This is a genomic window from Fannyhessea sp. C0108B2, from assembly GCF_056583915.1.
In genome coordinates, this window is sequence record NZ_JBWPJQ010000003.1 from 115,344 (window position 1) to 173,014 (window position 57,671).

Annotated in this window: 46 protein-coding genes and 2 tRNA genes (2 of these 48 cut by a window edge); 33 read left to right on the forward strand and 15 right to left on the reverse strand. The window is 43.2% G+C overall.

Annotated features, from left to right (window positions below):
- The 6 genes from AC1DBT_RS02510 to AC1DBT_RS02535 form a co-directional block, all read left to right on the forward strand.
- A protein-coding gene (locus AC1DBT_RS02510) for an NAD(P)-dependent oxidoreductase (RefSeq protein ID WP_480018445.1) crosses the window boundary here: on the forward strand, positions 1-450 show its 3' end. The gene continues 672 nt to the left of window position 1, outside the view; the window shows 450 of its 1,122 coding nt (coding positions 673-1,122); its start codon lies off the left edge, out of view; it ends in the stop codon at positions 448-450.
- Positions 451-459: 9 nt separating this feature from the next.
- Entirely contained in the window at positions 460-891 is a 432-nt protein-coding gene (locus tag AC1DBT_RS02515) for a hypothetical protein (RefSeq protein ID WP_480018446.1), read from the forward strand.
- A 238-nt stretch (positions 892-1,129) separates the two neighbouring features.
- Entirely contained in the window at positions 1,130-1,912 is a 783-nt protein-coding gene (locus tag AC1DBT_RS02520; RefSeq protein WP_061103200.1) for an NYN domain-containing protein, read from the forward strand.
- A gap of 13 nt (positions 1,913-1,925) precedes the next feature.
- Positions 1,926-2,504, forward strand: a complete 579-nt coding sequence (locus AC1DBT_RS02525) for a hypothetical protein (protein ID WP_480018447.1) — start codon at positions 1,926-1,928, stop codon at positions 2,502-2,504.
- A 97-nt stretch (positions 2,505-2,601) separates the two neighbouring features.
- Positions 2,602-3,570, forward strand: a complete 969-nt coding sequence (locus tag AC1DBT_RS02530) for a hypothetical protein (RefSeq protein WP_480018448.1) — start codon at positions 2,602-2,604, stop codon at positions 3,568-3,570.
- A gap of 251 nt (positions 3,571-3,821) precedes the next feature.
- Positions 3,822-3,897, forward strand: a tRNA-Thr gene (locus AC1DBT_RS02535).
- A 226-nt stretch (positions 3,898-4,123) separates the two neighbouring features.
- On the opposite strand, the gene AC1DBT_RS02540 is transcribed toward AC1DBT_RS02535, so the two are convergent.
- From AC1DBT_RS02540 to AC1DBT_RS02560, 5 genes are all read right to left on the reverse strand, one after another.
- On the reverse strand, positions 4,124-4,729 hold the full coding sequence (locus AC1DBT_RS02540; protein WP_480018449.1) for a CadD family cadmium resistance transporter: 606 nt from the start codon (positions 4,727-4,729) through the stop codon (positions 4,124-4,126).
- Positions 4,730-4,777: 48 nt separating this feature from the next.
- Positions 4,778-6,718: a heavy metal translocating P-type ATPase gene (locus AC1DBT_RS02545; RefSeq protein ID WP_480018450.1), complete on the reverse strand. Its 1,941-nt coding sequence runs from the start codon at positions 6,716-6,718 to the stop codon at positions 4,778-4,780.
- Between the two features lie 136 nt (positions 6,719-6,854).
- Entirely contained in the window at positions 6,855-7,271 is a 417-nt protein-coding gene (locus AC1DBT_RS02550) for an ArsR/SmtB family transcription factor (RefSeq protein WP_480018451.1), read from the reverse strand.
- A 223-nt stretch (positions 7,272-7,494) separates the two neighbouring features.
- Positions 7,495-8,229, reverse strand: a complete 735-nt coding sequence (locus tag AC1DBT_RS02555; protein WP_480018452.1) for a hypothetical protein — start codon at positions 8,227-8,229, stop codon at positions 7,495-7,497.
- 39 nt (positions 8,230-8,268) lie between these two features.
- Entirely contained in the window at positions 8,269-9,684 is a 1,416-nt protein-coding gene (locus AC1DBT_RS02560; RefSeq protein WP_480018453.1) for a lipopolysaccharide biosynthesis protein, read from the reverse strand.
- 396 nt (positions 9,685-10,080) lie between these two features.
- Between AC1DBT_RS02560 and AC1DBT_RS02565 the strand changes: the two genes are divergently transcribed.
- The 4 genes from AC1DBT_RS02565 (at position 10,081) to feoB (ending at position 16,725) form a co-directional block, all read left to right on the forward strand.
- A complete protein-coding gene (locus AC1DBT_RS02565; protein ID WP_480018454.1) occupies positions 10,081-12,939 on the forward strand; it encodes a phosphoenolpyruvate carboxylase in 2,859 nt (952 codons plus the stop codon).
- Between the two features lie 309 nt (positions 12,940-13,248).
- The gene (locus AC1DBT_RS02570; RefSeq protein WP_480018455.1) at positions 13,249-13,512 is read left to right on the forward strand and encodes a FeoA family protein; all 264 of its coding nucleotides are present in this window, start codon (positions 13,249-13,251) and stop codon (positions 13,510-13,512) included.
- 188 nt (positions 13,513-13,700) lie between these two features.
- Positions 13,701-13,973 carry a FeoA family protein gene (locus AC1DBT_RS02575; protein ID WP_006302514.1) on the forward strand — a complete coding sequence of 91 codons (273 nt, stop codon included), beginning with the start codon at positions 13,701-13,703 and terminating at the stop codon, positions 13,971-13,973.
- Positions 13,974-13,989: 16 nt separating this feature from the next.
- Entirely contained in the window at positions 13,990-16,725 is a 2,736-nt protein-coding gene (gene feoB, locus AC1DBT_RS02580; RefSeq protein ID WP_480018456.1) for a ferrous iron transporter B, read from the forward strand.
- A 509-nt stretch (positions 16,726-17,234) separates the two neighbouring features.
- Here feoB and AC1DBT_RS02585 read toward each other — a convergent pair.
- Complete coding sequence (locus AC1DBT_RS02585) at positions 17,235-18,551, reverse strand: DNA recombination protein RmuC (RefSeq protein WP_480018457.1); 1,317 nt, start codon at positions 18,549-18,551, stop codon at positions 17,235-17,237.
- Between the two features lie 220 nt (positions 18,552-18,771).
- On the opposite strand from AC1DBT_RS02585, the gene AC1DBT_RS02590 reads away from it, so the two are divergent.
- Together AC1DBT_RS02590 and AC1DBT_RS02595 are read left to right on the forward strand one after the other, a co-directional pair.
- A complete protein-coding gene (locus tag AC1DBT_RS02590; protein ID WP_480018458.1) occupies positions 18,772-21,309 on the forward strand; it encodes a M1 family metallopeptidase in 2,538 nt (845 codons plus the stop codon).
- A 14-nt stretch (positions 21,310-21,323) separates the two neighbouring features.
- Positions 21,324-22,643: a Na+/H+ antiporter NhaC family protein gene (locus AC1DBT_RS02595; protein WP_480018459.1), complete on the forward strand. Its 1,320-nt coding sequence runs from the start codon at positions 21,324-21,326 to the stop codon at positions 22,641-22,643.
- Between the two features lie 172 nt (positions 22,644-22,815).
- Here the strand turns inward: AC1DBT_RS02595 and AC1DBT_RS02600 are convergent, their stop codons facing one another.
- A complete protein-coding gene (locus tag AC1DBT_RS02600) occupies positions 22,816-23,925 on the reverse strand; it encodes an aldose epimerase family protein (protein ID WP_480018460.1) in 1,110 nt (369 codons plus the stop codon).
- A gap of 449 nt (positions 23,926-24,374) precedes the next feature.
- Between AC1DBT_RS02600 and AC1DBT_RS02605 the strand changes: the two genes are divergently transcribed.
- Together AC1DBT_RS02605 and purH are read left to right on the forward strand one after the other, a co-directional pair.
- Positions 24,375-24,779 carry a flavodoxin domain-containing protein gene (locus AC1DBT_RS02605; RefSeq protein ID WP_303869414.1) on the forward strand — a complete coding sequence of 135 codons (405 nt, stop codon included), beginning with the start codon at positions 24,375-24,377 and terminating at the stop codon, positions 24,777-24,779.
- 364 nt (positions 24,780-25,143) lie between these two features.
- Positions 25,144-26,817, forward strand: coding sequence for a bifunctional phosphoribosylaminoimidazolecarboxamide formyltransferase/IMP cyclohydrolase (purH, locus tag AC1DBT_RS02610; RefSeq protein WP_480018461.1), 1,674 nt, complete (start codon positions 25,144-25,146; stop codon positions 26,815-26,817).
- Positions 26,818-26,921: 104 nt separating this feature from the next.
- Here purH and AC1DBT_RS02615 read toward each other — a convergent pair whose 3' ends face one another.
- The 4 genes from AC1DBT_RS02615 to gpmA form a co-directional block, all read right to left on the reverse strand.
- Positions 26,922-27,533, reverse strand: coding sequence for a phosphoribosyltransferase family protein (locus AC1DBT_RS02615; protein ID WP_480018462.1), 612 nt, complete (start codon positions 27,531-27,533; stop codon positions 26,922-26,924).
- Positions 27,534-27,570: 37 nt separating this feature from the next.
- Positions 27,571-28,782 (reverse strand): NCS2 family permease, encoded by a 1,212-nt coding sequence (locus AC1DBT_RS02620; protein ID WP_480018463.1) that lies wholly within the window; start codon positions 28,780-28,782, stop codon positions 27,571-27,573.
- Between the two features lie 243 nt (positions 28,783-29,025).
- A complete protein-coding gene (locus tag AC1DBT_RS02625) occupies positions 29,026-30,366 on the reverse strand; it encodes an FAD-dependent oxidoreductase (protein WP_480018464.1) in 1,341 nt (446 codons plus the stop codon).
- A gap of 286 nt (positions 30,367-30,652) precedes the next feature.
- Positions 30,653-31,414, reverse strand: a complete 762-nt coding sequence (gene gpmA / locus AC1DBT_RS02630) for a 2,3-diphosphoglycerate-dependent phosphoglycerate mutase (protein ID WP_480018465.1) — start codon at positions 31,412-31,414, stop codon at positions 30,653-30,655.
- A 223-nt stretch (positions 31,415-31,637) separates the two neighbouring features.
- Here gpmA and AC1DBT_RS02635 point away from each other — a divergent pair, with 223 nt between their 5' ends.
- Entirely contained in the window at positions 31,638-33,104 is a 1,467-nt protein-coding gene (locus AC1DBT_RS02635; protein ID WP_480018466.1) for a threonine/serine exporter family protein, read from the forward strand.
- Between the two features lie 198 nt (positions 33,105-33,302).
- Positions 33,303-34,028 (forward strand): HAD family hydrolase, encoded by a 726-nt coding sequence (locus tag AC1DBT_RS02640; protein WP_480018467.1) that lies wholly within the window; start codon positions 33,303-33,305, stop codon positions 34,026-34,028.
- Between the two features lie 212 nt (positions 34,029-34,240).
- Here AC1DBT_RS02640 and AC1DBT_RS02645 read toward each other — a convergent pair whose 3' ends face one another.
- The gene (locus AC1DBT_RS02645; RefSeq protein WP_480018468.1) at positions 34,241-36,343 is read right to left on the reverse strand and encodes a class I tRNA ligase family protein; all 2,103 of its coding nucleotides are present in this window, start codon (positions 36,341-36,343) and stop codon (positions 34,241-34,243) included.
- A 142-nt stretch (positions 36,344-36,485) separates the two neighbouring features.
- On the opposite strand from AC1DBT_RS02645, the gene queA reads away from it, so the two are divergent.
- Positions 36,486-37,655 (forward strand): tRNA preQ1(34) S-adenosylmethionine ribosyltransferase-isomerase QueA, encoded by a 1,170-nt coding sequence (gene queA, locus AC1DBT_RS02650; RefSeq protein ID WP_480018469.1) that lies wholly within the window; start codon positions 36,486-36,488, stop codon positions 37,653-37,655.
- Positions 37,656-37,676: 21 nt separating this feature from the next.
- On the opposite strand, the gene AC1DBT_RS02655 is transcribed toward queA, so the two are convergent.
- A complete protein-coding gene (locus AC1DBT_RS02655; protein ID WP_480018470.1) occupies positions 37,677-38,894 on the reverse strand; it encodes a hypothetical protein in 1,218 nt (405 codons plus the stop codon).
- A 153-nt stretch (positions 38,895-39,047) separates the two neighbouring features.
- On the opposite strand from AC1DBT_RS02655, the gene AC1DBT_RS02660 reads away from it, so the two are divergent.
- From AC1DBT_RS02660 to AC1DBT_RS02735, 16 genes are all read left to right on the forward strand, one after another.
- Positions 39,048-39,329 carry an HPr family phosphocarrier protein gene (locus tag AC1DBT_RS02660; protein ID WP_303869373.1) on the forward strand — a complete coding sequence of 94 codons (282 nt, stop codon included), beginning with the start codon at positions 39,048-39,050 and terminating at the stop codon, positions 39,327-39,329.
- Between the two features lie 255 nt (positions 39,330-39,584).
- Positions 39,585-40,784 (forward strand): tRNA guanosine(34) transglycosylase Tgt, encoded by a 1,200-nt coding sequence (tgt, locus tag AC1DBT_RS02665; RefSeq protein ID WP_480018471.1) that lies wholly within the window; start codon positions 39,585-39,587, stop codon positions 40,782-40,784.
- 148 nt (positions 40,785-40,932) lie between these two features.
- Positions 40,933-42,516 (forward strand): MBOAT family O-acyltransferase, encoded by a 1,584-nt coding sequence (locus AC1DBT_RS02670; RefSeq protein ID WP_480018472.1) that lies wholly within the window; start codon positions 40,933-40,935, stop codon positions 42,514-42,516.
- Positions 42,503-43,687: a hypothetical protein gene (locus tag AC1DBT_RS02675; protein ID WP_480018473.1), complete on the forward strand. Its 1,185-nt coding sequence runs from the start codon at positions 42,503-42,505 to the stop codon at positions 43,685-43,687. Before AC1DBT_RS02670 ends, AC1DBT_RS02675 begins: the two co-directional genes overlap by 14 nt.
- A 174-nt stretch (positions 43,688-43,861) precedes the next feature.
- Positions 43,862-45,355: a protein translocase subunit SecD gene (gene secD / locus AC1DBT_RS02680; protein WP_480018474.1), complete on the forward strand. Its 1,494-nt coding sequence runs from the start codon at positions 43,862-43,864 to the stop codon at positions 45,353-45,355.
- On the forward strand, positions 45,348-46,322 hold the full coding sequence (secF, locus tag AC1DBT_RS02685; protein ID WP_006303450.1) for a protein translocase subunit SecF: 975 nt from the start codon (positions 45,348-45,350) through the stop codon (positions 46,320-46,322). Before secD ends, secF begins: the two co-directional genes overlap by 8 nt.
- Before the next feature lie 11 nt (positions 46,323-46,333).
- A complete protein-coding gene (gene recJ / locus AC1DBT_RS02690) occupies positions 46,334-49,876 on the forward strand; it encodes a single-stranded-DNA-specific exonuclease RecJ (protein ID WP_480018475.1) in 3,543 nt (1,180 codons plus the stop codon).
- Complete coding sequence (locus AC1DBT_RS02695) at positions 49,869-52,259, forward strand: RelA/SpoT family protein (RefSeq protein WP_480018476.1); 2,391 nt, start codon at positions 49,869-49,871, stop codon at positions 52,257-52,259. The genes recJ and AC1DBT_RS02695 overlap by 8 nt, the downstream gene beginning before the upstream one ends.
- Before the next feature lie 158 nt (positions 52,260-52,417).
- Positions 52,418-53,131 carry an MBL fold metallo-hydrolase gene (locus AC1DBT_RS02700; protein ID WP_311436681.1) on the forward strand — a complete coding sequence of 238 codons (714 nt, stop codon included), beginning with the start codon at positions 52,418-52,420 and terminating at the stop codon, positions 53,129-53,131.
- Positions 53,132-53,249: 118 nt separating this feature from the next.
- Positions 53,250-53,336 (forward strand) — tRNA-Leu (locus tag AC1DBT_RS02705).
- Between the two features lie 285 nt (positions 53,337-53,621).
- Positions 53,622-54,197, forward strand: a complete 576-nt coding sequence (gene infC / locus AC1DBT_RS02710) for a translation initiation factor IF-3 (protein WP_480018488.1) — start codon at positions 53,622-53,624, stop codon at positions 54,195-54,197.
- 17 nt (positions 54,198-54,214) lie between these two features.
- On the forward strand, positions 54,215-54,409 hold the full coding sequence (gene rpmI / locus AC1DBT_RS02715; RefSeq protein ID WP_006303445.1) for a 50S ribosomal protein L35: 195 nt from the start codon (positions 54,215-54,217) through the stop codon (positions 54,407-54,409).
- A gap of 51 nt (positions 54,410-54,460) precedes the next feature.
- Positions 54,461-54,820 (forward strand): 50S ribosomal protein L20, encoded by a 360-nt coding sequence (gene rplT / locus AC1DBT_RS02720; protein ID WP_006303444.1) that lies wholly within the window; start codon positions 54,461-54,463, stop codon positions 54,818-54,820.
- Between the two features lie 439 nt (positions 54,821-55,259).
- On the forward strand, positions 55,260-56,258 hold the full coding sequence (locus tag AC1DBT_RS02725) for an ORF6N domain-containing protein (protein WP_480018477.1): 999 nt from the start codon (positions 55,260-55,262) through the stop codon (positions 56,256-56,258).
- A gap of 196 nt (positions 56,259-56,454) precedes the next feature.
- Positions 56,455-56,760, forward strand: a complete 306-nt coding sequence (locus AC1DBT_RS02730) for a type II toxin-antitoxin system RelB/DinJ family antitoxin (RefSeq protein ID WP_480018478.1) — start codon at positions 56,455-56,457, stop codon at positions 56,758-56,760.
- Positions 56,757-57,077, forward strand: a complete 321-nt coding sequence (locus AC1DBT_RS02735) for a type II toxin-antitoxin system RelE/ParE family toxin (RefSeq protein ID WP_480018479.1) — start codon at positions 56,757-56,759, stop codon at positions 57,075-57,077. The genes AC1DBT_RS02730 and AC1DBT_RS02735 overlap by 4 nt, the downstream gene beginning before the upstream one ends.
- A gap of 199 nt (positions 57,078-57,276) precedes the next feature.
- Here the strand turns inward: AC1DBT_RS02735 and AC1DBT_RS02740 are convergent, their stop codons facing one another.
- Positions 57,277-57,456, reverse strand: coding sequence for a hypothetical protein (locus AC1DBT_RS02740; RefSeq protein WP_480018480.1), 180 nt, complete (start codon positions 57,454-57,456; stop codon positions 57,277-57,279).
- Positions 57,437-57,671 carry the 3' portion of a type II toxin-antitoxin system Phd/YefM family antitoxin gene (locus AC1DBT_RS02745; RefSeq protein ID WP_480018481.1) on the reverse strand. 38 nt of this gene lie beyond the right edge of the window, so the window shows 235 of its 273 coding nt (coding positions 39-273); its start codon lies off the right edge, out of view; the stop codon is at positions 57,437-57,439. The genes AC1DBT_RS02740 and AC1DBT_RS02745 overlap by 20 nt, the downstream gene beginning before the upstream one ends.

Here is a 57,671-nt window from a genome sequence, read left to right on the forward strand (position 1 = left end):
CCTAAGTCTTGTGATGGTGATTATAAGCCCGGCTTTATGGTTGCTCACATGAAAAAAGATTTATCACTTGCCCTTGAACATGCCCAAGAGGTTGAGGTTTCATTGCCTGGCGCGGATACCGCGTATAACCTCTACGACATGCTCTGCGATATTGGGGGAAAACGTTTGGGCACTCAGGCAATCTCTTTGCTCTATGAAGACGAAGCGCAAGGTGTTGCGGCAGGACTTGATTGGTCGGCATATCAAAAAGATTCGTATATAGACAACGAACAAGAATCACCATCGTCTGATCAATCGTCTGATGATACACATGAGTCAAAGTCTTGCGCGCAAGATCAAGATACCAAAGGTGCTGCTTCATATCATATGAGCGGCCAAGAAGAATTTTCTGATTCATCCGATGACGCACACAGCGATATGCAGGGTCTTTTGGATAATTGGATGAAATAAGGATACGGTATGCCAACATTTAATTTTGCTTCTTTTGGCGTGGCGCTTATTGCGGTGCTTATGCTTTTATTTGGTATGGTACTTGGTACTAAAATTGGATCCGAACTTGCCAAAAACTGTATAAATCATAAGGATTATTGGATAGCACATCTTAAAATCCTGGTAATAGGTGTTTTGATATCCGCTTTTGTGTGTTGGCTAAACCTTATTATGTTGGCAGGCATTCCTATTGGCGCTATGGCAAGTGCTATCACGGTGCTCAAAATGGATTTTGGCGAGAGCGTGGGCGTTTGGAAATTCCACGATAAGTTCTTTCGCGTTAATAAAGATCATGTGCAGCGTGGGAAAACCAAGCAAAGCCGTCGTCGTGCAGAAGAGGTGCGGCGTTCTTTGCGCGATAATACCGATGTCCCCGAGTATATAAGCGTAAGCGATAAGTAAGCACATAAGTGTGAACAATAAGCAAGCACACCTTTTGAGTGAGCTCACAAATATATACTTCGTAAAATTTATAAATACTGTTATCCTTACAAACACGGCGTTAATTATGCTGTCCATACGATATAATTACATGTAATATGTGGCGTGTCTGATATTATTTTTGCGTGTCAGCAGAGTATTAACAGGTAATTTATAGCTTTTAAGTATATACAGGCACGTCTTACAGAAAGGGTACTATTTGAGTGACATTAACCAACGTTCAATAGCTGTTTTTATTGACTACGAAAACTTTGCAGCTGGGGCAGGCGCATCAAAAAATAAAACGTCTTTGCACGGTAAGCGCGCGCAACCAAACATGAAATGCGTGTTTAGCAGGCTTGTTGATAAAGGTCGTATTACCTTAAAACGCGCCTATTGCGACTGGCAGCGTTTTAAGCAAGATGTTACACCTCTGCATGAGTTGGGCATCGAGCTTATAGAAATTCCTGATCGTTCGTCTACGGGTAAGAATTCTGCCGATATTCGCCTGGCAGTTGATGCAACAGAGATGTGTCTTACCAAAGATCATATCGATACATTTGTGATCCTTTCAGGCGACTCAGATTTTTCGCCTTTGGTATCAAAATTAAAAGAATTTGGTAAAACCGTTATTGGAATAGGCGCAAAACCTATTACCAGTTCGCTTTTAGTTGAAGTTTGCGATGAGTTTATCTTTTACGAAGACATTTTGTCGCAGGCCGGAATTCCCGAGTTTAAAGACATTGTACCTGTCGAAAAACACCCGTGCTATCAACTGTTGCTCGAAACAATTGATGCGCTTCAGCACGAAAACGATTCGGCTATTTTTGCTTCGCACTTAAAAATAACCATGATTCGTAAGTGCCCTCAATTTTCTGAGAGAAGCTATGGCTATAGGTGCTTTTCGGCTTTGTTGGAAGAAGCCGCAAAACTGCAGCTTATTACCATTCATAATGATGATAAAAAAGGTTCTGTTATGATAGACGGCTTTTCAGAACGCTAAGAGAGGAGTTGCTATGGAAGAGATAGACTATACAAAAATTCCTTTGGAAAATTTGGTCACGGGTCTGCGCAGCACGCGTCGTCGTGAACGTCAAGATTGTGCTCATGAGCTGGTTGCGCGTTGCTCGCAAAATCCTGAGGCCGCACTTGATCACATACGCCCCCTACAAAAAGCACTTACCTGCACCGAGGCGCAAACGCGCTGGGAAGTGCTTAATGCTTTGGCTGTACTTGCTCCCTATGATGTTAAGGCTGTGGGCAAGTCGTTTAGAGATGCAGAAACATGCTTGTTTGATGATGAGTCGGCATCTGTGCGTTTAGCAGCGTGTAGATTTTTAGTTGCCTATGGCAGCCAGTCCGAAAAAAATTCTGATAAATCATGGGCGGTTTTGGATGAGTTTATCCAGTGTTACCACGGTGACCCTGAATATCGCGATATTTTAAAGATGATGCTAACGTTTGCGCAGGCGCATATTTCTCGTAAAACGCGTGCGGCTATGAAGAAACGTTTTGAATTTGATGCACATAATTCAGACGGCTATATAAATAAGTTTTCCGTTGAAATTATTGAGGAGTTAAAAAAAGAGGAATAATATTTGTTGTAAGCAATTTTAACGCTACACCAAGATGTGCATAACAGTTGCATAGATCAGTTGCATGGTTAACCCCGTGCAAAATTCGGAGGTTTTTATGGGTACAAATTCAAATGGGAATTATGGGATGCATGCCCAGGATAATTCTTTGCATAAAGCAGCAGGTACACGTTCTGCGGCGCGAGAGATTGTGTTGCCTAAAGGTGCTGATAAAGCAAATAAGCATCACTCGGGATCGTTTTTGCTTCTTGTTGTTGCACTCCTTGTCGTATTAATTGTAGGAATGTGCCTGGGTCACTATATTCAAGGCTTGCCCTTCCCAAGTTTTGGCGCCCAAGGTGCTGCTGCATCGCAAACGCTTACCGAAGATAGCGTAAAGCAAGCTATTGCCACCTACGAACTTGATGGTAAGCGTGTAGACGTCCTTGCAAAAGATGTTATTGCACAAAAGCGCTCGCTTGATAGCTCTAAGAGTGACGATGGCACCTATGCAAAGCCATCTGCCGAAGAAATTATGGGTTACATTCGTACTCAGTTGCTCAAAAAAGACGCAGCCGATCAAGGCATTGATGTTTCCGACGACGAGGTCTCAGAATTTGCAAAGAATTCTTTGGGAACCGACGATATGTCATTACTTGCTAAAAGTTATGGTATGGATGAAGACAACGTTAAGGAATTGATTCGCACGTCTGTAATTTTAGATAAACTTCGCAAACAGGTTGTTACCACAAAGGTTCCTACGATTCCTTCTGTTCCCAAACCGCCAGCGGCTGGCAAAGAACAAGAGCCTTCTGCTGAATATGCAAAATATATTATTGATCTTGCAGGCAATGAATGGGATAGCTCAGCCGATACATGGAAATCCAAGGACAGCGCTCTTGCTCAGGGATTAAGTAAGTTTAAGATTTCGAGCAAAGGCGCAACCTACGACGCAGTTCGCATTGCATACTCACTTGCTTTGCAAAAGGCAAATCAGGTTAAACAGGCAAGCGACGAAGAGTGGAGAACGTACGTGAACAAAACATTTAATCGCGTAACGGTTACGATTAACACGCTTGGTGCTTAAAAGGTATTATTGTTTCGTTTGCAAGTAACAGGTACAGGCGTTCATTGAGCTCCAGCTCCGCTGCTTGTGGCACTCATAAGGTTGCTAAAAGCTTGCCTTGTATAAAGGCAAGCTTTTTTGGTACAAAGTTTTGCAATTTTGGTTAAATAATGCATAGTAGAATTTTCGCTTGAAATATAGCCGGTTTTCCGTATAGTAAATAGGCGTATGTTTTCAAACATTACATCATGAATAACATACGCCTATGGTAGGCCAGCTTAGCTCAGTTGGTAGAGCACCGCTCTCGTAAAGCGGGGGTCACCAGTTCAAGTCTGGTAGCTGGCTCCAGTTTTTTATTCCATGTTTGTTAGAGCTTTTGAACTTATCGCGCGTGCTTTGCGCATATAACAGCGCGAATTTATTTACATGTTTCCTGCAGTTTATTTAATTTTAGATTTATCAACACGAATTTTGAAAACTCATATTTCTTGGGATAGATAAGATAATTTTAAGTAAACAAAAAAAGACCTATTAAAGATTTCCTTTAATAGGTTTGAAATATCAAAATAGACTATTAACTTGTGATTAGTGATATTAAATAATTAATAGTTCCATTTTCAATCATTATATAGAGACCGAGTCCAATAAACACGACTGGTACAATTATTTTTTCGTACTTCTCTATAGTCTCTCCAATAGCAGAAATTGAGGCGAGATTTTGAGATAATTTGCATAGAATCAAAATCCCTAACGCAAATATTACTAAAATTATACTAATCTCAATCAAACTCTTTCCTGTAAAATAGGGGATATAAATTCCTAAATTATCTCCACCCATTGCTACTGTTAAACTTGTAAATGCTAAGATTTTTGATCCATCTCCGGTAATTTTCCCCTCGATATCTTCTTCATCAATATCTTCATCCACAAAAATTGCTCTTATACCAAGACCTAGCGGAATTAGACCAAGGAGTCCGATAATCCAATCTTGTGGAATAAAATTTAAAAAGTAAGCGGCAATAAGACTAACCAGTACAAGCAGTCCTGTACCTATATACTGTCCTGCATAAATTGACTTCAAACCTTCCTTGCCTTGAATGGCGAATAAAATAGTCAAAACAACTAAGTAGTCAATTGATGTAGAGACAAAAACTAATAAAGCGGATACTATTGTTTCCATTATTTCTCCTTTCAAAATGTTAACATTTATTTACATGTTCCCTGCAGTTTATTTAATTTTAGATTTATCAACACGCAGGCAGCGCATTGCATTGGCAACTGCCAAGCACGCAACGCCCACATCGCCGAAAACAGCTACCCACATATTTGCAATACCTAAAGCTGCAAAACCTAAAATTAAAACTTTAACACCGAGTGCCACCACAATATTTTGTCGAACGATTCTCATGGTTTTGCGTGCAATGTTGATAGCCACTGCAATACCTGATGGTTTATCGTTCATAAGGACCACATCAGCCGCTTCAATTGCCGCATCAGAGCCCATAGCGCCCATAGCTATGCCTACATCTGAGCGCATTAAAACAGGCGCATCGTTAATTCCATCACCCACAAATGCCAGTTTGCTGCCTGAGTCTTCTTGACGAATAAGCTTTTCGATAATTGCAACTTTGTCCTGCGGCATAAGCTCTGCATGGAATTCATCCATTCCAAGCTTTTGGCATACGCTTTTTGCCACGTCGAACCTGTCACCTGTTAGCATAACACAGCGCTTAACACCAATTTTGTGCAGATTAAGAATGGTTTGCGAAGCATCGTCTTTAGGGGAGTCGGCAATAACAATGTGACCTAGATATACACCGTCTTGCGCCACGTGAATGGTGGTTCCCATAACTTCGCACGCTTGCGTGTGAATCCCCACTTCTTCCATAAGTGCAAGATTACCAGCTGCAATGCGGTGCCCCTCAAAATCGGCACTTACCCCTTTGCCTGAATGTTCAGTAAAGTTAGTTACTAATTGAGGGTTTGCACCTGCGGTATAGGCTTGTCGAAGAGCCTGCGCAGTTGGATGATTGGACAACACTTCTACATGCGCTGCTATACGCAAGAGTACACCGCGCGCAATATCGGGAACGGGATGAACGGTGATAATACCAAACTTACCTGTGGTAAGCGTTCCTGTTTTGTCAAACGCAACGGTATCAACTACAGCTAGTGTTTCAAGATAGTTTGAACCTTTTATGAGTATGCCTTGCTTTGACGAGGCTCCAATACCACCAAAGAACGAAAGTGGAACTGAAATAACGAGCGCGCACGGGCAGCTTACCACCAAAAATATCAACGCACGCTGTATCCATGTTGAGTATGAACCATAGCCCATAAGCGGTGGAACAACTGCTAAAAGCGCAGCTAAACATACAATAACAGGAGTATATATATGTGCAAATCGCGATATAAAGTGCTCGGCGTGAGCTTTGCGCGTACTGGCGTTTTCTACAAGATCTAAAATTCTCTGTACGGTAGAGTCTTCATACTGTTTGGTAACTTTAATGGTAAGTGCGCCCGATAAATTAACGCAACCACTTACCACCGATGATCCAATATGCACCAAGCGCGGCAACGCTTCGCCCGTAATAGCGGAGGTGTCTATTTGCGAATAGCCGTTTATTATTTCGCCGTCAAGCGCAATGCGCTCGCCCGGTTTTACCATAATGTATTGGCCAACTTCAATATCTTGAGGTTTAACTTTGGTAAGTACATCACCCTCAATACGATAGGCGTACGCAGGCGCAATGTTCATCATCGACTTAATGGAGCTGCGGCTTTGATCAAGCGCGTAATCGTGAAACCATTCACCAGTTTGGTAAAAGATCATAACGGCCGCGCCCTCTGCCATATGAGGATCGCTTTCGGGGAAAAATACCAGCGCAAATGCACCGACCGTTGCAATAACCATCAAAACATTTTCATCAAAGAGGTGTCCGCGGATAACTCCTTTATAGGCGTGCGCAATAACGTCTGAGCCTGCTATGAGATAGGGAACCAAAAAGAGTACAAATTGAATCCACAGGCACGCGATAGAAGGTAGTCCAAGTAGTTTGAGTGGTAGAAGCTCAATGATGGCAAAGATAACCAGCGAAATTACAATGCGCATAAGGTTGAAGCGCTGTTCATGGGAAAGTCCTTGGAATTTACGTACGAGATAGTTCATGGTTTGTCCTGACGTTGCGGTCTATAAAGAAACAAGCTATAGCAGGTGCTGCTTCACGAGGTGTGGATAATTGATGTAGGTTAGTTAAACAAAGCTAGCTTACTTACGATACATAGATAAGTAAAAATAGAAACAACTATTCGCACATGTGCGTCATACCTTGAGAAAGCATGGTGTTTACGTGGTCGTCGGCAAGCGAATAGATAATTTGTTTACCTTCGCGCTTAAAACGAACAAGATGCGTTTGCTTTAAAATGCGCAGCTGATGCGAAACGGCACTTTGCGACAAACAAACTGCGTCGGCAATATCGTTAACTGATAGGCTACCGCAGGTTAGTGCAAAAAGAATTTTGACACGCGTCGTGTCTGAAAAAATTTTGAATAGGTCGGCAAGGTCGTAGAGAATTTCTTCATCGGGCATGTCCATAGCGGCAATCTCGGCTTTTGCGGTATCTTTTGCCGTGGCTTCACTAAGAGATTTGTGTGGTGTTATTTGTGCTTTTTCCTGCGAATTGTGCAAGTTCTTTTTGTTCGCGGCTGATTGACGCGGCATATAACCTCCTTACATATATACATATGAACATGCGTTCATATGTTAGCTATCATGATACCAAGTTTTTGGAGGATGTCAAATAAAGCTTAAGATGAGCTGAATGTATGGAGAAATCTGTTTGTCGAGCGGCTTGGTAGGCTGACCTACGTAGTCCGATTTACACAACTCGCACTATGGGTCCCGATGCGCGCATCTTGGTCTTGCGAAACCGCCTTGCGTGGTACTAGTCCTCGCCCTTTACCATGTTGCCCAATAAAGAAGTATCGCTGGCACTGGTAAATGTTATATCCGAGCTTGGCCGCCAACGATCTTGTGAAAGTTGCTTAGGAACATTGTTTTTCGCATAGGTCCATTGTTGCTTACGAATAAGTTTACCCTTGACTAACTTATATTCCGTGCTAGTGATAGATTGTGAATTATAGGGATATTCATTTTGCAAAATCTCTTTGGGCTCCCGTCCAATTTGAAATGTTGTGTCATCACCGCCAACAGATGCGTGTCCTTCGTAAAGAGGAGTATCCGTTGCAACCATATCTGCTTCTTTGCCACGAGAAGAAAAGATGTGAATCTCAGACATTGCTTTTTCATGCTCAGCTTTGATGAGCATTTCGGGGATATGGTCATCAGTAATATCAACGAGGGCATACGAAAGTTTGGTCACATCAAAATCATGGCTAAAGTATGCACTTGGATCTTTGAGTGCTTGTCGATATTGATCCGAGGCCGCCTTTAACTTTTGAATGCGCTGTTCATCGGCCGCACGCTGAGCCTGTTCTTTGGCAGCGGATTCTTGTTGGGTACGCTCATCGGCTGCACGCTGTAAAGGCATAAGACGGTGCGTGTACATCCATGCTGCGCCTATGGCACCTAATATGCACAAACACGTCAGTATAAGAGCTGCAGCTGTCTTTGCACTCATATGTGATGTATAAGGATTTGAGTCTTTGGTGTGTCGCATAAATTTCTCCTTGGTTTGATTGCGTATGTGTAAGCACGTTTAATACTGTTGTGCCGTTCTTCGTGCGTGCACATACTGAAGACATAATAGCGTACAGAGAAGCATCATGACCAATAGATAACTACCTACAGCACCACTGAAACGCAATGTAGTAATGCATATGAGCGAGCAGATAATAACAAAGCCAAAGCTTATGAGATAGGAGCTAAAAGCTTTTGCCTGTTTGCGAATGATGGTAAGCAGCTGAAAGAAAAAGTCGATGCCTGCTCCTAAACCGCCTGCAATAACCATGCAGAGCTGCTCAAACTGTAAATGTTTAAATGAGACGCCATAAAGAATTCCATTAAGGGTTGCACCCCAATTCCACATAATAAATGCCATAAGAGCCGTGATGCCAATAATGCTTGTTACAATGATAAGCGTTTGCATATCAAAACGTTTTGTGTTGTCGCTTTGTGTCCAAAGTATTGATAATTTCATGAGTTGTGGTTTATATACTAACGCAGCAACCAGCACAATAGCCATTGCTGGAAAGTAGAGCGCATTAAAATAGAGCTGTTGCTGGTAATCCAAGAGCGCTTCCATGATAAATTTTGGTGAGCTGTCAATAAGTGCAAAAAGGAATTGACCTAAAAATGCAGGGAAACACTCATAAAAGAGTTCGCTGAGTTCAATTGCTTCCCAGCCGCGCGATTTGGGCGTTTCAAATTTTGCAAGCGGATAGGTGATAACAACAAAGCTTACGCCTGCAAAGAGAGCAAGGGCGTACGTTGCCGCTTGTACGTCGCGAAAAAGTATAAGCACTAACATAAAAGCAAAACACGCGCCGCCGCAGCGAATTGCTTGAGAAATACCTGCTAGATAGAGTTTATCGCATTGTTGCAAGCGACCTTCAAAGACATCGGCAAGACTGTCGACAAGCTTAAAAGCCATAAGCGAAATAAGCAGGGATGACATAAGTTCGCTATCGTGGCGCAGCACCAGATATATACAGCCAACAGCTGCCATAACAAGACATGTCACGATGCGTTGTAGCTGATAGGCGGCAAATGAATCTTGTTCGTTAACGTCAGATACTTGAAAGGTTCTAACCCCAAAAAGCGCAATAAACTGTAAGACCGTAGCTATCACAAATGCCATGGTAAATCGGCCTGCAATGTCACAGCCACAGATTTGTGAAACTAAAATAGTAAGCAAAGGGAACATAAGCCCCATGCAAGCCTGACCGAGCGCATTGCACAGATAGTCTTTAACGGTTCGATGCGACCCATAGAGCGCAACTTGGTTTGCAAAATCTTGACGTCGCATGCCCTCAATGAGGCGGTTTTTCCATATATCTATAATTCCGTGCGTGGATTTTGTTGCGCGTGCAGGCGGTAATGGATGCAGCTTTTGACTTGAGCGCACAAAGCTTGGCGCCAACTTTTGCAGTATATGTGTGATTGCCTGCTTCATTACCAGTCCTAACATGCATGTGTACGGTGTGTACGCATTGTTGTGTATGCATTAGCTTGCATGCATTATAAACTTCTGTCAGCGCGTTGCAACATGGTTGTACCTATCGAGTATATAGGTGAATGTACAAGCGTCCACGCGCTCCATGTGATTGCTATGTTTACCACTTGTGTTAGTGCATCTTGCAAAAACATTCCTATTATACGTTTTGTTTTGAGCACTTGTTACATGCTTTCTCATCTTTCATGATGTGCAGGTTTTTGTACATAAAGATTTCTAAACGGTTACAGCTTCTGTGTCGCTTATGCTAAATTGTCAAACCTGCCTTGCCACGCTTTAAAGTGGTGTATTGTTAGATAAGTAATTTAGAAGGGTATCGTTTATAAAGGAGTTATCGTGTCGGAGTTTAGTTGTCAAAACCAATCTGGCAAAAACGATACAGAGGCTCATAAGACGCAAAAGCATACTGAGAGCTGTGAAGTGTGTTCGCACACATACGAGCCTTTGCAATCCGGTCCGTCTGGGCAGTCGGACCAAGTTAAGACACATGCAGTGCACGCCGAAGAGCAACGCACCTTTGCGCGTGTTGATATTCCCGAAAGCCTTAAAAGTAATTTAACGCTTTTTCTTCATCTTGTACGTAAAGTTATTCAGGAATACGACGAAAACCTTTGTACCACGTTTGATATGCTTCTTTCCGACTTTATCGAGGCAGATAATCAGGAGGCACATCATCCAAGCCAAACCTGCTCTGCACTCCAAGATGCCGTGCGTATTATAAATGGTCTTGAGATTCACGAAGCTACTATGCTTGCGCGTGCGTTTGCATCGTATTTTCATCTGGCAAATATCTGCGAAGAGAATTATCGTGTTGCAGCTTTGCGTGCGCGCGAAAAATCTACGCCCGTTTCAAAAAAAGACAATCCTTTTGCTAATCCTAATAACGACTTAAGCGCTGCCTATCACGAAATTATGCGTGAATGTGGCAAAGACAAGGCAAATGAGCTGTTGCACCGTTTGGAATTTCACCCTGTATTTACGGCACATCCAACCGAAGCGCGCCGTAAGACCGTTGAGTCGCGTATTAGAAATATTGCAACGCTGCTCGAAAAGCGAGCTCGTCTTGGCGGAGCTTCTTTGGCCGAAAATGATCGTCGTATGCTTGAGGAAATTGAGGCGCTCTTTAGAACGTCTCCTATTGCGCTTAAAAAACCAACTCCTGTTGAAGAAGCCGATACCATTATTGACATCTTTGATCATACGCTTTTTGAAATGGTCCCCGATGTGTATCGTCGCTTTGACGATTGGGAATTGGGCGATGATGCTGGTAAGGTTCCGCCTTTATGTCCTGCGTTTTTTAAGCCAGGAAGCTGGATCGGAACCGATCGTGACGGTAACCCCAATGTTACGGCAAAAGTTAGTAGAAAAGTTGCCGAAAAATTCCGCACGCATATGCTTGCAAAATTAGCCGAGGAAACCAAAAAAGTAGCGCGAAGCCTAACGCTTGATACTGTGTCAACGCCTGCTTCTAAGCAGCTGCGCAATCTATGGAATCATCAGGTTGAAATGAGCGAAGTTCTTTCTGCGCGCGCGTATCAGGTTTCTGCAAGTGAGCTGCATCATGCCGTGCTTAAGGTTATGGCAAATCGTTTGGAAGCAACTATAACACGTACTGCCGATCTTATGTATGCAACGGCAGAAGACTTTATCGGCGACTTGCGCATTGTCCAAGAGTCTCTTGCACAAGCAGGAGCTGTTCGTGCTGCATATGGTGTGGTGCAACGTCTTATTTGGCAGGCTGAAACGTTTGGATTTTCGCTCGTGCAAATGGAGTTTCGTCAACACTCGTTAGTGCATACCCGTGCGCTTGAAGACATTCGCGCGCATGGTCGTTGGGGAGAACGTGGCGAGCTTGCGCCCATGACTAAAGAAGTGCTTGATACATTTCGTGCCATTGGTTCTATTCAACGCCGCAATGGTGTTGAGGCGGCGCGTCGCTATATTATCTCGTTTACACAGTCGCCTCAAAATATCGAAGATGTCTATACGCTTGCTCATCTTGCGTTTGCGCATGATAAAGATGTGCCAACGCTTGATGTTATCCCTCTTTTTGAGCAGGTAGAAGACTTAAATAATGCAATTGATACGCTAAATCACATGATAGAGATTCCTGCGGTTCAAAAGCGCTTGGCTCAAACAAACAGGCGTTTGGAAGTTATGCTGGGATATTCTGACTCCTCTAAAGATGCAGGTCCTACGTCGGCAACACTTGTGTTGCACGAAACACAGGCACGCATTGCGCAGTGGGCAAAAGATCACAACATTAACCTCATTTTAATGCACGGCCGCGGAGGTGCAGTTGGACGTGGTGGCGGTCCTGCAAACCGTGCAGTTCTTTCTCAGCCTATGGGTTCGGTGAATGCATTCTTTAAGCTTACCGAGCAGGGCGAAGTTATTTTTGCACGTTATGGAGATCCAGTTTTAGCACGCAGGCACGTTGAGTCTGTTGCTGGTGCTACGCTTTTGCAGTCGGCTCCTTCGATCGAAAAGCTGAATACCGAAACTACTCAGTCATATTTGGGTCTAGCCGAAGAACTCGACCGTGCAGCTCATGCGCGTTTCTTGCGTTTGATTCATACCGAAGGCTTCCCTGAGTGGTTCTCTACCGTTACGCCTTTGGCCGAGATTGGTATGATGCCTATTGGTAGCCGTCCGGCTAAACGCGGACTGGGTGCAACATCGCTTGCTGATCTACGTACCATCCCGTGGATTTTCTCGTGGTCACAAGCTCGTACCAATTTAGCAGCCTGGTATGGTTTAGGAACTGCATGCGAAGAGATTGGTGACTTGGCACGTCTACGCAGCGCGTATAAGCAGTGGCCGCTGTTCACTACCTTTATTGACAATATCGAAATGTCTCTTGCAAAAACGGATACGCGGATCGCAAAAATGTATTTGGCGCTTGGCAAGCGTGACGATTTAACGGCGTTGGTTCTCGACGAGATGGAACTCACCAAAAAGTGGGTGTTATCTATTACGGGCAATCAATGGCCGCTCGAACACCGTCGTGTATTGGGCCCACTTATTCGTATGCGTAGCCCGTTTGTGGATGTTTTGTCGGTGACTCAGGCGCACGCGCTTTCAGTGTTGCGCACACGAGGCCAAGATTTAAGCCCTGAGGAAAAAGAAAAGTTTATCTATCTTATTTTGTGTACCGTTTCAGGCGTTGCTGCCGGATTGCAAAATACGGGGTAATTCTTTCAGAAAAAAATAAGGTTTGCGCTAAGTAAGGTTTCAAGTTTTTAAGGAAACGCCTCATAAAACCAAAATAATGTTTGTGTAAAGCACGCTTATGACTTATAAGCGTGCTTTTTAATTACGGCAATTATGTGGAGAACCTGAAAATAATGTATAAAGCTTAAGAAAATCTTAACTAAAACTAACAATTCTTTAATTTCTGTAAGTAAGCTGAAAATATTTGTTTACAATGTTACTACTTAGTTAGTTTTATATAACTCTTTTGGTTTCAACAAACAAAGGGGTGTAGGGGAGAGGTCGTCACATATGCAACAGAACGAGACGGTAGAAATTCACGGGATGAGTAGTGATCGTATGCCGCTTTCGCTTATGCGTGAAGGCAGTGTTTGCCGTGTTTGTGCTGTTCGCGGAAATGACGATACAAAGCACCATATTACTTCTTTGGGTTTTGTTGATGGCGCGGTTGTCGAAATTATTTCCAAGCTGAGCGGAAGCGTTATCGTGCGGATTAAAGGGACAACATTCGGCATTGGATCGGAGATAGCGCGCAGAATTTACGTGCATGAATGATTTTGCCATGTGGCGAGATGTGCGTGCCGTGAGTTATGTCATGCATGCGCATAACTTAGAGCTCGCACAAGGGTTTCCAACACATTACTGTCGTTACGTATAACAACCTCAAGAGTTATTTGATATATACGCGTTTGCTTGTGCACAATTTTTGCGCATGATTGGCAACGCTCGGGAAAGGAGTATGCATGGCTACCTTAAAAGACGTGCATGTGGGACAAACATGCGTTGTAAGTCGCCTGCTTGGAATGGGCGCAGTTAAGCGACGCATTATGGACATGGGTCTTACCAAGGGCACAAAACTTTTTGTTCGTAAACTAGCGCCTCTTGGTGACCCTATAGAACTTACCGTGCGTGGATATGAGTTATCCATTCGCAAAAGTGAGGCCGAATGTGTAGAGGTTACCCAGGTAGAAGACGCGTCTTCTGCACAAACCTCAGCAACCACTCAAAAAGCATAGAAAAGGAGTCCATCACATGTCCACTAAGACATTTATCGGCCTTGCGGGTAATCCAAACTGTGGAAAAACCACGCTCTTTAATGAGTTGACTGGCTCAAACGGTTATGTTGGTAACTGGCCAGGCGTTACGGTTGAGAAAAAGCAAGCTGCATGGCAAAAAGATAAATCTACGATATTTGTTGACCTTCCAGGTATTTACTCGCTCTCTCCGTATTCTCCCGAAGAAATTGTGTCGCGTGATTATATTATGACGGAGTCGCCATCTGCACTTATCAATCTGGTTGACGCAACAAATCTTGAACGTAGTTTATACCTTACAACTCAGGTAATCGAAAGCGGTTGCCCTGTTGTTGTTGGCCTTAATATGGCAGATTTGCTTAAAGAGCGCGGAGATGTTATTGATACTAAGAAACTTTCTTCTGCGCTTGGCGTTCCAGTTTTACAGGTAAGCGCACTTCGCGGTACCCATATTGGAGAGTTGGTAGAAGCTGCACATAATGCAGCACGCACATCGGCTGTTTCTAAAGGCACTGCATGCTTTTCTGAAGGTGTCGAAAACGCATTGCAAGAAATTGCTCGTGTTATTAGTTTTGCGACCGATGAGCATCATCTTCGCTGGTATTCCATCAAGGTCTTTGAACGCGATGCCCAAATTATTAAGCAACTTTCTTTATCTGATGACGTTCTTGAAGCGTGCGAGCGTGTAATTGAGCCGATCGAAAAAGAGCGCCAAGACGATTCTGAATCTATTATCACCTCAGAACGCTATGACTGGATTGAAACCGTCGTACACGATTGTGTAAGCCGCGCTCCAAAAAAGCTTACGCTTTCGGAAAAAATAGACAAGGTAGTAACCAACAGATTTTTGGGTCTTCCTATTTTTGCGCTTGCAATGTTTATGGTGTACTACCTCTCAATCTCTACCATTGGTAAAGGTGCCACAGACTGGGTAAATGATAATCTCTTTGGTGACGGCTTCTTTATTTCGCAAACAGGCGAGTCAGAATTTAATGACGCAAAATCAGATTTTGATGATAACCACTATCAAGATCAAATTGATGGTTATATAGATGCAGCGCAAGACGCAGGCGTTGAAACCGACGGTGTTGCGGATGCAATTTCAAAGCTTAAAGAAGACGACGATGACGAAGAGGCTCAGGCAACGCTTGATACCTTCAAAGACGATGCGCGCGACGCACAGGTGGTAGCGCACGATGTTCCGATTCATAACGAAGATGGCAATTTTGTTGATAGCGAAGGCGAAATAATTACGCGTATTGACGCAGATGGTGAGCCTATTCTTGAAGAAGGGCAGACTCTTGATGTTGTGGATGATGTTGACGCAGACGCCTTTGACGAGGCAGTTGATGGTCTTAAAGACGAACCCGATCCAAGCGACTTTCCAGGCTTTGTTCCATCAATTCCACAAGCAGCAACAAACGCATTGAAAGCAATGGATGTTTCTGATCCTGTTATTAGCCTTATTGTTGATGGTATTATCGGCGGTGTTGGTGCGGTACTAGGCTTTATCCCTCAAATGGCTGTGCTCTTTATTTTGTTGTGCTTCCTCGAAGACTGCGGATATATGAGTCGTGTTGCATTTGTTATGGATAGGGTGTTCCGTCGTTTTGGGCTTTCTGGAAAATCATTTATTCCTATGCTCATTTCTTCGGGTTGTGGCGTTCCAGGCGTTATGTCAACCAAAACTATCGAAAATGAAAAAGACCGTCGTATGACAGCTATGCTTACGACGATGATTCCCTGTGGTGCAAAGCAACCGATTATTGCGCTGGTTATGGGCGTGCTGATTGGCGGAGGCGATGCATGGTGGGTAGGACCTCTGTTTTACTTCTTAAGTATTGTTTGCATTGTTTCCTCGGCAATTATGCTCAAAAAGACCAAGTGGTTTGCTGGCGAACCTGCACCGTTTGTTATGGAGCTTCCTGATTATCATATTCCAACGCTTAAATCGTGGGGCTTGCATGTTTGGGAGCGTATTGGCTCATATGTTGGCAAAGCCGGTACTATTATTTTTGCGGCAGCTGTAGGTATTTGGTTCTTGTCGAACTTTGGTATTGCTGGCTGGCAGGAAGGCAGCGGAGCATTTGGCTATCTTCCAGCTATGGAAGGCGTCCCCGAAGAGTTTATGGACTTTTCTGTTCTTGCAGGCATTGGTAATGCAATCGGTTGGATTCTTGCGCCTTTAGGTTGTGCAAATTGGCAAGCAACAGTAGCTTCGATTTCTGCATTAATTGCAAAAGAAAACCTTGTATCAACCTTTGGTGTACTTTACGGTTTGGGCGATGCAACAGAAAACTCAGTTTCTATGTGGACAGGCTTTGCTGGTATGTTTACCGATTCTAATGGTTTAATGCACGCAGGAGCACTATGCGCCTTCGTAGCGTTTAACATGCTTGACGCACCTTGCTTTGCAGCAATTGGTACCATTCGTAAACAAATGAACAATGCACGCTGGTTCTGGTTTGCTATTGCATATCAATGCGGATTTGCGTGGGTAGTAGGCTTGATTATCAATCAGATGTGGGAACTTATTGTATTGGGTAATGTAAGTGTGTGGACATTTGTGGCGGGACTCTTTATTGCGCTGTTACTGTTCCAAATTTTCCGTCCACAGCCTGCATGGGATAAAAAAGACGCCAAGATTGTATCGAGTTTACAGACGCTTGAGCAGCATAAACAAGATAGCTCACAGCAACATTCTTCTGGTTGCGGCTGTGGCTGCTCATCGTAGGGAAGCGTAGTGTAAAAACGTGCGAAGTCACGGCATTTTGTGCTGTGCAGCGCGTGTGTAACACGCGTGGTGCGCTAAGCTTGATAAGTAACTCTAGCCGTGATTCTTTGCACAAAAGTTAAACAACATATGCTCATGAATGCGTTTGTGCGTTCATGAGCATTTTTATAACTTGAAGCGCTGGTTTTGTCTAACATGGAATACGTGGTGCGTATATGCGTAACGCGTAATGAACAACTAAAAATGCAAGCGTACACGCAAGTGTACCGCATCATACAGTTCCTGCGTGCAAAGTTAGTTTGTGTATAACTTGTGAATTTTATGAACCTTAAAAGTTGCTGGACAAAAGTTAGAAATGGTGTACTATATCTTACGTAAGTTATCTCGTGGTAACTTATTGATTTCGTTAACTTCTACCTGACGCATTCGGACCCTCTCCCCGATAGCGAACAGGTCTCATACGCCGCTTGCGTCCCCCTTTCCTACGCAGGCGGCGTTTTCTTTTGCCTTTATTGCTGTGCGTCCTCGCTCGCGCCTGTGCTTAAAAATTCTGACGCCGAAAGCTCACGCACATTTGTTTTTTCGCTATCCAGTTCTTGTACCGTAAGTTTAGTGCCGTCTAGCTGCTTCATTTTTCTTGCACTAACCAGAACACGTGTTTCAAGTGTTCCCACCATGCTGTTATAGTTTTCAACTGCATCCGATAAATTTTTACCTACCGCACTTACCTTGTCGCCAAGGATTGCGAGGCGTTTGCACAGTTCTTGCGAAAGAGTAAAGATCTCGCGCGCATTATCGCTGAGTTCTTGTTGATGCCACGCGCATGCCACCGATTTAAGAACTGCCCACAACGTTACGGGAGACGTAAGCGCAACCTTTTTAGAAAACGCATACGTGAGCAGGTCTTCGTCCACGGCAAGGGCGGCTTGTAAGAGAGCCTCGTTTGGAATAAAAGCAATAACAAAATCGGGATTAGTTTCAAACAACTCCCAGTATGATTTTTTACTGAGTTTATTGATGTGTCCGCGCAAATCGTCAGCATGAGCTCTGAGTAGCTTTGTTCGTCTGCGAAGAGCCTCTTCATCAGCCGAGTCGTCAATTTCGCATGCACGGCGATAATTATTGTAAGGAGCTTTAGAATCAATTGGAATGGTTTTATTCCCAGGCAAATGTATAATCATATCGGGTCTAAGGCTTTTGCCGTCATTGTTAGAAAGATTTACTTGTGTATCAAAGTCGATATGCTCGGTAAGACCTGCAGCTTCAACAATATTTTTAAGTTGGACTTCGCCCCATGCGCCGCGCACCGAACTATTGCACAAAGCCGATGAAAGCGAAGATGTAACACTATCAAGACGTCTTTGCTGACTGTCAAGCCCTTTGAGCTGCTCATCAAGGGCACCTAAATCTCGTTTACGTGCCTCTTCCATAAATATTACTTTGTGTTGCAAATCGTCTAGCTTTGCCTTTACCGGTTCAAACGCTTTAATAACACTTTCATTAACCAAAAGCTTATGCTTTTGTTCGTCTGAATCTTTGGCAAGACGTAGCTGCTCGTTTTGATGAACCACACTTAATTGTTCTTTTATATCGTTTAAGCGGTTGTTGAGCTCAGCGTTTTGGGCAGTAAGCGCAGAATTTTGGGAATGAAGCTCCAACATTTGCGCTTGATGGTTATTTATAGCGGTCTGGAGTTTTTCTTCAAGCAAGCTTTCTTGCGCGTGTGCTTGCGCAAGTCCGCGTCGTTTACCTATAACGTATGCCCCAAACATAAGGGCTATAATCACCATAATTCCTATAATATGCACGATAAGAACCGTCGCCATAAGTATCCTTTCTGTCTATGCACTCTGCTTACCAGTAGTGCTGCACGTGTTACGCGCCCATCAGCTTGTATGCTTGCTCGTGCGCTCTTGCGCGCCTTGTATTACTTGAGTTTTATACGTTTGATATAAGAATCCATCTGTAAGAAACACACTTTTAGTATAGCTTCTGCGTGCCTTTCAGTATAATATGAAATATCCATCGTTTGAAAGGAATGTGCGTATGTCTCAACAAGTCAGATTGCTTGATAGTTTTATCCCTTCGCATTATGCCATAAAGCTTGATGTAAGCCGAGAAGAAAAACGCTTTACAGGTTGTGTAGTAATCGACGGTGAGGCAAAAACGCCAACATTTAAGCTTAACCAAAAATATTTATCCATTTCGCGTGTGTGCATAGACGAGCGCGAATGTGCATTTGAAGCATCTGATGAATCTGAAACCGTAACAATTTTTGGTTCTAAAACAGGTTCTATGCGTGTTTCGATTGAGTATTCAGCACCACTTACTGATACTATGATGGGAATTTATCCGTCATATTACCTGCATAACGGTGAAAAAAAGCAGCTTATTGGCACGCAATTTGAAACTACGTTTGCACGCGAAGCGTTTGTGTGTATAGACGAGCCTTGCGCTAAAGCAACGTTTGATCTAGCACTCAAATTTGACGAAAAACCAGGCGAAATTGCGCTTTCTAATCAAAATGAGATTGCCTGCAAAGATGGATACCATATTTTTGATACCACGGTTAAAATGTCCACGTATTTGCTTGCGTTTGTATGTGGCGATTTACAGCGCAAAACTGCTTATACCTCATCTGGCGTAGAAGTAGGCGTCTTTGCTACGCGTGCACATCAGCCACATGTGCTCGATCTTGCGCTTGACATTGCTACTCGTTGTATTGACTTTTACGAAGATTATTATCAAACTCCCTATCCGCTTCAACACAGCTATCATGTTGCGCTTCCCGATTTTTCAGCTGGTGCAATGGAAAACTGGGGTCTTGTTACATATCGCGAAGCCTGCTTGCTTTACGATAAAAACAATAGTTCGCATACCTATAAGCAACGTGTTGCATCAGTTATTGCCCACGAACTTGCTCACCAGTGGTTTGGCGATTTAGTTACCATGAAATGGTGGGATAATCTTTGGCTTAACGAGTCGTTTGCAACCATGATGGAATACGTAGCAACAGACGCACTTGAACCTTCATGGCGTATGTGGGATACCTTCCAAACATCCGAAGCGTCTATTGCGCTTTCGCGTGATGCAACCGATGGCGTACAAAGCGTTCATGTTATGGTAGAGGATCCGCGCGAAATTGACGCTATTTTTGATAGCGCAATTGTGTATGCCAAAGGTGCCCGTTTGTTGGTTATGGTACGCGCGCTTGTGGGCGACGATGCCTTGCGCAAAGGTCTTAAAGCATATTTTGACGCGCATCAGTATGCTAATGCTCAAGGCGAGGATCTATGGGACGCACTTGAGGCTGCAAGTGGCTTTGCGGTAGGGCAGATTATGAACTCTTGGCTTGAGCAGCCTGGATATCCTGTTATTAACGCGTATGTTAAAGACGGTCATTTGTTCCTGCATCAACAGCAGTTCTTTATTGGTGAGCATTGTGATCAGGCTCGTTTATGGCAGATTCCGCTTGGTTCAAATTATGAACAAGTGCCCTCGCTTATGACCGAAGAAACTTGTGATTTAGGAGATTATGCGCAGTTGCGTGCATGTGCTGGCACTCCGTTTATTCTTAACAAGCACAACACAACACATGCAATTATTAACTATGACACCACACTTTTGTCTGATATTCTTGCTCATATTACCGAACTTGGTGCTGACGAACAATTTAAGCTTATTCAAGATATGGCGCTGCTTGCAAAAGCCGAGTTTATCACGTATGCCGATCTTATTCCTTTGTTGGTAAAAGTAAGCACGTCCACATCGCATATTGTTGCGCACAAGCTTGTAGAAGTTTGCAATACGCTTGAGCAGTTTATTACGCCAGATAGTGACGAAGAGGCGCTTTTCAAGCGCTATCGCAATCTGTTGTCAAAAGATCGTATGCAAACTTTGGGTGTATGTCCTCGTAAAGGCGAATCCCACGATGACATGCTTTCAAGGCCGCTCTACACATCGTTAGCGTTGCGTGCCGACAACCAACAGATTATCGAAGAACTTCATAGGCTCTACGAAACTCATCACGAGAATCTCTTTGATATTCAGGCGGATATTCGTCTTTTGGTTCTTAAAAACGAGATTCAACATTTTGAAACGCCAAGCCTTGCGTCTGCTTTGTTAGGACTTTACCAAACAACAACAGATGCGCTCTTTAAGAACGATTTACGTGCGGCGATCTGTGCTTCAACAGATGAAAAGGTAATTGCTGATGTTTTGCGTAAATTTAAGGATACCGACGTTATTAAGCCTCAGGACGTGCGTATGTGGTATTACGCGCTTCTGTCCAATTCACATGCCGAAGAACCAACGTGGCAATGGTTGCAAACCGAGTGGTCATGGCTTGAAAGCACTATTGGTGGTGATATGGAATTTACCAATTTCATTAAAATCTCGGCAGACGTATTTCACACGTCCGCGCGCTTGCAAGAATTTAAGGCGTTCTTTGAGCCTAAACAAGATGTTGCTGGCTTGGGTCGCGAGATTGCAATGGGCATCACCCTTATTACAGGTAAAGTTAAGCTGATAGAAGCTTCTAAGCCTTGTGTTCTGCAAGCGCTTAGAGCATCGGTTACTGGATAGTAAAGCGAGAGTTTATGGACATACTGTTTAACCCCGTTATTGTTTCGGTTGTAGTACTGTGCGTGCTTAGTCTGCTTAAGCTTAATGTTTTGTTGTCTATGATCGCGGCAACAATTGTTGCCGGAGTCGCTGGAGGCATAAGCCTTTATGGCGACGGCACAAGTGTTATGAGCTTGTTATGCGATGGTTTTTCGGTTAATGCCCAAACGGCGCTTGCCTATATTTTGCTTGGCACCTTTGCCGAGGCAATTTGCACAACGGGGCTTGCCGAAATTATTACCGCCAAGCTTGCGCGCGTTATCGGTACAAAAAAATACGTTTTGCTTGCCATGCTGACGTTTATTGCCGTGTTGTCGCAAAATTTAGTACCTGTCCATATTGCATATATTCCTATTCTTATTCCGCCTATTCTTGCACTTATGAATAAGCTTAAAATTGATCGTCGAGCCGTTGCATGCGCAACGGCATTCGGCTTAGAGGCGCCCTATATTGCAATTCCATTTGGCTTTGGACTTATTTTTCAAACGGTAATTGCTACCAATCTTTCGGAAAATGGCATGAGTGTTACGGTGATGGATGTTACGCGTGTAAATTGGTATTTAGGCTGTGCAATGTTTATAGGTCTGCTGATAGCGGTGCTGATAGTGTATAGAAAGCCACGCGTGTACCAAACAACCTCTGCCGATACACAAGCTGCCATGGCACAGGTGCCAAATCTAACGTATAAACACTATGTTACGCTTGCTGCAATTGTTGTTGTGATGATTGTGCAACTTATATCGCACGATTTATCGCTGTCTTCACTTGCAGGATTAGCCGTTATGATTGCTTTTAAGGCAATTGCTTGGAATAGCATTGACGAGCAGCTTGCAGGCGGTGTTAAGCTTATGGGGCTTATTGCTTTTATTATGCTGGTTGCTGGAGGCTATGCCAATGTTATTAAGGCAACAGGCGGTATTGATGCGCTGGTGTACTTTGGAACAACTTTTATGCACGGCAGCAAAATTATTGCAGCATTGGTGATTACGATCATTGGTCTTTTAGTAACTATGGGAATTGGTACGTCGTTTGGTACCGTGCCTGTTTTGGCTGTTTTATTTGTGCCGCTTTGCCAAAGTATGGACTTTTCGGTTCCTGCAACTATTGTTTTGATAAGTGCCGCAGCTGCTTTGGGCGACGCAGGATCTCCTGCATCCGATACAACTTTAGGCCCTACCTCGGGTCTTAATGCCGACGGTCAACATAGCCACATTTGGGATACCTGTGTTCCTACCTTTATTGTGTTTAACTCGGCTTTGATGATTGCTGCGGTTATTGCGGCGCAGTTTATATAGATCGCGTACGTCTTTCATAACCGTCCATATACGTTATACCTTGCATAACGCACAAGCTTACCGCACGAGCATAACGTATGAGCATAACGTACGATCATAACGTACAAATATCGCACAAAAAACGCGCCTCATCCTAAAGGCGCGTTATTTATATATATGATGGGCTCTCTATTTACATATCGTAAATGTCATCTTCAGTTTCGATAATGTCTGTTGAGAACGTGTAAATCGTGGTTGAGCGATAAGGCTTTGTTGGCGTACAAACAGGCTGTGGCCATTCGCTATGGCGTGAACAATTAGGATAAAACTCTGGCTCAAACGCAAATCCTGCATGTGGCTGATAGGTGGCTCCATCTTTTACATCGCTTTCGTTAAGCTGATTTCCCGTGTAAAAATGTGCTCCAGGCGTACTGACCGAAATATGCAAGTGTCTTCCACTTTGAGGATCGCTGGCATATAGAGCGCTGCGCACCGTTGTATTATCGTGGTAATTTTCAATGCAATAACAATGATCATATCCACGGCCTCTACGTAGTTGCTCGTTAGAGAGCGGCATATCAGCGCCTATTGTCCGCTCTTTTCTAAAATCAAAAGGCGTATCCTGAACAGGCAAAATAGTGCCTTCCGAAATTCCATCCTCGCGAATAGGAAGATAATTTTGGGCGTGAATACATACGCGCTGATCTAATACCGAACCACTTGCATGGCCTGCCAAATTAAAATACGCATGATTTGTCATATTTACAAAGGTAGGCACATTGGTTGTACAGGTGTACGATACACGAAGTTGCTGATGTGTGTCGTTAAGTGAGGAAAGCTCAAAGCGCGCGGTAAACGTGCGCTCGCCAGGAAGCCCAAGTTCCATGTCTTCTAATGAGCAGGTAAGGATTACGGTGTTATGTTCTTTATCAACTTTTGCGCCCCAAAGCTTTTTGTGCAAGCCGTTTTCTAAATCTGTATGAAGATTATTCTGTTTGTGTGGTCCATCATTTTGAGGTAAGTGATACACGCGATCGTTAAACATAATCTGTGCAAATTCGCTTCTATTGGCAACAGGACCTATAGTTGCTCCATAGCAGGCAACATTTTGTCCAAGATAACCTTTTATATTTTGGTAGCCCAACAAAATATCGTCGGGGTGTTTATTTTTATCGGGCGTTACCACCTTAAGAAGCGTTGCGCCATAATTGGTAAGTGTTACGCTTACATCTTTGCAGGTAAGCGTATAAGTACGGGCAAGAAGTCCATTTGGTAATGTTCCTAAGGTCCCTGTTCTTATCATAGATAACCCCCGTGATTGCTAGATAGTTGGTACTACTGTAAACGTTTATTACCCAATTTTTATAGTGAAATTGTAATTATCTGTAATCGGTAGATTTTTTTCGATTACGAAACTTCCCCCAAGGGCTTGCTAACCTTGTGGAGTATATGAGAGTTTGGGTATGGTGATGGCACATGTGCTGCAAACCTCGCAGGCATGAAACAATGCAGGACGTAAATACATGTAAGACATGTCTTATATCCTGTAAATTCTTGTAATGCTCAACGCATGTGTGAGCCGTTAAGAAAAAAATTACTACCAATACCGGAAAAAATCATGTAGCATAGACCAAAAATAATGTTATTCCGCTCGGGGATAGGGTACATTGGTACCAAGAGCATACATATATTCATATATGTGGGTATAACACGTTTGGATGTTTGAATCAGACGTTGGTATAAGGAGGTTTTATGAGTAAGGTTGCTGTTGTATATTGGAGCCAAACAGGTAACACCGAAGCCATGGCAAATGCTTTAGCAGACGCTGCAGGTACTGAAGCTATTGAGTGGACTTCGTTTACAGCCGATGAAGCTGCCGATTATGATGCATTTGCATTTGGTTGCCCTGCTATGGGTGCAGAAGAGCTTGATCCTGATTTTGAAGAACTTTTTAACGAAGTTGTTGCCGATGCAGGTGACAAGCCGTTTGTCCTTTTTGGAAGCTATGACTGGGGTACAGGAGAATGGATGGACACCTGGAAGGCTTCTGCTGAAGATCAGGGTGCAAATGTTATTGACACCATTATTGCTAATCTTGAGCCCGATGACGATGCATTAGACGCATTGGCCGAGGCGGGCAAAAAACTTGCTGCTTAATAAATAGTACTATGCTGTGTGAACATGTGCTTTCTTACTATTGCAAAGCACGTGTTCACCGCATACGTGCATCTTGTAGGTTTATAACCTGCATATTTTTTCACGCCTTGTTGTTTTATACGCGGGTGTGATTTTTTGCGCTGCGCATCTTGATGGCGTATGTGCCCTTGTATTCCTTGCGTTATCTATAAAAAATTGCCGTTAGGTTACGATTTCTCGTTGTATTTGTTGGTTTAGCCCGTATTGCTGTTAGGTTTTATACAATGATGGTACGCAGCTTTTCCGACGCGTGGCTCTTCAGGCTTCGCATAAGGAGAAGAAGCACAAATCATATGGTGTACGTAGGAGCAATAAAGGGGTTTTTATGGCACAAACAGCTATTAGACGAGCTTTGCTTTCGGTTACCAATAAAGATGGAATCTGTGATTTTGCAGCGCATCTTGTGCATGATTTTGGGGTCGAAATTATTAGTACCGGGGGAACAGCGTGCGTCTTAGCAGAAGCTGGCATTCCACTTGTTGGTATTGAAGACTATACGGGCTCGCCCGAGATGATGGGTGGGCGTGTTAAAACGCTTCATCCGCGTATCCACGGTGGTCTTTTATGTAGAAGATCGTGCGAGGAAGATATGCGCGACGCAAAAGCGCAAAACATTCCGATGATTGATTTGGTATGCACCAACTTGTATGAGTTTGAAAAAGCAGTAGCACAAGACGGTTGCACCCTTGATAATGCAATAGAACACATAGATATTGGCGGTCCTTCGATGTTAAGAAGTGCCGCCAAAAATTTTAAATCGGTAACTGTCATATGCGATCCACATGATTATAAAGCGGTCCTTGACGAGATGAGTGCGCATAACGGCGCTACAACGCTGTCTTTACGTCAAAAGCTGGCGTATAAAGTTTTTGATCTTACATCGCACTATGACCAGGCGATTACCTCGTATTTAGCCAAAACACTTACGCTAAGCGATAACGTAGAGCCTTACGAGCCAACGGCAGACGTTGCAAGCAAGTCTGTAAGCGGCGAGAAAACATCTACAAGCTTGTGTGCCAAGGGAGAATTTCCTTCGCAGTTGGTGTGTGCGTTCGACAAAAAAATGGATTTACGCTACGGCGAAAATCCTCACCAGCAAGCAGCTTTTTACTGCGTAGCAGATGCAAATGAGCACAGTGTTGCACGCGCGCACCAATTACAAGGAAAAGAGCTCTCGTATAACAATTTGTTGGATACCGACGCTGCATGGAGTGCGGTTTGTGAGTTTGATGAACCTGCTGTTGTTATTCTTAAGCACCAAAACCCTTGCGGTTCGGCAACTGCTTTAGATGTAACCAGTGCTTATAAGCGCGCTTTTGCGTGCGACCCTAAAAGCGCATTTGGAGGAATTATTGCCGCTAATCGCGAAGTAGATCTTGATTTTGTAACCGAATTTGCCGACGTCAACAAACAGTTTGTTGAGGTGCTTATTGCTCCATCTGTAAGTGATGAGGCATCTAAACGCCTGTCTAAGCGCAAAAATTTACGCGTATTGGTAACAGGCGGACTTGATAAAGAACAAGCATGTGAACTTAAAAGCATAGGTGGTGGTTTGCTTGTTCAAACTCGCGATTGTGCGAGTGAAGATCCGCACACGTTTAAGGTGGTAACCAAAAAACAGCCTACCCAAAAACAGCTTGAAGATCTGCTGTTTGCATGGAAGGTTTGCAAGACCGTTAAATCGAACGCTATTTTGATTGCTAAAGATAAGGCAGGTTTAGGTCTTGGTTGTGGCCAGCCAAATCGTGTAGACAGTGCAATTATGGCATGTGAGCGTGCACATACAGCAGCTGCGCGATTGGGTGTATCCGCAGATAATTTTGCTTGCGCGTCTGACGCATTTTTCCCGTTTAGAGATGATGTGGACGAACTTGCGCGCCGCGGTGTAAGCTGCATTATTCAGCCTGGTGGATCCATTCGCGATGAAGAATGCATTGCAGCCGCTGACGAACACGGTATCGCAATGGTGTTTACGGGCGTGCGCCATTTTAGACATTAATGGATAACGCGCTTATCAGGTATAAGCGCGTTTAACACCTTTGATATAAGCTTTTTGGATATGCTTGTTTGCACAAGATTTTTTGTAAGCTACACGCTTATCAATTAAAACAGCGGCAATGCTTCAAGGTATATGATGTCGTCTCTTTTGGCGGCATCTCCTTCGGCAAGTATTGCCGCTTTTCCTATGATTTGAGCTCCTGCTTTTTGCGCTAAAAGCTCAAGCCCCTCAAGGCTTTCGCCGCTTGATATAACGTCGTCGATCAGTACAACGCGCCCATCTTTGATACGAGCTGCGTCTGGTTTATCTAAAAAGAGCTCTTGTTTTTGATGGGTTGTAATTGATCTTACGCTTACCTGTAGTGGATCATGCATATACGCTTTTTTTGATTTTCGAGCAATGATATAGTGTTCAAGACCTAATATACGTGACATTTCCTGTGCAAGTGGTATACCTTTGGCTTCGGCAGTCATAAGATAGTCTATATCGCGTGGCAATCTTTTTACGAGCTGTGCTGCTGCTCGAATAACAAGTTCGGTATCACCTAGAATCACAAAACTTGCAATGCGCGCGTGTGAATTTATACGTACGATAGGGAGTTTTCGCTTTATACCTGCTACACGCAAAAGATATTCGCTTTCAAAAGACTGATCGTCCATTTTTTTGACGTGAGGGAAGGCCAGATCGTCTGCTGCTGTATGCGTTTCTTGAGCCATATCATTTCCTTTCAAAAGGATTGAAAACGTTTGCGTTTTACATGCATAACCCTGCCGCGAAAAGTGATTTTAAAAGAATGCCTAAAACCATGCCAACAAAGGGATCAACAAAAGCGGTTCCACCTAACGTCACTGCCGCAATAATAGAATCTTGGGGATTACCAGTGCTAAAAGCTATGGGTGCGTTATTTCCAACCGTAACCACAATTCCTAAAATAATCAAAAATCCCGAGATAGATTGTGGCGGAATAAATTTACCAATTTTTGGCAGAAGACCGCAAAACAGCAAAGCACTCATAGTAAGCATCATGATAACGGCTGAATTTACAGGATGAGGGGCTGCTGCAGTTGCAGAAATAATTGCCTCTACAGGCGATCCTCCAAACAACGATGAAGCAATATCGGCAAGACTTGAATAAATAGAAAGTGTATCTATATTTTGTGTTCCGTGTGCAATATTTGCTGTAATGTTTCCAAAGGTAATATTTGCTCCTACGTTTAAGCAGGCTATAGCAAGCGAACCACGAATAATACGTGCATTTATGATGGGTTTCTTAAAGACAAAATTCTTTTTTATATGAGCGGTTAATAATCTTGCAAGATGTGCAAAGATGTTTTTATCGCGTACAGAGGCGGCGCTAGATTCATCTGGCTGCTTTGTTGGCGTTTTTTCATGCACGCTTTCTTGCATGGCAGAAGTTTCTGCATAAGCGCTCGCTGTGTTGGAACTTTTCTTGAGGTATTTAGTAACACAGAATTGAATAAAGCTCGAGATAAAAACACAGCCGCAAATGGTGTATATCAAATCGCGACCGAAGAAAAAATAAATAATTGCAGCACTTATAATACTTGAAAGCGCAACAACGCGCTCCTGTTTAATCATTTCAAAGGACAGCCGTCCCAAAACAATGCCAACCCCTGCCATCATTGCGTTTATGATAACAGGACCCGAAAATTTGACCGCTGCTTGTTGTAAGCCGCATATACCAACGATAACCATGATAATTCCTGCAAAGAAAACCATGGAGAGTTTTTCGCGTATGTCCTCGCTGAGCCTGTGTGTCATAACGATGGTTGACGCTTGAAAATTGATGGGAGCTAAACTGTTAAACCCATAACAGCAAATGGCTCCAATGAAAAATCCTAATGAAGAGGGGACAGTTGCATAGCCTAAAGACATTGCCAACAGTCCTTGAGGAAGGCCGTTGAGAATAACTCCAAGAGCTGCGAGAATATCGGTGATATCCATAAAAGAATTCCTTTCCTGTATGCGAAATACAAGAGCACGATTGTGCCCCTTAGACACTAGCACAAATACGTGTAACGTTATACGGTGTATACAAAAGCTTACGGCTTTGAAATTAAATTGTTACGCTCAGGAAATATTCGGTGAGTCAAGCAACATGATGTGCCTAGAGCGCTCATCCAAGCCATAAAAAACCGTACCTACAACTATGCAGGTACGGTATCACGTCAAAGATGTATAGACGCTTTAGTGTTCAGAAGCAGCTTTCATAGCAACCGAGCCTATGTAGTTTACTGGATTAGTAAAGTTAGGCTGGAAGAGCAAGTCTACTTGAGCAAGCTGGTCTACCGTCATGTGGTTTGCAATAGCAACTGAGACAACGTTTGCGGCCTGTGCTACATCATCGTGGGTTGAGAAGAACTGTGCACCTTTAATTTCACGTGTGCGAGGCTCCCATACCAGCGTTGCAGTAACTGGTGCGGTGGTGAGCATAAACTCAGGGCGATAATTTTCGGTAACGGTGGTGCTGGTAAGTTCAAGACCACGCAGCTTGCCTGTTTCCATAGTTACACCCGTTGAACTCATAGAGTAATCGTAAAGCTGAACAGCATTTGTTGCTTGCGTTCCTGCATATGCAACCGTGGGCTTTACCATGTTTGCACCAATAACAAGTGCTTGACGAACAGCATTGGTGGCCAGTGGAATATAGTCTTCTTTTCCAGTTGGATTAAACGTAATAGTTGCCGAGTCGCCTGCTGCAAATACGCCTGGCTCAGAAGTACGCATGTAATTATCAACGCGAATTGCACCGTTTTTAATCATATCAAGCTGACCAGTGAAGAGGTCGGTACGTGGCAAGAATCCAATGCCCAAAATTGCATAATCTGCTGTAAACGAGCCTTTTTCGGTAATAACTTTTACGCCGGTACCCGTATCTTCAAACGAAGTAACTTTTTGATCAAGTGCCAAATGCACACCGTGAGCTGTATAAACTTTCTCAAGCTGGTTGGTTACATCGGAATCAAAGTTTTTAGCAAGTACGCGGGGGAATGCGTCGATAAGAGTAACCTCTTTTTTAACCTCGCTAAGTTGCTCAGCAAGTTCGGCGCCAATGTATCCTGCACCAATAACGATAACGCTTTTTGCGTCTTTAGTTGCTTCTTTAATACGCTTGGCGTTATCCCAGTTTTTGCAAAGCAAAACATGTTTGCCGTCTATGCCGGGTAAAGGAGGAACAACAGGTTTAGAACCTGTAGTAATTACCAAGTAATCAAAGTTGTCCTCTGATTTTTCACCCGAAGTAAGATCGGTCCAGCAAACATGTTTTGTTTTAACATCTGCCGAGGTAACATCAGTTTGCATGTGTACGTGTGCTCCTGCATCTGCAAGTGCTCGTGGCGAACTGTAGAACATTTTTTGGGGGTCGCTTACATGATCGCCAACCCAAAGCGCAATGCCGCAGGACAAAAACGAAACGGTGTCATTGCGCTCAAAAACGTGCACTTCCCAATCGGGATGAGATTGAAGAATAGACGTGGTTGCAAAGACACCTGCATGTGTACAACCGATTACAGCAACTTTTGCCATAATAAAACCTCCTTTTAGGACTCCCATGGACGTAAATCGTCAGTGTTGTTGTAACACATGCACGCCCACATGAGCGCGTAAATTCGGTAGTTGGGCATAAAATAAGGCGAGTGTACGTAAGTACATCTCGCCTGAGTTCTTTTTGGAGCAAATGTATTGCAGTTGGTAAACATACTTGTGGCGAACTTGTTGAGCCCACCTTATGTTTTGCTACCGTGCTCATCTATTTTGATGTGTATCAATATCAGATGAATCACAAACGGTGTTTATGACATCAAGCACGTGACTATTTTTTAACCTTGCCCTGGTTTGCTACGGCGTTAATCTTTGCTTCGATAGTTGCAGGATCGCCGATGTAGTGTTTATCTAATACATTCCAGTCTTTATCAAAGGTGTATGCGCATGGAATACCTGTAGGAATGTTAACTTCCAAGATTTGCTCAGGGGTAAGGTGCTCAAATTGCATAACAAGTGCACGAAGGCTATTACCGTGAGCAGCAATAAGAACGCGCTTTCCTGCTTCCATCTGAGGCTTAATGGTTTGCTCAAAATAAGGCCATGCACGTGCGATAGTGTCTTTTAAGCACTCGGTGTAAGGAAGATCTACTTGAGGAACATCGCGGAACTGATCTTGAATGTGAGGATCGCGCTCATCGTTTGGTTGAAGTGCAGGTGGTTGAACATCAAACGAACGACGCCAAATTTTAACCTGTGCTTCACCGTGCTCTTCGGCAGCTTTTGCTTTGTTGAGCCCCTGAAGTGCGCCGTAGTGACGCTCGTTAAGACGCCATGTTTTATACACAGGAAGCCAGTTGCGATCCATTTCGTCTAATACGTGATTAAGCGTGTGAATAGCACGTTTAAGAAGTGAGGTATAGCATACATCAAAATCAAAACCTGCTTCTTTAAGGGCGCGACCTCCCTCGATGGCCTCTTTGTGTCCTTGCTCGGTTAAATCAACGTCTGTCCAACCAGTGAAGAGGTTGAGCTTATTCCACTCACTTTCGCCGTGGCGAATGATAACGAGTGTCATAGTGTCTTGCGCCATTGAATATCCTTTCGTATAAACGTATAGATCTTCGTATAATCATAACAAATTGACTGATAAGCTACAGCTCATCTGACATTTTTATGGTTCATACACATTTATTCTCGTTCAATATGTCTAAAAGGTAAAGTCATTGTTGCATATTCCTTGTATTTTGCGTATTTTGGTTCATTTGGAGTAATCTTAAATATGTTTTGTACATACATAAGGAGTTACAGAGCATATGAGCGAGTCTTCTAACTGCGTATATTCTAACAATCAGAAATCAGCGTGTACAACTTCGTCACCTGACGCTTCAGATTCTGCGGTATCGGTTGAACAAAGTGTACAAAATACACAAAGCGTTGCTAAAACACAGGTTCATCATCTTTCTCACCACCATCACATGCGTATTCGTTGGCATGAATTTTTTACAAGTAGCGATGACACCTGTATCCAAGACGCGCGTTTTCCCGAGCGTGCTGTGTTGGTTGGTCACATTGGCATGATGCTTCTTTCGTGCGGAACAGGAGCCTGGCGCGTGCGTGACGCCATGAATACCATTGCGCGCAATCTTAATATGACCTGTAGTGCCGATATAGGTTTAGTCTCGCTTGATTATACCTGCATAGATTGCGAAGGAAGAAGCTATACACAAGCATTGAGTCTTCCTTCTACAGGAGTCAATACCTCAAAGCTTAATCGTATGGAAGCGTTTGTGCGCGCCTTTGATAAAGACCATGGACAATGGAGCGTAGGCCAGGTACACCAAGCGCTTGATTCCATTGAGGCCATGAAAGTAAGATACAAGCCCTATCAGGTTGCGCTTGCTTCGGGTCTTGCGTGCGCAGGCTTTATCTTTTTGTTAGGCGGAGGCATATACGAGGTATTATGCTGCTTTTTTGGTGCGGCGGCAGGAAACTATGTACGCCGAAAAATGCTCGATCGAAAAATTACGCTTGTGGCCGATATTGCCGTTGCCGTCTCGGTTGCTTGCGCGGTGTATTTACTTTCGTACACAGTATTGTTTGAATGTCTGCGCGCTAATCCTCGACATTTGGACGGATATATTGGTGCGCTTTTGTTTGTTATTCCAGGCTTTCCGTTTATTACTTCAGGGCTCGACTTATCAAAACTTGACATGCGAAGCGGCATTGAACGCGCAGTATATGCACTTATGATTATTGCCGTTGCAGTGTCGGTTGGCTGGAGCGCTGCTTTGTGTTTGGATCTGCGTCCACAAGACTTTCTTCCTCTTTTAGGCTTAACGCCGCTTACCTTAACACTGCTAAGACTTTTGGCTAGTTGGTGTGGCGTATTTGGCTTTTCGATTATGTTTAATACCGAGCCAAAAATGGCTGCTTTAGCAGGAGTTCTTGGAGCAATTGCCAATACGTTGCGTTTGAGCTTAGTTAGTTGGACGCCTCTTGCACCGTGTATTGCTGCATTTTTTGGCACGCTTACGGCAGGTTTGTTAGCAAGTGTCGTGCGCAAAAAAATCGGATACCCACGCATTGCACTTACGGTTCCCTCTATTGTTATTATGGTTCCAGGATTATATATGTATCGCGCTATGTATAATTTTGGCGCGTTTTCGCTGGATAAGGGATCTTTGTGGCTGCTTAGAGCGGTATTAATTGTATTTTGCTTGCCGCTTGGCCTTATTGTGGCGCGTATCCTTACCGATCCAAAATGGCGTCACGCCGGATAGGTCTATGTGGTTGTAGGATACGTTTGAGCGCGCGAGTTGATGTTATAGCTGCATAACAGGCGTATCGCGTGCGTCTTGTGCGTTTTGTTGTGCTTGCATGAGTTTGAAAGAATTATGCATTGACAGGGTAGTATGTACTCATAACGTTTGTACGAGCCATGCTCCAAAACAGATACATATTTACAGAAAGTAGTTAGAGTGATTAAAGTCGATAATACACATAATGGCAGGTCTGTATCGCAGCCTCAAACGTCTGATGATTTAGCTTCTGCGCTACGTGCTTTTGACGCAGTTATTTTTGATTTTGACGGCACGCTTGCCGATACCTCAGAGCAAATTATTTCGGTTGCGCGTCAAGTGCTCAGCCGCTTTGGGCTTAGTCGGGAGCGCTTTGTTGATATTCCCCAACTTATAGGTCCGCCGTTTCCTCAGGCATTTGAGCTGGTATTTGGGTATTCGCCCGAACAGGCACAAGAAATTACCAAACAGTATCGAGCTATTTATTCAAAACTTGGACGTGACGCATGGCCATTATTTGAAGGCATCGATCCAATGCTGCACGAGCTAAAAAACGCAGGGAAAAAATTGGGTGTAGCAAGCTCTAAGCGCGATCATCTTTTACACCTTGCACTAGAAGAAAACGAAGTTGAGCAGGTATTTGATGTTATTTTGGGTAAGCAGGATGATTTGTGCGCGCCAAAATCACAAACGTTGCAACACGTTATCAACAAGCTTGGTGTGGACGCTTCACGCTGTGTTATGGTAGGAGACCGATTCTATGATGTAGAGGCTGCGCGCGCTTGCGGTATTGCTTCTATTGGTGTTTATTACGGTAAAACTGCACCTTGTGGCGAGCTTGAACAAGCAGGTGCAACCTTTATCGTGCATAGTGTTGAAGAGCTTAAACATGCACTTTTAAGCTAGCGTTATACGCATTTGCATGGGAAAACTGTTTACGCACAAAATTGCATAAGACTCATAAGGTATGTGTAAGGGGAATCACCAACATCGTGTGATTCCCCTTATTTAATTCCAAAATCTTTTTGGTCGCAACTTAAGATGCGTCAACTAGCTTCAACATAAATACGCTCATGGTGAAGTTGACGCTTCCTCCAGCTGCAGCGCAGTCTTACACGCTATTTCGTTTTCTTAAAGAAATCAAAATGCGCTGGTATTTCAACCAATTTATGAGCTGCTTCATCGTGAGTATATGTTTTTGCAAGTTCATAAGGTCCCATAAACGCATTCTCCCACGAGAAAAATACGCTACGATCAAAGCTCATATGGTCGCAAATAGTTTCGCAACCTGCAAAAACAGCAGGGTGCATCATAAGAGTGCAGGCGCGAAGCGCATAAAATGCATCGGCAAGTGCTTGTTGATACGCCTTGTCGTCATTTTTGTCATAAGCGTCTTTTGCGGCTTGTCCCCAAATCTTATTGGCACTGCGGCACAGTGCTTCGGCATGACCGAGTGCAGTATGTGCGTCTGCAACTGCGGCTGCTTGCTCAAAATCAAGCAGAGCTTTTTGACATGCCAGCTTTGTAGCTTGACTTGCATCAACATGCGGCAAGCAGCCATCACAAGCCTTTTGCGCGCCATAAAAACAGCTACGTGCCAGTCTGTTAAAGATATTAGTGAGAAACGCGCTTTCTTTAAGAGCTGGATCAACAACACGTGGATCGTCTTTTACCATAACGTCTATGCCCGTTTTTTTATCGGTATAACTTATGGAAGTATCAAACGCTTTGGGCGAAAAACTTACTGCTTTTTGATCAAGCGCAAGTGACAACCAATGTGCTCTGAGTTGTTCTGCACTATAGTTTTGGAGCAATTCTTCTGCCATAGGTGGCTTGATAGCGCTTGAACTTGATGCCTTTTTGTTCATAAACAAAATATGATAGTTAGCAACAGGGGTGTCGGGGAATAAATCGGCGTCAAGCGCCTTCCAAAGGGCAGGCTGGGCAACACAATAAAAGAAGATATTATCCTGACCCATAAATTGATATACCTGCGCGTCTTTAGCACACCAAAAGTCATGCCAGTCGTGAGAAGAAAAGCAGTGTGTATCAAGGCTTTCATCCAGCATAAGTGCTGTTTTGGTAAACGATATAGGAGCCCATAGACTTTCAGGCCAACACCACACAGTTAAATCTTGCGCCTGAGGTAGTGCAGAGGCTTTGACACCCCAAGGAATGTTTCCTGTAATACGAAACGGCAAGAGTGTTTTGCCTGTTCTAAACCTAATTTTGGCGGCTTCAAGTTGCGTGCGTGCAGTATCTCTGTCTTGCCAGTTGCTAAATTCAATTGAGAATGATTGCTGATTTTCTCGAGCTTCTACAAGTGTATAGGCTGGTAAAGCGTCTGAAATCTTATCAAATGCGTCTTTAAACTTATTTTGAATATAAATCACGGGAGTAGCGAGTGACTCGCGCACCGTATTGCATACAACGCTTCGGACGTGGCAATCATGATCCCATGCGTCTACCAGCTCTGTAAGATAACCCTTAAAAGCAGGCAAATCAAAATACCAGTTGTCAACAGGCTTAAGAATGGGTTGTGTGCCGCTTAATTGCGACACAGGCGCAATAAGTTCTTCAGGATCAAACTGATGTCCTAAATCGCACTCGTCTGCATAGGCTTTTTCGGATTTGCAGCCACGAACAGGGCAGCGTCCAATGACTTGACGGCCATTAAGAAATTGTTGAACTTTTTCGTCAAAGAATTGTCGTGTAGAACGCTTAGTAAGATAGCCGTTTTGATACAGGCGCTGCAAAATAAAGTTGGTAATTTCTTGATGAACGCTTGCAGCAGGTTCTAAGCCCGAACCTAAATAAAGGTCAAGCGAAATACCATATGCGTCGAGCGCACACTTTTGATCCTCGTGATTTTTTATAACGTAATCATGTATGCTGCCTTTGTAACCACTATCTTTAAGCTTACGATGGCCTTCCATGATAGGCGAACCAAAACAGTCTGTTCCCGAAACAAAAACTACGTTTTCTTTACCAATACGATCACGCAAAAAGCGCGCAAAGAAATCTGCTGGTACAAAAACACCGCCTATGTGTCCAAAATGTAGATTTTTGTTGCCGTAGGGCATACCGCAGGTAACAACAGCACGCTTGGGAAAGTGCGGACGCACGGAATTGTTAGGTGTAAGGAGATCTTGGTTTTGTGCTTGTGGAGAGGCATTTGAAGAGGGGTTTGTAGTAGAAGTTGTTGAATTTTTGACAGTCATAAATGTTCCTTACATGTTGTTGGTAACTTACGCCAAGCCACAACTATTGTGACATAATCATTGTGACATAGTTATTTTGAATAGCTATCATATATCTGATTTATACATGACCTTTGTATTATTTTACAACTGATATGGAGAAATGATTGTGTGTACTGATGATTTTGATTATGTCTTACCGCAAGAACGTATAGCTCAGCATCCAATTGAGCCGCGTGACGCATGTAAGCTGTTAGTGCTTCATCGCACTACAGGCGAAATAGAACATCGTCACTTTAGAGATATTGCAGATTATATGCAAGAAGGCGATCTGATCGTTGCCAATAAAACAAGGGTTTTACCTGCACGTTTAGTAGGACTTAAGCACGGTGGCTCTGCTGCGTGCGAAACGCTTTTGCTTAAACGTCGTGAAGATCTTGACCCTATGGGTTCGGTTTGGGAGTGTTTGGTTAATCCTGGTAAACGCTTAAAACTTGGTGCGTGTATTGATTATCGCGCAGGTGGTCTTCATGCACCTGCTACCGCAGACGTTGTGTTACGTGCAGAAATTATGGATTATCTTGAAAATAACCGTGGCGGAAGACTGGTCAAGTTTACGCCAGCACAAGGATTGAGTTTAGACGAGGCAATACATCAGGCAGGTCATGTTCCTCTGCCGCCATATATTACCAATTACGAAGGCGACCCCGAAAAATATCAGACGGTATATTCCATGAAGGAAGAGCATTCTGCCGCTTCGCCAACTGCAGGTTTGCATTTTACACCAGAGCTTATTGAACGTATTAAGCAAAAAGGCGTGCAATGGAAAACGGTTGAGCTTGAGGTTGGTATTGATACCTTTAGATTGGTCGAAGAAGACGATCCAACCCAACATGTTATGCATACCGAGCGTTATCACGTGCCACAAGATGTTGTCGATGCCGTACACGCCACAAAAGCTGCAGGACATAAGGTTATTGCTATTGGAACAACATCGGTTCGCTCGCTTGAGAGTGCATTTGATTGCAATGCCGTATGCTCTGACCCTGCGCTTTGTGCCCTCAATTTTGAGCACGCACAAGATTCGTGCTTGCTTACGCACCGCGGTGATATTGTCAAACGAGAAAATGCAACAACTGATTTGTATATTATGCCTGGATATACCTGGCATGTTGTTGATTGCATGGTAACTAATTTTCATGTACCACGTTCAACGCTTATGATGATGGTATCTTCATTTGCATCGCGTGAGCTTATTATGAAAGCTTATCAAGAAGCAATCGAGCATGAATATAGGTTCTTGTCATTTGGCGACGCTATGATTATGCTGTAACGCGCATCCGCGCAAGAACTACTATCTTTTTACCAGTGCATACAGTGCTATACCAATAAGAACTATACCTACAAGTACAAGTGCTATAAAGACAATTCGTTGTAGGCGCGTGCGCTTGCGCAAATCTCGTGCGTGTTGGCTCAAACGCTCATGGGTTTGTTGATATTCACTCAACAGCTTTGTTTCCTGCTGTATCTTGGCGTAAAGAGTGCGCGTCATCTCGGGCGTAGCGTGAATGGAATGGGCTTCATCAAGCGCCGCTTGAATATCTGCTAGCCGATCATGCGTTTCTTTATGCGCTTGTTGCTTTTGTTGTAAGTCTTTTTTTACAGCGTCAAGCGCATCTTTAAGCTGTGTTTCTTCGCTTTTCTTGTCTTTATATAAGGCTTCATATTCTTCGCGATGCCCGCGTGCTTCGGCTTGTGCATTCATGTAGTGAGTATTTGCTCGCTCACACGCTTGTTTTTGTAGATTATAGCGATCTTGAGCTGCATTAACACTTTGCTGTTCTTCGTTGCTTATGCGGTCAACATCTTTGATAGCTGCATCAAGGTGCGCACGTTCGGTAATAACTTCACCTTGCATTTTAGAAATTGCGGCAGCTGTAGAATTAGGATCTTGCTGCAGACGAGAAAGACCTGCCTCAACGCGTGTCAGCCGCTCACGGGCACTATCAACATTGTGGTGTGCATTACTAATCTGCTGATCGCGGCGTTTTACTGCAGCAGCCAAAGTCTGATCGGCGGCCTTTACATCGCGTTTTGCATCAGCAAGCGCACGCGCGCTGTCGTCGTTTCTGCCTTTACTTGAGTCCATAAGTTCTTTGTAGGGGCGCAACTCTTCTTCATGTTTTGCAATTAAGGTATTCAGTGAAGTTTCCTGTTGCTTAACTTTTGCACTTATTTGTTCGATTTCTTTTGCCAAAAGCGAAGCCGCTGTTTTTTCTCGTTCCTGCTTGTTGAGGTAGTCTTTCACCAAATTGTCATAATTATCTTCGATAGCACGGCGGTGTTCAAAAGATGTTTGATCGTTGGTTATTTGTGTTTTTATTTCGTTTACTTTCGCTTGAATTTCCTGTTGTTTTCGTGTTGCCTGTACTACACTTACGGTTGCTTGTGCTCCCGAAACAAACAGGGCTACAAAGCGTGTTATACCGCCTTTGATCGTCTGTATTGCGTGTTTAACTGTGTCCATGCTTGCTGTTTGTGCATCTTTAGAGTTATTGAGTTTTGGTTGCATGTAAGGTCCTCTCTTTTGGCCTACATACATAACGGTACATCAAAATCACTAAATTTTCTCTACATACACAAAAGATGTTTGGTAGTATGATTTTTACTTGAAAAGGTTATGAGAGATTATGTATCTACTCTACGAGAAAAAAAGGAGTGCATTATGCTTTCCAAGCAAGTTACTATTGCAAGCGCAACCGGTCTTCACGCGCGTCCTGCTTCACAATTCGTTCAGGTTGCAAAAGGTTTTGAGTGCGATGTTCGCATTGCCAACGTTGACAAAGGTACAGCTCCTGTAAACGCTAAGTCTATTATGATGATCCTTGCTGCAGGTTTGGGCACTGGTACTAAGGTAGAGATTACTTGTGACGGTGCAGACGAGCAAGATGCTCTCAAAGCTCTTCTCGAGATTAAAGATGGCAGTGAGCAACTTTTTAGCGAGTAATTATTCGTTTGTTTGTGTCTGCAGTTAAGGCAGATGTTGCACGGTGCGGCAGGCACTAAGGTGTCTGTTACATGAAACATGTGCACACAACAGCGATTTTATACGCGATATTTTGATTGAGGTACCCTTTGTGTGGTGCCTCAATTTTTGTTTTGTTTAAATTGTTGCTTTTTTCATTTTAAGTTTATATACAATATTTTGTGTAAATATTGAAGTGCCCGTTTTTTAACATGTTTGTCACCACAAGGAGCTTGTATGCCCATATCGTCTTCAGATACCTGCGATTCGTCAAAATGGTTTACCTACGATATTATTGCCGAAGACCCTACAACACATGCGCGCGCAGGAGTGTTTCATACACCGCATGGTGATATTCCTACCCCTATTTTTATGCCCGTTGGTACAAAAGCTACCGTAAAAGGGCTGCTCCCCCAAACCGTTAGCGATCTTGGTGCAAAAATCATTCTTGCAAATACATATCACCTTGCTATGAGGCCTGGCGAAGACCTCATAGCCGAGGCAGGCGGCTTACACACATTTATGCATTGGAATAAGCCTATTCTTACCGATTCGGGCGGCTTTCAAGTATTTAGTCACTCAGAATTCGTAAAGCTTTCTGATGAAGGCGTGCGCTTTAAGGTTGTTGACTATGACGGGTCATATGTGTTTTGGACACCCGAAAAAAATATGGAAATTGCTCAAAAGTTGGGCGCAGACATCGTGATGCAGCTTGATCAGTGTCCTGGTTATCCTGCAAGTGATGCGTATGTTCGTCGTGCCGTTGACCTATCTAGCGCATGGGCACAGCGTTGCTTTGAGGCTCATACCAAGAAGGACCAAGCGCTTTTTGGTATTGTTCAAGGTGGCATGAATTTAGACCTTAGAAAACTAAGCATTGAGCGTCTTGAGTCTATTGCCGATTTCCCTGGATATGGCATTGGTGGATATTCGGTAGGCGAAGATCACGAAACAATGTTTGAATCGCTGGCGCCTTTGGCAGCTGAATATATGCCACGTCATAAACCTCGCTATTTGATGGGAGTGGGCAATCCAACAACACTGGTACGTGCAGTTGCATGTGGTGTTGATATGTTCGATTGTGTGTTACCAACGAGAACCGCGCGTATGGGTACTGCTTTTTCTCATGAAGGTAGGCTCAATCTTAAAAACGCTGCTCACATTCATGCACATGTACCCTTAGATGAGCTTTGTACGTGTCCAGTTTGTAGCGAAGGATATACGCGTAGCTACCTCAACCATTTGGTTCGTCAGCACGAAATGAACGCAGCAATCTTATTGTCTATGCATAACATTTATTTTCTGCTGGACTGTATGAGGCAGGCGCGTCAAGCCATTATTGAAGGACGCTATAAGGCATTTCTTGATACATGGATGCAATATCCAACGGCTCAAGATGGGCGTATGCAAAATTATCACATGAGCCATGGGGAATAAATACCTATGCTGTATCAAAATTGTGTGGTGTATCGTTGTGCATTATGGTGTAGCTGTGATGATTTGGAACGAAAGATGTCAATTGATTATCATTAGCTCGATTGTTGAAAGCTTAAATTTTGTCCCTATTGGTGTGTTAGGTTAGCTCGTGGAATTCTACTCTTTAATGTTCGTATGCTTTTGTGCACTTTTGTGCATAACCTACTACGCAGTAGGATATATCTTTAAGCGCTTCCAATGGGTAGTTATCCTTATCTTTTCGCTTATCTTTTATGCACTTGTTACCAATATAGATACCATTGTCTATGTTGCATTTACTTTGGTGCTTACCTATATCGCAACCTTATCACTTAACAAAATTGATTCCTCAAGCAAAAAGCGCTTGCACACCATCACCAATAGAGCAGACAAAAAGGCATTTAAGCATAAAGTTGCTCGTATCAAGCAGCTTGTATTGATAGCAGCTCTTATGCTTATTGCAGGATGCTTATGCTACCTTAAATACTGGAATACCATTCTCTATGCACTAAGTCTTGCTCCTTCTACTAAAAGCTTAGGGCTTTTGCTTCCTTTAGGTATTTCCTTTTATACCTTCCAAGCACTCTCATACGTCTTTGATATCTATAACCAAAAGTACACACCAGAACAAAATCCATGTAAGCTTGCATGCTATCTCATCTACTTCCCTCAACTTATTCAAGGCCCCATTAACCGCTTTGATAAACTAGCACCTCATCTTTTTAGCTATCACGCAGCTTCTGATACACACTTTGGGCGTGCATCAGTACTGTTTTGCTATGGTGCTCTTAAAAAGTACGTTATGGCAGATCTTTTAGTAGACTCCATCTCATATATCTTCGACTATAAGCCTGCCTCTCTTCCAGGCTCTGTTATCGTCTTTGGTATTTTGCTTTATTCTGCTCAGCAATATGCCGACTTCTCAGGTGGTATCGATATGGTAGAAGCCACTTCTGAGTTTTTAGGCATTCCTATGCAAGCAAACTTCCGTCGTCCTTATTTTTCTATTTCACTGGCTGATTTCTGGAGACGCTGGCATATCTCTTTAGGTCTTTGGATGAAAGACTACGTATTTTATCCTTTAGCGCTTACCCGTCCCATGAAAGCTTTAGGCAAGTGTGTAAAAACACACATTTCTTCTCACTTAGGGAAAACCCTTCCTGCAGCCCTTGCCAATATCTTTGTATTCTTACTCGTAGGAGTTTGGCATGGTGCTGATGCACACTTTATCTGGTGGGGACTCTATAACGGTCTTGTAATTGCCACATCAGATATTGCAAAACCTCTTACCCAAGGCTTAGCACATCTGTTGCACATTAACCAAAAAACTCGCAGCTACCATGTGTTCTCGGTTATTCGCTGCTTTATCGTGGTAAACATTGGCTGGTACTTCGACCGTATCTTTGATGTACAAGCCTCGTTTACTTGTCTTTACAACACCATATTTTCGTTTCGCGCACAAGACTTTGTAGCAACCTTACGCACCATAGGAATCCATCAGGATAAGATAATGTGTATTATTATGAGCGCTCTTATGTGTTGTGTGGTATTTGTGGTTAGCTTCATTAACGAACGCGGCACAAATACCCTTGCATTCTTTGATGGACGTCATCACCTTGCGCGTTACGCTGTTTATATCGTTGTTTTTATCGTTTTAGTATATGCAAGTTATTTATGCTCAAATCACGGAGGGTTCATGTATGCAAATTACTAAACATCACATGCATACTGAGAGAGACCATTCGCAGGTTATGTGTGTCTCCTCAAAAAATGATCCGTCCAAGAAGTCTTCGCCTTCGTTTAAGCAGCGTTTTATTCGGCGTTGTATAGCAGCGCTTATCTTTATGGTGGTCTTTTGTCTTATTAATTTTGTTTTACTATGTGCATATATCCCGTATTCTTCGTGGTCGCTTATTTCATGGGAAGCTTTTGATAAGGCACCTTATGTAGATACCATTGTAACGGGCTCTTCTTATGCTGAACGTACGATTAATCCTAATATTTTGGATGATAAACTTGGCTATACCACGTATAACATTGCAGTTCCGTATCAAAGTTTACACGATAGTTTTCATGCTATTAAAAAAGCGCATGAAACACGAGGTATTTCGCGTGTTATTTTAGGTCTTCGTCACGAAACGCTTTGCGATGATCCTAACGAGCGGGATCTTAAACGACACGCTATCTTTACTACGGGCTATGTGAGTGACATGTCGGTTGCGTATTATCTTCGTGATATGTGCAATACCATTTTTGATCCACAGTATTTTGGCAAGCGCGATTCGCTTAACTATCCTGTTATATGGGGTTATCACGTGCGCCAAGATGCCGAGCCTCTCTATAATCTTATGCAGCGTCTTATTTCATCTGATCGTATTGCCGATTCAGTAGCGCGCTATTGTACCTGGCATTATTATGGCAAGGGTTACGGTAATTACAATAATACTCAAAAGTCGTTCAATAAAAACTCTGGTTTGCCATTTCCGTTTGGCACGTTATCCGATACTCATATGAAAACATATGAAGATATCTGTAAGTACTGTAAAGAAAATAATATCGAGCTTATAACTGTGATAACTCCGTATCCAAGCTTTACGTTTACGGGCGATAAGGGAAACTATCCTACGATGATGAAACCGTTGGAGAAAATTGCCGAAACGTATGGTTCGTTTTACATCGATCTTAATCTTGTTAAAAACAACAAATATCGTCTCTCTCTGAAACATTTTTATGATGTTGAGCATGTTAATACCTATGGAGCTAATCGTGCCACAGCTTTGGTGACAGATATTTTGTCTCATGAAGATCCTCAGGCTCGTATGCACGAGTTGCTGTATACCTACGATCAATGGGACGAGTGCTGCAAGAGTTATCCTGCTGAGTAACACAACTTATGTGTTTGCGTGTGACAGGCGAAGTGTACGTGAGCCTATGTGGTTATATATTTATTTTCCGTTTGTTTGCAATAAGATTTAAGCTACTTTTGTTTATAATTAAGTTTCGTTGTATATCTTTACATAATTTTGTGTGAGTACTCAAAGATTACGAAAGAGACTACTATGATAAAAGACATAAAACCTCGTCAAGAACATTCGGGGTTTGCACGATGGAATGGTCAGGACATATCGCGCGGCGCATCTCAGCATAGAAGAAATTCCTCGCGTAAAATGCGTATAACGCCTCATCAACGCCGTTGGATTTCTTCTTTGGTATTGTTGGTAATTGTGCTGGTAGTTGCCATTATTGGTTTTACACCTCTTGGTGAGAAAATCACAAAGGGTCTTGATATTCAAGGCGGTGTATCGGTTATTATGACCGCTTCGCGCCCCGATGGATCAACTCCTTCGGCCGAGGAAATGCAAATTGCTACCAATATTATTCAAAAGCGTGTGAATGCGTTGGGCGCTTCAGAAACAACGGTGCAGCAACAAGGTGCAACGTCTATTTTGGTTCAAATTCCAGGCGCAACCGATGCAAAAGCTGCTATTAAAACTATTGGACAAACGGGTAATCTGCAGTTTGTTCGTTTAGACGATATTGGTGACGCTGATGCATTGCTTAAACTTCAAGCAGGTACCGAAGGTGTAGAACTTGAAGATAATACGTATACCTCATTTTTGGACGGTTCTCACATTGTAAAAACATCGGTAGAACAAAGCACGCAAAATGCAAAAGGTGGCTACGCTGTTAATATCTCCTTAGACGATGAGGGTTCAAAGCAATTTGCTGATGTTACGCGCGAGCTGGCACCCACCAAGGGTCGCATTGCAATCACCTTGGATGGAAAAGTATATTCAGCCCCTGCGGTTCAAAATGAGATCAACGGCGGTCAGGTTTCAATTACAGGAAACTTTACGCTTCAGCAGGCAAAAGACCTTAAGACCGTGCTTGATAGTGGTTCACTTCCCGTTAAGCTTAGCTATTCAGAAAGTAGAGTTGTTGGCCCAACGCTTGGTCAAGATTCGCTGCATCAAGGCATTTTTGCAATTGCTGTTGGAGCCGTGGCTGTTATTATTTACCTGTTTATCTTTTATCGTGCGCTTGGCTTGCTTACGATGGGCTCTTTGGCAGTCTTTGCCGTGTTGTATTTAGGGCTTTTAGCACTGCTTTCTCACTTTGGTGCGTTTGCGCTTACGTTGCCTGGGCTTGCTGGTATTGTATTAACTACAGGATCGGCTGCCGATTCCTCTATTTTGGTTCTTGAACGTTTCCGCGAAGAGATTCGTATGGGCAAACGTATTAAAGACGCGGCTGTTTCGGGTTCAAAGCACGGAATTATGACGTCTTTAGATGCCGATGCTGTTACCATGGTTACGGCGCTTTCGCTTTTCTTTGTAGCAGTTGGTGCCGTTAAAGGTTTTGGTCTCACACTTGCCTTAGGTATTGTGTGTGATATTGCCACCATGTTTTTCTTTAAAGCTCCGGCTTTACGTTTACTTGCGCTTCACGCCATTGAAAAGCATCCTCGTTTCTGGGGTGTTTCACAAGATGTAGACGAGGCGCAGCGCAAACGAGACGAGCTTGCTCAAAAAGGAGGTGTTGAGCATGCGTAGTCATTTTAGAAAAGAAATCAGTTTTATCCCTCACCGTCGTGTGTTCTTAAGCATTTCAAGCGTGTTGGTAGTGTTAGCTGTTGTAGGTTTAGTTCTTAAAGGCCTGGTGTTTGGTATTGAATTTCAAGGCGGAACTACCATTGATTTTCACGATACGGGCTCTATAACAATAGCTGCTATGCGTGACGCTCTGCTTCAAGCAGGGGAGAATGATCCTGTTGTTCAAACCAGTGTTTCTGATGCAGCACAAGGATTTTTGGTGCGCTCTGACACCACAAACCCCGAAGTTGCAAATGCTCACGCTGCTGCTGCTGCAAAAAGCTTGGGTCTTGCCGACGATTCGTATACCGTTACTACGATCGGTCCTGACTGGGGTCAAGATATCACGCGCGCGTCTGCTTTTGCATTTTGTATCGCAATTGTTTTGATTATTGTGTACGTTTCAATTCGTTACGAGTTCAAAATGTCTATTACCGCAGTTATCGCGCTTATTCACGACCTTGTAATTACTCTGGGAATTTATGCATGGACTCAAACGCCTATTACGCCTAACGTGGTAGCTGCACTTTTGACCATTATGGGATATTCGCTCTACGATACGGTTGTGGAATTTAACCGTATGGACGAAAACGCCAAACATCTTCACGATGGTATTCATCATACCTATTATGAAATTTGTAATTTCTCAATTAACGAAGTATTTGTTCGTACTATTAACACCACGATCACCTCTGTGGTACCAGTTGCAATTATGCTTGTTCTTGGCGGTCAAACGCTTAAAGACTTTGCGCTTGCTATGCTCATCGGAGAAATTTTGGGTACATGGTCAAGTTTTGGAGTTGCTTCTCCGTTGTTAGCTATTTGGAAAACTCGCGAAAAGCGTTGGGCTCGTATCGAGCAAAAATATGCAAGTCATACGCAACAGCTTAATCACGACGAACTTAACAGTGTAGCTCGTAATCGTTAGTTGAGAGCCTTATGATTGGTTCAACGCAACATAATCGCTGGCAACTGTTATCCAGAGATCTTGAGCTTGAAGATAAGCTTATAAACACGTGCAGATTGCCTCGGCTTGTTGCGCGTGTTTTGGTATCGCGCGGCTATACTACACAAGAACAGATCGAACGCTTTTTAACTGCTTCGCTTGAACGTGATTGGGTAAATCCGCTCTTTATTCCAGGTTTAGCAGCCGTGGCAGACCGCGTTCAGCATGCGCTTGATTCACATGAGCGTATTGTGGTGTTTGGTGATTTTGATGTAGACGGTATATGTGCAACAGCACTCTTAACCGATGCACTTAAAACGCTTGGCGCATGCGTGTATCCGTTTATTCCAAGCCGCGTTCATGAGGGCTATAGCCTTTCTAAGGCTGCGTTTGACCGTCTTGTAGCGGCGTATAACCCCAATCTTATTATTACCGTTGATAACGGTATTGATGCACATGAGCAGTGCTTATATAGTATTCAGCATGGTGTAGATGTGGTTATTACCGACCACCACGAACCCACTTCGCAAACGCTTCCCGTGGTTCCCACCGCAAATCCAAAGCTTAACCCATCGTGCGCATCATTCGAACTTGCTGGCGCAGGTGTTGCGCTTAAGCTTGTTGATGTGCTTGGTGCTGCATACGGTAAGCCTTATCTATGGAAAGATTATCTTGATGTGGCAACGCTTGGAACTATTTCCGATCGTGTAAAGCTTACCCCAGAAAATCGCGCTTTAGTTACCGAAGGTATTCGTTGTATTCGTGCGTCAAGCCGTTTGGGCTTAAGTGCTCTTGCTCGTGTGTGCGGAATTGATATTCATGCCACGATGCCCGAGGAGCTCGCAAGTTCTTTGATTCCACGCCTTAACGCTGCAGGAAGGCTTGATCGTGTTCAAACAGCATATAATTTGTTGCAGGCACAAAGTTTAAGTGAAGCATATACGTATGCAAATGAGCTTGAAGAATTAAATATTTGCCGTAGAAATCTTGAGAAAAAGGCTTGCGATGAAGCATTTGAACAGGCAAAAGATGTGGTTAAGCAGCAAAAACATGTAATATTTGTTTCAAGTTCGCAATGGAATGAAGGCGTTATAGGCATTGTGGCTTCTCGTCTTGCGCGTGCTTATGAATTGCCCGCGTTTGCGTGCTCAATTGCCCAAGGTAGTGCAAAATGTTCGGGAAGAAGCGTTGGCAACGTTAATCTTTTTGACGTTGTTGAGAGGTTTGGATCGCAGCTTATTCGTTTTGGTGGACATGCTGCAGCAGTAGGATTTACGTGTTCGCCTGATATTCTTCCTACCATAATCCAACACGTTGAACGCACGATCGACGCTTTGCCTGCCTCGGCGTTGTATGCACCACGTGAACTGGTTATACCAGTTGATTTGTCCGAAATTACCGTATCAGATCTTGATTCTTTAGAAATGTTGCAACCTTTTGGATCGGGCAACGAGCGTCCAATTTTTGCAGCTCACAACATTGAAATGCGCAATAAAATGCGTGTTGGCGCTCATAATAATCATATGCGCTTTGTTGCACAGCAGCACAAAGTGCGCCTCTCGTCCATTGTTTTTAAGGCATCTCATATTCAAAATCTTATGTCGTTACACGACACCTGTGATATTGTCTTTAACCCTGTTAATGAGGTTTGGCAAGGTCGCGTTAAGCCTAAGCTCATGATTAAAGATATTATTGTGCGCAAACAGGATACCAAACATGCACATTGCGATACCTGTGCGTTTTCTCGGCTGAGCCTTCCTCAAAGAGAGCTTGATAGTGAGCTTAATCATGAGTCGCTGGCATTGAGACGCGAACTTGAGCAAAAAACTGATGATGAGCTTGAAAACTTTTTGCGGACACAACTCATCGGTGACCATGCGCTCCTGCCTGTTCAAGCATATGCGCTTAACATGCTTAGGCACAACAACAACTGTTTGTGCGTTATGGCAACCGGTCGAGGAAAATCTTTGATTTTTCAGCTGTTTGCATGTATGTGTGCAATTAAACGTAAGGGTTTAAGCATTTTTGTGTATCCGTTGCGCGCCCTTGTAAACGATCAAAGCTATCATATAAGTGATGTGTGCTCAAAATTTGGCGTGCGCGTTTGCGTACTTAACGGAGAAACGCCCCAGTCAAAGCGTTTAGAGATCTATCAACATATTAAAGATGGAACCTGCGATATTGTAATGACCACGCCCGAGTTTTTGGCACTTCACGCGCACGAGTTTGCAGGTACTACTGCTTTTGTTGTGTTTGATGAAGCTCATCATATGGCTGAAGCAAAGCGTGGCACGCGTAGTGCTTATAGTTGCATGCCGCAGGTACTTGACGTGCTTGGTAATCCCGTTACTTTGGCAGTCAGCGCAACGGTTTCTACCGATTGTGCCCGTGAGATTTTACGACTTGCACACATACGTGCACAGCATGTTATTTTGGACGATTCCCAGCGCTCCAATTTAGATATTATTGATAGACGCAACGCCAACAATCGTGACGAGATATTGGTTAACCTTATTGCCGACGGCGAAAAAACTGTTGTGTATGTTAATTCCCGTATAAAAGCTTTGCAGCTTGTGCATATTTTGCGTCATCGTCTACCTGAATTTGCACCACAAATTGCGTTTTATCATGCTGGTTTATCGCGAGATGTGCGCGTACAAGTGCAAACGGCTTTTCGTGCAGGTGATCTTATTGCAGTTATAGCTACCAGTGCTTTTGGCGAGGGAGTTAATATTTCTGATATTCGCCGTGTTGTTCTGTATAATATGCCCTTTACTGCGCACGATTTTAATCAGATGAGTGGGCGCGCTGGAAGAGATCATAAACCATCTGAAATTTATGCTCTCTACACCAAACACGATATTGCTTCTGCACGATATATCTTGTCTACAACTGCTCCTTGTGCAGATGATTTGCAGTGCATTTATACAGCACTTGTGCAAACCGCGCGAAAAGGGGCGGCTTCTAAGGTATTGCCCAAAGACTCCCACGATGAGGACGCTACCGTAGCCACTGTAACTGTTTTGCTTAAAGACGTACAAGACGCCACAACTTGCTGTGATATTTCCCGTTCACATGGTGCATCTTGTTGTTCAGTCGCATGTGAAAAATCCGATTCTGAGTGCGCTCGTACAGAGCGCACAAACGAAGTACTTCACGCTCGCGCACAAAAAGAAAAGGGGCATGCACCTGCATATAGTGTGCCTACCATCGAAGCTGCTTTGCAGATTTTTAAAGAATTGAAGCTTATTGATTACAACGCGCATACTCTTTCTCAAGCCGATGTTGCCCTACAGCGTGTAACACTTACTTTTAATCATGCTGATATCTTTGATTTATCAGACACTTTATCCACGATTCCTGTTATGCTTGAGAAGTCGATACGCTATGTTGAAGGCTTGCGTATGTGGGAAGAGTTTGATCAAATGAGCGCGTGGGCACACGCGGCAACGCGCGCCGAGATGCTCGCTCGTGTTCAAAAACCTATCCTTCCTGCATTTGGGAACATTATAGACGAAAGAGTTGCTCATGAATAATGTTAAGAATAACAAGCAGGATCCAGCGCAACTAAGTCATGCGGATGCGCCTGGGTCAAATGAGGGGCAGCTAGAGCCGTATGTAAGAAAAGCTGGTGTTCCGCAAGCCGACAATTGGCGTCCGCTTCGTTCGATTTGTGCGCATTATTTAGGTTTTGAAGCGGTTAAACGTTTAGACGAAGCGTATGATTTTGCTTCTACTTACCATAAAAAGCAAATGCGCCAATCAGGTGAACCTTACATTAACCATCCTGTAGAAGTTGCCTTTATTTTGGCAAAAGACTTGCATATGGACGAAGACTCCATTTGTGCTGCGCTTTTGCATGACACGGTTGAAGATACGTCTGCAACGCTCGATGACATACGCAATCTTTTTGGCGAGACCGTTATGGATCTGGTAGACGGTGTAACTAAACTCACCTCCATTGAAGTGAGTTCAATGGACGAAAAACAAGCTCTTAACCTGCGTAAAATGTTTTTGGCAATGTCTAAAGACATTCGCGTTATCATCATCAAACTTGCCGACCGTTTGCACAATATGCGTACGCTTGCTGCGCTTCCGCCCCATCGTCGAAACTTTAAAGCGCGCGAAACTATGGATGTTTATGCGCCTTTGGCGGATAGGCTCGGTATCAGCTCTATTAAGTGGGAGCTCGAAGATTTAGCATTTTTGTATCTTGAACACGATGAATATGAGCATGTTGCACTTATGGTGCAAGAAACACGTGCGCAACGTGAACAAAATATTACCAGTACAATCCATATGCTTGAACAAGAATTACACAAAGTTGGTATAAGTGATTTTCAGATTCAAGGTCGTCCAAAACATCTGTGGTCAATTTATCAAAAAATGCTAAGAAAAGATAAAAGCTTTAATGATATTTATGACCTCGTTGCCATTCGTGTGCTTACCAAATCGGTGGGCGACTGTTATTTAGCGCTTGGTGCAGTCCACACAATCTGGCATCCTTTGCCTGGTAGGTTTAAAGACTATATTGCTATGCCTAAGCCTAATGGATACCGTTCGCTTCATACAACAGTTGTGGGTGTAGACGCGCGTCCTATTGAGATCCAAATTAGAACGTTTGAAATGCACGACCAGGCAGAATATGGTATCGCGGCACATTGGCTGTACAAGAAAAACGGTAGCAGTACGGGTAAAATGTCGCGCGATGAAGAAGAAATTGATTCGCAGATAAACTGGATTCGCCGAAGCCTCGACTGGGCAGTTGATGAAGACCTAGAAGATCCGCATGAATTTATGCACAACTTGCGGCTTGATCTCTTTGAGGACGAAATCTTTGTATTTACGCCAAAAGGCGAGGTTGTAAGCTTGCGTCGAGATTCAACGCCTCTGGACTTTGCCTACTCGGTACATACAGAAGTGGGAAATCATTGCGTAGGTGCAAAAGTTAACGGATCGGTTGTGCCGCTTACGTATCGTTTGCGCAACGGCGACCGCATTGAAGTGCTTACCAATAAAAACGCAAAACCTAGCCATGACTGGCTCAATATTGTAGTAACTCCTTCTGCAAAAGCTAAAGTACGAAAGTACTTTTCTGCATTGTCACGCACCGATGATGCCGAAGCAGGTCGTGTGGATTTGGCTCATGAGCTGCGTAAAAAAGGCTACGGCATTTCAACATTGCGTGTTACCAAAGCACTGGAAGACGTGGTGAGCCAGTTTGATTTTGTGCGCGTAGAAGATTTGTTAGCAGCACTTGGAACGGGAAAAATTTCTACCAAACAAGTTGCTAATAAAATCGAAATTGCTATCGAAGGCACCGATGCTGTTCATGCCCAAGTTGTTGCCAAACACGCTGAACAAAAAATTGCTATCGAACAAGATTTGCCGCTTGCGGTACAAAAATTTGAGCAATATCGTAAAAAACGCAAGCAGGCAAACTGCGGCGTTGTTGTTAAGGGCGATCCCGATTTATTGGTACATCTTGCGCATTGTTGCAATCCTGTGGCTGGTGACGAGATCGTGGGCTTTGTAACGCGTGGACGTGGCGTCTCTGTTCATCGTTGCTCGTGTCCTAATAAAAAAGGGCTGGACGCTCATCCCGAGCGCATGATAGAAGTTGCATGGGATACAACGGGCGCAACAGAGTTTCAAGTTGAAATTGTGGTTGAAGCAACCGATCGTATGGGGTTGCTCAAGGATATTACTTCAAGTTTATGCGATGCAGGAAGTAATATTTTATCTGCAGCAACGCAAACCTCATCTCATGGATTGGTGAGGATGCGCTTTTTGCTGGCAATTTCTGACGCCTCACGTTTGCCTGCGCTCTTTGCAAGTGTAAAACGTGTACAAGCTGTTTTTGACGCGCGTCGTATTCTTCCGGGTGAAGGAGGAAACGAAATGAAGCGCATGTTGTAAGAGGTGTGTTGTTTTGGCGAGGCGCGTTATTGCAGCGCGTTACCCTAGCTAGCGTTTGGTTACAACATTTTCGTGCAAAAGTCGTTGTTTGGTAAGCTGCGCGCGCATACAGGTGTTGTTGTGCGTGCTCACATCCTTAAGATAAGAGGTACTTTATTATGGAAGATACGCCTAATTCCCACGCGTCCGCGTCTGATTCATCCGCTCAGATGCCCGAGCCTTTAGAAGAGCTTCAAGGTTTTATCGTTGGTCCTTTATGCACTAACTGCTATTTATACGAGTCCATTGACAATGGTGAACATGTAGGACTTATTATCGATGCTGGAGATCAGGGGACAGCTATTGCCCAACATTTACCTCAAGAGTTGCACATTCGCTATATCCTTGCAACTCATGGGCATAACGACCATGTAGGTGGTGTGGCACAGCTCCGCCGTCTTACGGGTGCACGCTATGGCATTGCCGCCGCCGATGAAGATCGCGCTTTATCGGCACAAGGACCCGATGAGCTTGGATATACCTACGAAGCAAATGCACCGCATGCTGATTTTTATCTCGAAGACTCAATGGTACTTGATTTGGGTGCTGCGTCGTTTAAGATCATGTCGGTACCAGGTCATACGCCCGGAAGTGTTATTATTATCGGTCAAGGTAAGGCTCAAGGTTTGGTGTTTACAGGAGATACTCTTTTTAAGGGAAGTATTGGACGTACCGATTTGCTAGGTGGTGACGATCGTTTAATGCAGCAAAGTTTAAAGCGTATCGTTCGCGAGCTTGATCCTAATTCGCATATTTTCCCTGGGCACGGCGATCCATCACGGATGTACAAAGAACTTGAACATAATCCATTTTTGCAACAATACACGTCATAAATGCTGGTAAATAGCTTGTATGTGAACTTGCACATATAATAAGCAAAAAATAACCTTTGCCAAAAGCCTGTGATGTGCTATATTTTTACACGCACCTATCAAGTGGTGTTGCAAACGTGCCCGAGTGGTGGAATTGGCAGACGCGATGGATTCAAAATCCATTTCTGGCAACAGAGTGTGAGTTCGAGTCTCACCTCGGGCACCACGTATGCTTTTCAGTATGTTTAGATTATGATTTCGCCTGTTTTTTAGTAAAAAGCTTGAAAACAAGCATGTAGAAGCGTATTGTAAGCAAAGATAAAGCGGAGCTGTTACGGCTCTCACCTTATGGCGCTCAATGTAGCTATCAGGTCAAGCAAATATGATACACGTTATGTATGATAATTATGCCTGACCTTTTGTGTCGGGTTTTTTTATGCCGACAGCTGTTGTTATGCTCCATATGTGGCGTTACCTAAGGTTTAGGTTATGTGAAAGGAAGGTGTAGAAGATAGCCAAGAACGACGCAACTCGCATTAATGACGAAATTACAGCACGTACTTGTCGTCTTATCGGTGTTGATGGTTCTCAGTTAGGTTTGTTTGGTGTCCGTGATGCTCAGCGGATCGCCGATGAACAAAATCTCGATTTAGTAGAGATTGCACCAGGAGCAGAGCCTCCTGTATGTAAAGTGATGGACTATCGCAAATTTAAGTACGATCAAGACCGCAAAGCAAAGCTTGCTCGTAAAAAGCAGGTTAAAATTGAGGTCAAAGAGATGAAGTTTCGTCCAAAAATTGATGTGGGCGACTACACCACCAAGAAGAATCATGTTATGCGCTTTTTGAAAAAAGGAGCGCGTGTCAAGATTACTATCATGTTCCGCGGTCGTGAAATGGCGCATCCCGAACAGGGACAAAACGTTTTGGACCGCTTGGCTGCCGATTTAAAACCGTATGCAACGGTAGAGGCAAAGCCAAAAATGGAGGGACGCAATATGCACATGCTTGTTGCTCCCATTAAGGGTGCTTTTGATGAGAAAGCGCCGCGTCAAGACCAAACGCAGGTTGAGAAGAGCGAAGAGTAGTAAAAGGAGAGCTAGTTATGCCTAAGATGAAAACTCACAAAGGTTCGGCAAAACGTTTTCGCCGTACAGGAACCGGAAAAATCATGCGTGCTAAAGCATTCAAGAGCCACATCTTAACCAAGAAGTCTCAAAAGCGTATTCGCGGTTTCCGTAAAGAAACTCTTGTTTCTAGTGCAGATGCTCAAGTTGTATCACAACGTATGGGCAATTAGTTTGACGCACATGCGTCTTTTGAAGAAAATTTCTTAAGGAGTTGATGAGATATGGCACGTGTAAAACGCGCAGTTGCAGGTCGTAAAAAGCGTCAAACACTCGTAGAGCGCTCAAAGGGTTATTACGGAGTAGGCTCTCGTACCTTCCGCGGTATGAAAGAGCAAGTTCAGCATTCTCTTCAGTATGCATATCGCGATCGTCGTAATAAAAAGCGGGAGATTCGTGGTCTTTGGATTCAGCGCATTAATGCTGCTGCTCGCTTGAATGATCTTTCTTACAGCACTTTTATGCATGGTCTTAAAGTTGCTGGCGTTGAGCTCGACCGTAAAGTTTTGGCTCAAATTGCCTGCGAGGACGAACAAGGCTTTGCTGACTTGGCTGCAGTTGCTAAAAAAGCATTGGCAGAGTAGGCATACATATCGTATTGCCATTATTAAGTGTATTGCTAAAACCCGATCTTGCATGAGGTCGGGTTTTTCTTATAGCGTTTTTGTCTATCTGTTTTGGTATAGAGTAAAAACCGATCAGTACTTTTGTAGGGAGTACACAAATTATTGTGGAACAAATAGACAATGACATAATTTTGTCTTATGGCTTTGCATGCATATGTTGAGAGCGTGGTCTTTGCTTGGTTGATTATACAAGTAAGTAGAACACTTGAGGTTACACGAGTTAGTAGCACGTTTTTATCAATTTATCTAAATTGTTTGATTTAGTAATAAGACGTTTTACATTTTCTCAGTGCAATTTTAGCATTCCTGGATGTTCTCATAACTTTTGAAGTCAAGCAATGCCTGTGTTTTACTTAGTGTTAGATTTAAGTCTGAAATTAAGGGGGAGGTTTATTTCATGGCAGAAGAAAACAGAGAAATTGTAGTGATAGATGAAACTACAATGAAAAGTAAGATTTACTATATAAGAAATCAAAAGGTTATGCTTGATTTTGAACTTGCTGAAATATATGGATATGAAACAAAAACATTTAATCAGCAAGTCAAGAATAACATAGAAAAATTTGATGAAGATTTTAGATTTCAACTTACAAAAGATGAATGGGAATTTTTGAGGTCAAAAATTTTGACCTCAAAATCAGATGAAGGTTCAGGTGGTAGAAGATATATGCCTTATGCCTTTACAGAACAGGGAATCTATATGCTTATGACCGTATTAAAAGGAGAACTTGCTGTTAGGCAAAGTAAGGCTTTAATACGAATGTTTAAGCAGATGAAAGACTTTATAATCGAAAATCAAGATTTTATTAGCTCAAAAGAATTAGTGCAAATAGCAGTACAGACAAATGAGAATACAAAGGATATAGCTGAAATAAAGTCGCAAATGGCTACAAAAAAAGATTTGAAAAAGGTGATGGATAATTTTATAGATCCGGACACTTACAAGCATTTTCTTTTGATGAATGGAGATAAAATTGAAGCGGATGTTGCCTATACTAAAATATATAAGTCTGCAAAGAAAAGCATTTATGTTATAGATAACTATATAGGACTTAAAACATTGGAACTTTTAAGAGCTGCAAAAGATAATGTTGAAGTCATTATATTTAGCGACAATGTCAGAAATAAAGATATGCTTACAAAAAATATCCTAAACGATTTTAGAAGAGATTACCCTAACATCAACTTAAAAATGAAGATTGCAGGCAAAAGGTATCACGATAGGTATATTGCAATAGACTATGGGACAGAAAATGAAGCCTTTTATCTTTGTGGAGCATCATCAAAGGATGCAGGAAATAAAATATCAAGTATTACCAAGATAGAAGAATCATCTAAGGATATGTATCATACAATGTTTGGGGGAATATTAAACAATAAGAATTTGAAAATTTAACTTTGCTGACTTGGCTGCAGTTGCTAAAAAAGCATTGGCAGAGTAGGCATACGAATAGTATTTGCCATTACTTAGTGTTATTGCTAAAACCCGATCTTGCATGAGGTCGGGTTTTTCTTATAGCCTGTATTTACTAATGCGCATGCAATGCCAATACAATGTTGTATAATCATCGTAAGAAACAAGGGGTGAATATATGGCAAAAACAGCTAACTTGTATACTCGGATAGACCCAAAGCTAAAAGAGCAGGCAGAGTATATATTAAATTCTTTGGGTCTTTCTCCTTCGAGTGCTATTACCATGTTTTATAAGCAGATAGTTTTGCAGCGGGGGCTTCCTTTTGATGTAAAACTAGGCTACAGTAAGCCGCTTGATATAGGCTCAATGAGCAAGGACACTTTAAACGCAGAATTGGAAAAAGGATATCAGTCCATACTATCGGGGAATGTAAATCCTGCAGACGAGGTTTTTGAGTACTTGCATAAGGAATTTAACCTATGAGTTACACGGTGTCTATTTCACACGAGGCTGAAGCAGACCTACGGGGTATCTATGCCTATATTACGTTCAATCTCTTGTCGCCGAAAAATGCTCAAGGACAAATAAGCAGGTTAGAACAGGCGATATTGAGCCTTGGTGAGTTTCCCGCACGACATCGTTTAGTGAGCTTTGAACCTTGGAAAACTCGAGGTCTTCGCGTCATGTTGTGTGATAATTTTCTTATTCTTTATTTTGTTTTTGAAGAAAAACACGAAGTTACTGTTTCTCGTGTGCTTTATGGGAAAAGAGATATTGAAAAGGTTATAAATGACGATTAAACCTTTTTGCGATAGCTTTTTCAATGGTCACTCGCATAATAATGATAGTTATTAGGAATAGTTATTCCAGTAGGGCGTCAATATTTCGTTTTGAATATAGAGGCCTTCGCACTTCCATAGTGTCGCCCGCGACAACGTAAAAAACAGAAAAGTTGCGTACGTTAATCCTGTAATAAGGATGTGCTCGTGTTGTTGATGATTAGTAAGGAGCAAATAAGAGGGGTGATTTAAGTCGTTTATCGATTGCTAATTCTATATCGTCAACAAGTCTGTGAGCAGCTTTTGGATTTTGCAGTGTATTGGTTATATAGCCAACTGTTTCTAATAAATCTTCTTTGAATAGCGGTAGAAAGGTTAATTTATAGGCGTTCGTGTTCATTAATCCTGCTCCTTGCGCTATCAAAGACCTCGTCTTTAGAAAGACGCGTAGAAGTGTTTGCGGCAAAAGTATCTGCTTCGTCGAGTTTGCTTTCAACGTCGTCAGTGAGGGCAGAGTATTGTTTGATGCTCATGAGAACCATAGTTCCATAACCGTTTTTTGTAAGGAATACTGGTGTATTTGAATTTATAACTATTTCTTCTACTTCTGGGAAT

What these genes read in the sequence shown, in the direction of transcription:
- AC1DBT_RS02700 (WP_311436681.1), top strand. Translation starts at nt 52,418, where the DNA reads ATGGAAGATACGCCTAATTCCCACGCGTCCGCGTCTGATTCATCCGCT.
- AC1DBT_RS02605 (WP_303869414.1), top strand. Translation starts at nt 24,375, where the DNA reads ATGAGTAAGGTTGCTGTTGTATATTGGAGCCAAACAGGTAACACCGAA.
- AC1DBT_RS02740 (WP_480018480.1), bottom strand. Translation starts at nt 57,456, where the DNA reads ATGAACACGAACGCCTATAAATTAACCTTTCTACCGCTATTCAAAGAA.
- AC1DBT_RS02635 (WP_480018466.1), top strand. Translation starts at nt 31,638, where the DNA reads ATGAGCGAGTCTTCTAACTGCGTATATTCTAACAATCAGAAATCAGCG.
- AC1DBT_RS02615 (WP_480018462.1), bottom strand. Translation starts at nt 27,533, where the DNA reads ATGGCTCAAGAAACGCATACAGCAGCAGACGATCTGGCCTTCCCTCAC.
- feoB (WP_480018456.1), top strand. Translation starts at nt 13,990, where the DNA reads ATGTCCACTAAGACATTTATCGGCCTTGCGGGTAATCCAAACTGTGGA.
- AC1DBT_RS02675 (WP_480018473.1), top strand. Translation starts at nt 42,503, where the DNA reads ATGCAAATTACTAAACATCACATGCATACTGAGAGAGACCATTCGCAG.
- AC1DBT_RS02560 (WP_480018453.1), bottom strand. Translation starts at nt 9,684, where the DNA reads ATGAAGCAGGCAATCACACATATACTGCAAAAGTTGGCGCCAAGCTTT.
- AC1DBT_RS02625 (WP_480018464.1), bottom strand. Translation starts at nt 30,366, where the DNA reads ATGGCAAAAGTTGCTGTAATCGGTTGTACACATGCAGGTGTCTTTGCA.
- AC1DBT_RS02530 (WP_480018448.1), top strand. Translation starts at nt 2,602, where the DNA reads ATGGGTACAAATTCAAATGGGAATTATGGGATGCATGCCCAGGATAAT.
- AC1DBT_RS02655 (WP_480018470.1), bottom strand. Translation starts at nt 38,894, where the DNA reads ATGCAACCAAAACTCAATAACTCTAAAGATGCACAAACAGCAAGCATG.
- purH (WP_480018461.1), top strand. Translation starts at nt 25,144, where the DNA reads ATGGCACAAACAGCTATTAGACGAGCTTTGCTTTCGGTTACCAATAAA.
- AC1DBT_RS02540 (WP_480018449.1), bottom strand. Translation starts at nt 4,729, where the DNA reads ATGGAAACAATAGTATCCGCTTTATTAGTTTTTGTCTCTACATCAATT.
- AC1DBT_RS02695 (WP_480018476.1), top strand. Translation starts at nt 49,869, where the DNA reads ATGAATAATGTTAAGAATAACAAGCAGGATCCAGCGCAACTAAGTCAT.
- recJ (WP_480018475.1), top strand. Translation starts at nt 46,334, where the DNA reads ATGATTGGTTCAACGCAACATAATCGCTGGCAACTGTTATCCAGAGAT.
- gpmA (WP_480018465.1), bottom strand. Translation starts at nt 31,414, where the DNA reads ATGGCGCAAGACACTATGACACTCGTTATCATTCGCCACGGCGAAAGT.
- AC1DBT_RS02545 (WP_480018450.1), bottom strand. Translation starts at nt 6,718, where the DNA reads ATGAACTATCTCGTACGTAAATTCCAAGGACTTTCCCATGAACAGCGC.
- AC1DBT_RS02570 (WP_480018455.1), top strand. Translation starts at nt 13,249, where the DNA reads ATGCAACAGAACGAGACGGTAGAAATTCACGGGATGAGTAGTGATCGT.
- tgt (WP_480018471.1), top strand. Translation starts at nt 39,585, where the DNA reads ATGCCCATATCGTCTTCAGATACCTGCGATTCGTCAAAATGGTTTACC.
- AC1DBT_RS02620 (WP_480018463.1), bottom strand. Translation starts at nt 28,782, where the DNA reads ATGGATATCACCGATATTCTCGCAGCTCTTGGAGTTATTCTCAACGGC.
- AC1DBT_RS02555 (WP_480018452.1), bottom strand. Translation starts at nt 8,229, where the DNA reads ATGCGACACACCAAAGACTCAAATCCTTATACATCACATATGAGTGCA.
- AC1DBT_RS02595 (WP_480018459.1), top strand. Translation starts at nt 21,324, where the DNA reads ATGGACATACTGTTTAACCCCGTTATTGTTTCGGTTGTAGTACTGTGC.
- AC1DBT_RS02660 (WP_303869373.1), top strand. Translation starts at nt 39,048, where the DNA reads ATGCTTTCCAAGCAAGTTACTATTGCAAGCGCAACCGGTCTTCACGCG.
- AC1DBT_RS02525 (WP_480018447.1), top strand. Translation starts at nt 1,926, where the DNA reads ATGGAAGAGATAGACTATACAAAAATTCCTTTGGAAAATTTGGTCACG.
- AC1DBT_RS02600 (WP_480018460.1), bottom strand. Translation starts at nt 23,925, where the DNA reads ATGATAAGAACAGGGACCTTAGGAACATTACCAAATGGACTTCTTGCC.
- secD (WP_480018474.1), top strand. Translation starts at nt 43,862, where the DNA reads ATGATAAAAGACATAAAACCTCGTCAAGAACATTCGGGGTTTGCACGA.
- AC1DBT_RS02730 (WP_480018478.1), top strand. Translation starts at nt 56,455, where the DNA reads ATGGCAAAAACAGCTAACTTGTATACTCGGATAGACCCAAAGCTAAAA.
- queA (WP_480018469.1), top strand. Translation starts at nt 36,486, where the DNA reads ATGATTGTGTGTACTGATGATTTTGATTATGTCTTACCGCAAGAACGT.
- AC1DBT_RS02585 (WP_480018457.1), bottom strand. Translation starts at nt 18,551, where the DNA reads ATGGCGACGGTTCTTATCGTGCATATTATAGGAATTATGGTGATTATA.
- AC1DBT_RS02725 (WP_480018477.1), top strand. Translation starts at nt 55,260, where the DNA reads ATGGCAGAAGAAAACAGAGAAATTGTAGTGATAGATGAAACTACAATG.
- AC1DBT_RS02515 (WP_480018446.1), top strand. Translation starts at nt 460, where the DNA reads ATGCCAACATTTAATTTTGCTTCTTTTGGCGTGGCGCTTATTGCGGTG.
- AC1DBT_RS02735 (WP_480018479.1), top strand. Translation starts at nt 56,757, where the DNA reads ATGAGTTACACGGTGTCTATTTCACACGAGGCTGAAGCAGACCTACGG.
- secF (WP_006303450.1), top strand. Translation starts at nt 45,348, where the DNA reads ATGCGTAGTCATTTTAGAAAAGAAATCAGTTTTATCCCTCACCGTCGT.
- AC1DBT_RS02550 (WP_480018451.1), bottom strand. Translation starts at nt 7,271, where the DNA reads ATGCCGCGTCAATCAGCCGCGAACAAAAAGAACTTGCACAATTCGCAG.
- AC1DBT_RS02645 (WP_480018468.1), bottom strand. Translation starts at nt 36,343, where the DNA reads ATGACTGTCAAAAATTCAACAACTTCTACTACAAACCCCTCTTCAAAT.
- rplT (WP_006303444.1), top strand. Translation starts at nt 54,461, where the DNA reads ATGGCACGTGTAAAACGCGCAGTTGCAGGTCGTAAAAAGCGTCAAACA.
- AC1DBT_RS02575 (WP_006302514.1), top strand. Translation starts at nt 13,701, where the DNA reads ATGGCTACCTTAAAAGACGTGCATGTGGGACAAACATGCGTTGTAAGT.
- rpmI (WP_006303445.1), top strand. Translation starts at nt 54,215, where the DNA reads ATGCCTAAGATGAAAACTCACAAAGGTTCGGCAAAACGTTTTCGCCGT.
- AC1DBT_RS02590 (WP_480018458.1), top strand. Translation starts at nt 18,772, where the DNA reads ATGTCTCAACAAGTCAGATTGCTTGATAGTTTTATCCCTTCGCATTAT.